Genomic DNA, 55,795 nt, shown 5'->3' on the forward strand with positions numbered 1-55,795 from the left:
CCATAAATTGGATAAATGTAAAATTTTTAAGTTTTTGTGCCATTTATAAAGATATCTCCTGATGGCATGTTTGATGAGGAAAACAGCATTAACTCATATAATGCATTGAATATTAATGTTTTTTCCTTTGATTATTAAAGTAAATAAAATTTAAGATGCCCGCTATGAAAATTTTCTTATTATGAGGTTACTTGTTACAGCGCTCAGGCAAAGACCCTTTTTGATAAAGGGTTATAGCGTAATCATACGTCGGGATTTTTATGCGAGTAATAAACACAGACGGTAATCCAATCGTCCTTAATGGCCATGAGATATGCATCATCTGGTTTCTTATGACGGGAATGAAGCCTAAAGAGATCTCTCGTTTCATGAAAATAAAGGAGCAGAATATCAGTTATTACAAACGGAAGGTTATGAGAAAGTTGCATGTAAGTAATAACTTTGAATTTTTCTCATGGTTTCTGAATAACAGAAAGGTGTTCAGTCATGAACGAGCAGAGTCTTTTATACTGAAAAGGGGCGAGTTGTGAGGCGCCTGCCGTCGCGCATTCAACGGCATTAACCTGATAACCGAGGAGTCTGAGATGAACGATGCCCACAATGAAGCTGAAAAAAAGATTATTGCTGATACGCTGGATTTTTATACCCGCAAACTTATTGCTGATACGGTTGCGCTGATTCACCAGACTGAGCGCGATGCGAATAAGAGGCTTAATGAAAACAATATTCATTTTGATCTCTTTTCACCCGCCAATGTGGATTACCTTACCGCTGCTCTGCATGACGCGCTGTTTGATCGTCTGCACAAAGGCGATATTGAATTAGCAAAGCTCATTCTTACTATGAATGGAAAGCGAGTGGGAGTCTGTCACGACAGGTAAACCGCAGTCGAAGCGGGTACCTGAAATTCCCTGTCTGCGACTGAGTGCAGAGCATGAGCCTCGCGGTCTATGCTGATGCTCTGTTTCTGAGCCGCGCGAATACCCCAACCCTCATACTTTTTTTACCCCTGCCATAATGTCATGATGACGGCTTCTTATATCGCTACCGAGCCAGCTGAAGGAGCCTTACCCCTTATGGAAAGCCATTCTCTTATTGATATTCGTGCCGCGTTTCCGCAACTCTCCATCGACCTTAAATATGCCACGGCGGATAACCTGACCGGTCAGCCGATCTACAGTGGCGCGCACTGCCTGCTGCATGCGGATGCGGCACAGGCGCTCTCTGAATCTATCAACATCGCCAGCGTCGCGGGTTACCGGCTGCTGATCCTTGACGCCTACCGGCCGCCGGAAGCGCAGGCGATCCTGTGGCGCGCCTGCCCGAATCAGGACTATGTGGCACCGCTGTCGCGCGGATCGAATCACAGTCGCGGCACCGCGCTGGACGTTACGCTGATTGATGAGCAGGGCAGGATAGTGGATATGGGCACCGGCTTTGATGAAATGAGTGAGCTTTCTCACCCCTATCATCCCGCAGTGGCGATTCAGGCGCAGCGCAACCGGCTGATGCTGAATGCCATTATGCTGGCAGGCGGATTCACCGGCATCGCCACCGAGTGGTGGCACTTTGAACTGCCTGACTCAGAGAATTATCCGTTGATAGCGGATCTGTTCAGCTGTCACTCCGCGTCGCAGGCTGAAAATGTAACTCAGTAGCGATAGCGGTCAGCAGGCACAGGACTGGAATGATGGGATACAGAGGGTGAAGGTACAGAGAGCAAATCAGGGGATAGGACGTTGAGGTGCGGATAAAAACAGCCGTGGCGTGAGCCACGGCCAGTCAATCAGGCAGATTGCCATTCGCTTTCAATCTCAGCTTTCTCTTTAGAGAGGATGACTTTGTTATCATCCACCTCTTTTACCCAGCTGAAAGGAATAATATGGTGTTTGCCACCCGCTTCCGGGTCGCTTTTCGCCAGTTTGATCTCATCGTTGCCTTCGAAATGGTCAACGATACCGACATGTTCGCCGTTCACATCAACAACCTGCGCGTGATCTAAAATTTCTGATTTATCTACCATGGTCACTTAATCCTTATCGTTGATGATTTCTGTTTGATGAGGTCAGTTGCCCTCAGACAGATTAAGCCTGGACGTTAAAAATCGTTTTCGCCAGATATTAACAAAATGAAATATTTAATTTTCCGGTCTGCCCGGAATTATATTTTGCGCTGGACCGGATTAGACCGTCACAGCTCATACCGCACTCCACGCCCGGTTATTCACTCTTAAAGCAAACGCTGCTTCAGGCCCTGCCGCAGCACAGCCCCATCCTTTCCTCATCCGGTAACGGCTATGATTATCACTTCACGCCAGGGCGTTCAGACTCAGGCGACCGGCTGAGCCTATCTTTCCGAAAAGGAGCCTGTATGAGAGCAGTCAGTTCGATCATTAGCGAAGGCGGTATCTGGATTAACCAGCCGCCGGTTCACCGCCTTGAGGGCGATACGCTCCAGTTTGAAACCGCGCTTAACAGCGACTTCTGGCAGCGCACCTGGTATGGCTTCGAACGACACAGCGGCCACGCTTTTGGTTTTATGGTGGAGCATGACTTTACCGTTCAGGTGCAGGTGAGGGCGGAGTTCCAGGCGCTCTATGACCAGGCAGGGCTGTTTATCCAGGATGATGAGACGCACTGGGTTAAGGCGGGCATTGAGCTCAATGATAATCAGCCCGCCATCGGCAGCGTGGTGACACGTGAGTACTCCGACTGGTCTACCGGGGTGTTTCCCGGCGATGCGCGCCAGTTCTGGCTGCGCGCCACGCTGGAAAAGGCGGTGCTGAGAATTCAGTACTCCAGCGATGGGCTGAGCTGGCCGCTGTTGCGGCTCTGCCCGTGGCCCGGCGGCGCGCGGCGCTTTGTCGGGGTGATGGGCTGCTCCCCGGAGCGTGAAGGGCTGGCGATCGGCTTCAGCGACTTCAGGCTGGGCGCGCCGCTCGGTAAAGCACTGCATGACCTGTCATAACCCGTGCGCCGCCCATAGCCGCCCCAGCAGTCAGGGCGGAAAGCCTTCTCCACCTGAACGGTCGCATTGCAGCAAATCCTTACGGTTTTTATCCGGTTAGCGGGCTGCCATTGGCTAAGCTGCATCTTATGTCACCACGGGAATGTAAAAGATGATTGTGAGCAGCAGGGTCTACCGTCCGGGATGCGCGGGCGTTGAGGTGGATGTCGAAGACATTAGTGAAGTGATTAAGGAGCCGGAGGCGTTTATCTGGCTCGGCCTGTGGCAGCCGGACGCTGATTTTATGGCGAAAATCAAACAGGAGTTCGGGCTGCACGAACTGGCGGTCGAGGATGCGCTCACCGCCCATCAGCGACCGAAAATTGAACATTATGGCGAGTCGCTGTTTATCGTGGTAAAGACGGTGCGCGCCGCCGACAACAGCTGTGAGCTGGGTGAAACCCACTTCTTTGTCGGGAAAAACTTCCTGATCACCATCCGCCACGGCGCATCGGAAAGCTATACCCCGGTGCGTCAGCGGGCGTCGGAAAACCCGGCGCTGCTGAAGTTCGGCCCCGGGTATCCGCTCTACTGCCTGCTCGATTTTATTGTGGACCGCTACGCCGCACTCTCTGCTGCGCTGAATGAGCGGGTCGGGCAGATGGAGGATAACCTGTTCACCAGCGAGTTTGACCGCAAGTCGGTGCAGACTGTTTATCAGGTGCGGCGTCAGCTGCTGACGCTGCGCAACGCGGCGCTGCCGCTGGAGGAGATTTGCAATCAGCTGATTCACCTGCATGAAGATCTGATCCCCCGTCCGCTGCGCGCCTATATTCGCGACGTGCAGGACCACGCGCGCCATGTGGTGACGGACGCTGAAGATATGCGTGAGATGCTGACCAGTGCCATGCAGGTCAATCTGGCGCTGGTAACGGTGCAGCAGAACGAGGTGGTGAAAAAGCTGGCGGGCTGGGGGGCGATTCTGGTGATCCCGACCGTGGTGTTCAGCATGTATGGCATGAACTTTGAACATATGCCTGAGCTGAAGACGCTCTATGGCTATCCGGCGGCGTTAGGTTTTACCCTGCTGGCCTGCGGCGGACTCTGGGCGAAATTACGGCGTTCGGGCTGGCTTTAATATTCCCCGGCGGCGGGTGCGCTTATTCTGCCGCTGCGCGGCGCTGTTTTTAAGCGCAGCGATAGGTCGCGCGGGAAATAACTTTTTTCACTGGCTGAGCCACCCGGTACTGAAATAAACAGAGCGGCTAAAGCGGTACGGCGTATTTAACTGTCACAATCCTCGCTGGCCGATTTTTTATTTGTTCGCTACGCTGATTATCGGGCGCAATAAGCGCACCCTCTGCGAAAAAATCATTTTAACAGGCTGCGACAGAAGAACATCTTTATATCCGGGGGAAACTGAGATGAGTGAATCTATTAACGCTCCGCGCTTATTTACCCCGGCGGTGAGCCGGTTTAGCCCTGCGCGGGATGTGGAGAGCGGCGCTGATGGTGAATGAGAGCGACTGGGTATTAACCCTCGCCCGCACGCAGTTTGCGCTGACCATGGGCATGCATATCACGCTCGCGGCTCTGACGCTGGGGCTGGCCCCTTTCCTGGTCTGGTTCGAGGCGCGCTGGCTGTGGGGCAAACAGCAGGCCGCCCGCGACGCGCTGCACTTCTGGCTGACCATTTTCTCCCTTACGGTGGCGATAGGCGCAGTCTCCGGGGTGGTGATGGAGTTCCAGTTCGGCACCCACTGGGCGCGCTTTTCCCATCAGGTTGGTGGGGTCATCGGGCCGCTGATGTTTTATGAGGTGCTGATCGCCTTTTTTCTGGAATCCGCCCTGACCGGCGTGATGCTGTTCGGTTTTAATAAAATCCGGCCTGGCGTCCATTTCGCCGTCACCTGTCTGGTGGCGGTCGGGGCGCTGCTCAGCGCCTTCTGGATCCTCGCCGCCAACTCCTGGATGCAGACGCCGGTCGGTTTCACGCGCGACGCCAACGGGACTTTTCTGGCCGACAGCTGGCGCTCGATCTTACTGGCTCCCTCCTTTCCGTGGCGCTTCAGCCATATGGTGCTGGCTTCGCTGATTGCGGTGGCGGTGATGATCACCGGCGTCGCGGCGTGGCGACTGCGCCACTTTAAGGGGGAAGCCGCTTCGCGCCTGATGCTCAACAGCGCGCTGACCTTTCTGCTGGTGGCGGTTCCTGTCCAGATCCTGGTGGGGGATTTGCAGGGTGAAAACACCCGCGACTATCAGCCCGCGAAACTGGCGGCGATCGAAGGGGGCTGGCATCCGCCTGCGCCGGGCGAGGGCGAACCGCTGCGGCTGTTTGCGCTGCCGGATCAGCAGGCGCAGCGTAACCATCTGGAGATCAGCCTGCCCGATCTCGGCTCGCTCTATCTGCGGCACAACCTCTCCGGGCACATTAAAAGCCTGAGCGAATTCCCGGCCGACGCGATCCCGCCGGTGCTGCCGGTTTTTTTCGCCTTTCGCCTGATGGTGGGGATGGGGCTGCTTATCCTGCTCACCACGCTGGTGGCTAACGTGCAGCGCTGGCGCGGACGGCTGATGGTGTCAGGGCGTCTGCTACGCTGGCTGGCGTGGATCTCACCCGCGGGCTTTGTCGCGCTGCTGTCAGGCTGGGTAGTGACTGAAGTGGGGCGTCAGCCCTGGACGGTCTACGGCATGCTGCGGACGGCGCAAAGTGTCTCACCGCTGGCGCTGAGCAGCACGCTCACCATTTTTATCGCGGTGCTGATCATTTACGGCCTGGTCTTTGCCCTCGGCCTGCACTATCTGCTGCGGCGGATTAAGGCTGAATTGCCGTCGGGCAAACCGGTGGTGATAGCGCTGAAAACGCCCCATTAGGAGTCCGCTATGGCCGATCTCTCTGCGCTGATTATCTGCTTCTCTCTGCTGCTCTACCTGCTGCTGGATGGTACTGACCTCGGCGTGGGAATACTGTTTTTCTGGTTTCACGAGGATCAACAGCGCGAGCTGATGACCCACAGCATTCTGCCGGTCTGGGATGCCAATGAGACCTGGCTGGTGCTGGCCGCGGGCGGTTTGCTGGCGCTGTTCCCGCCGGTCTACAGCATGCTGCTGAGTGAGCTGAGCGCGCCGCTGTTTATCATGTTACTGGCGCTGGTGGTGCGGGCGATGGCGCTGGAATATCGCGCCCAGAGCAGCAGCCGGTTACGCCACTGGCTGGACCGGGTGATGGCCAGCAGCTCGGCGCTGGCGACCTTTCTTCAGGGCTGGTGCGCGGGGATGATCATCAGCGCCCAGCCGCAAACCGGCCTGCCCGATGGGCTGAGTCTGGTTCCGCTGATCAGCGGCGCAGGCTTGATGGCGGTTTACTCCCTGCTGGCCTGCTGCTGGATCGGCTGGCGCATTGGCGACCGGGTTCAGCCGCTGGCGGAAATGCAGAGCTGGCTCTGGTGGCTGCTGGCGCTGCTGATTTTTCTGGCGGAACTCTATCTGAACGCGGAAATCTGGCAGCAGAGCTGGCAGCGACCGCTGGGCAAGGTGGCGGGTGTGGCGATCGTCAGCCTGTGGATCCTGCTGCCGCTGGCGCTCTGGCGCGCCCGGCCGCTGTTACAACTGATAGTGACGCTGCTGCTGATCGCCGCGGTTTTTAGCGGTTTGCTGTGCGGCCTCTATCCCTGGTTAGTGCCGTACCAGTTCGCTATCAGCCAGAGCGCGTCGCCGCCGGTGACGCAGGGCTTTGTGCTGGTGGGGGCGGCAATCGCGATGCCGCTGACACTGCTTTATCACAGCTGGTCGTTCTGGATTGAACGGCGCGGTAAATAAGCGGCGGTCAGCTATGCTTCAGGCAGGGTGCAGTCGGGTCAGTGGTGCTGACAGAGGATAATGCCGCAATGAAAAAAGAACCTGGCAGCGGTCGGGATCGGCCGATTAAAGACGATATTCGCTGGATACGCCGCGAATGGCTGATTCAGCGCGTCGGCGAGTATCTGCTCATCATGGTGGTGATCCTGGGCGCATGTGGACTCTTTTCGAAAGGGGTGCTGAGTAACGGCAGCGCCCGGTCGCCGGACGGCGCGATTCAGGTGGAATATGAACGTTTTGGCCGGGTCGAGAGCAATATGGACATGACTATCCGTATTAAATCGCCGCCGGCTGCGCGTTTTAGCGTCACGCTTGGCAATGGCGCGCTGGAGAACCTGCAAATTCAGACGCTGCAACCGCAGCCGCTGGAGGCGGTGACGATGGGGCACGATCTGCGGCTGACCTTCTCGTCACAGGATAGCGGCCCGGATCACGCGATCTGGCTGGGTCTGCAACCCCGCAATCCGGGGCGGGTGGCGGTCAGCGTCAGTAGCGGCGACCATCCTCCGGCCCGTTTTACCCAATGGATCTATCCCTGACCGAGGCGCTCTATGGAAACGGTATTACGTGCCGCAGCGATTTACCTGGTGCTGATGGTGGTGTTTAAAATCGCTGGCAGACGCACGCTGTTACAGATGACCTCTTTTGATCTGATCCTGCTGCTGATCATCAGCGAAGCGACTCAGCAGGCGCTGCTGGGCGATGATTTTTCCGTCACCGGCGCGGCGCTGACCATCATCACGCTGGTCACGATTGATATTGTGCTGGGCAAGCTGAAAAGCCGCTTTCCAGTGGTGGAACAGGCGATCGATGGCGGCCCGGTGATCCTGGTGGAAAATGGCAATCTGCTGACCGAACGCATGAAGATGTCCGGCATCAGCCCCGACGATGTGCTGGAGGCAGCGCGATCGGGCCAGGGGCTGGAGCGCTTTGATCAGATCAAATATGCGGTGCTGGAGGTCAACGGCCATATCTCAATTATTCCGCGCCCGGAAAAATAGCGCCTGAAGCACGCTGCTGACCGCGGTCACGACCGCGTGAAAAACGTTGTGCTGAAGCGGTCTGCCGCCGCGCTGAGCCTGCCGTTTCCCTTGTAATCCTGAGGATTTAGTCCAGACTCAAGGTTCCACTCACGTTTTATCATCAGAGCTGGCCTGACTCCCAATCAGCGTTATGCTTTCACAGTCAGGTTTAAAGTGAATGAATTTAATCGTTTTACCTTCTACCCGGTCACCGGCTGGCACATTGGTCCGCTAAGTGGCCATCAGGCACTGGTGCTGCAATTCGGCTACGTCGACCCCCAGGCGCCGCAGGAGCAACGCTTACAGGAGACGCGCTTTTTCGGTCTGACCATCGAGATGGCGAAAGAGCTGGTCGGCAATCTCAATGAACATATCGCGCTGGCTGAAAAGAACCGCACCGGACATTAATCTCTCAGCGGCAGGCCAGCGATCCTGCTGGCTTAACCGCCAATGCGGAGAGTCACCGCCTCTCTGCTATCCTCCCGCATGACCCTACCACCGCGACTTCCTCTGGGGCTTAGCCCATCCCTCTCTGTTGCGTGGCATCCGCTGCGTCACGTCAGATGCAGCACGGATGGCGATAGCGGGTGATAAAGATCGTCTACACTGCTTAGGATCAGGTCCACATCGAGGAGTTGTAATGACAGAACACGAATTCAGAAAATTATTAGCTGAACAGGGTTTTGCCGAGCCGGTGCTGGTGGAGCGTGCGCCTGCGACCCAGCTCGATAATCATCTCCACCCCTTTGAAGCGCTGGCACTGATTATCAGCGGCGATATGACCATCAGCACGGAACAGGGTGACACCACCTATCATCCCGGCGAGACGTTTCACCTCCAGGCTAACGAGCTGCATCGCGAGGTGTTTGGTGCGCAGGGGGTGCGCTATCTGGCGGGGCGCAAATATGAGTGAGGACGGGGCGAGTGATAAACAACGCTGACGATCTCTTTAGCCGACTGGCCCGTTCGCCGTTTCGCCAGCGCTTTCGGCTGGGGCGCGCCGAGTATGAGATGGCGCACAGCAAAGGGGAATCGCTGTTACGCCAGCACGCCGCAGAGCTGATTGCCCGACGACTGGCACCGGCCGAGCCGCCGAATGATGGCAAACAGACGCCGATGCGCGGTCATCCGGTCTTTATCGCCCAGCACGCCACCGCCACCTGCTGTCGCGGCTGCCTGAGTCAGTGGCATCAGATTGCCCAACATCAGCCGCTGAGCGCGGAGCAGCAGGCGTATGTGGTCGGGGTGCTGATGCAGTGGATCAGCGGCCAGATGCAGCAGCCAGCACCGCCGGCGCGCGTTATCCGCAGCAAACCGCAACCGGATGACGATCCGCAGCTGACGCTGTGGTAGCGGGTGAAAAACGCGCGCTATCGACTTTTTCTGGTGAAAACTGGCCCTTTTCCATTCCTGGTTTATTCTTAAATCTTTCCTGGCAACGCTATGCCAGGATGAAAACCTGACACGGCAACGAGCCATTACAGAGGGAATTATGAAGAAAACAATTATTGCACTGTCTGCTATTTTGCTGGCCTCGCCGGTATTTGCTGCTACCACCACAGACAACACCGTTGCAGAAGCGCACAAAGGCGCTGACACGGCTAAAGAGAAACTGCACAAGACTCAGCATCAGGGCGAAGAGCTGAAGCTGAAGTCTGAGCATGCCGCCGAAGGCAAAAGCAATTCGACGACCAGCAAAATGAGCGAAGGGGCTCAGAAGGGCTGGCACAAAACCAAAGAAGGCACCGAGAAAGGCTGGGATAAAACCAAGCAGGGTGCTGAAGAGCTGAAAAACAAAGCGACCAACTGATTCGCGACCCTTTTCTGTCGCTCAGAAAAAACCCACCGTCAGGTGGGTTTTTTTATGGGCAGCGCAGGCTTACGACCGGTTCGCCGTCGCTGTTTTCTCCTCTTCGGCTAACGCCGAGACTTTGGCTTCCGCTTCGGCGGCGGCATCCGCAGCCGCAGCGGCCGCTTCAGCCGCGGCTTCCGCTGCGGTGTCGGACTGTTTCTTGCCCTCTTCGATCACCTCTTCATCGATCTCTTCGATGTTCTCGCGGTTATCGCGGCCGGAGAGCAGGTTCCAGCAGGCGATAAATAGCGCGGCGATCACCGGACCAATAACAAAACCGTTAATGCCGTAGATCTCCATGCCGCCCAGGGTGGCAATCAGGATCAGATAGTCAGGCATCTTGGTATCTTTACCCACCAGCAGCGGACGCAGAATGTTGTCCACCAGGCCAACAATCACCACAAAGAAACCGACCAGGAACAGCCCTTTCCACAGCGCACCGGTGGCGAAGAAGAAGATCGCCGCGGGCACCCAGATAATGGCGGAACCGACCGCCGGGATCAGCGACAGGAAGGCCATCAACGCGCCCCACAGCAGGCTGCCATCAATGCCGGTAAACCAGAACGCCAGGCCGCCGAGAATACCCTGAACGATCCCCACCACCACGGTGCCTTTTACCGTGGCGCGCGCCACGGCGGCAAACTTCACCATCAGGTGATGCTTGACGTAGGTCGACAGCGGCAGTGCTTCCAGCATCAGATGCAGCAGATAAGAGCCATCTTTCAGCAGGAAGAAGAGCAGGTAGAGCATCACACCAAAGCCGAGGGTAAAGCTGAAGGTGCCTTTGCCAATCATAAAGGCGCTGCCCGCCAGATACTGGCCGCCTTTGAGGGCAAACGACGACAGCTTCTGCTGGATCTGCTCCGCGTTATCCAGATTATTTTCAGCCAGATAGTGTTTGGCCCAGCGCGGCAGATGCTGCAACAGATCGGCGAACACCGCCGGGAACTGCGCCGAGTTGGTCTGTAACTTGTGATAAACCGCGTTGGTCTCCACCACCAGCGACGACGCGATGATCGCCAGCGGGGTGAAAACAATCAGACAGATACAGAGCAGGGTCAGCAGGGCAGCAAGGCCGTTGCGTTCACCCAGCCGGGTGCGCAGGTAACTCTTTAGCGGATGGAAAATCACCGCCAGAATCGCCGCCCATAAAATGGGCGAGAAATAGGGGGAAAGCACCTCAAAAAAGGCGACGGTGGCGATTGCCAGAATCAAAATGAAAAACCCGATGTTCAATCCTTTAAAACGCATGGAAAAACCTCATCTGAAACGTACTCTGGTAAACCTGAACCGCGTGTTCTCCGTGGCTGGCGGCGCAAATGCTGCTGCCGTACCACCGATTCACCGTCAGACTTTTATTTTTTTAACGCGATCGCTGGCCGCATCATGTCGGCTAACTCGCTGAAAGGTCTGGCAGAAAGCGGGAACGGGGTTCGCCCGCTCGCTGCGCGACTTCCGGTGGGGCACGCGCTGCTGCTGATCGCAGCGCGCTGAATCCTACCTTAGCGTAGCGGTTTCGACCATTAATGGTAGGTCAGAGACTCATGATCCCGGTTAATGCTGCCGATAACAGTGTGAAGAGCGGCGAAGGCAGGCGAGGAAAAATGGGCAAACCGATCGGTTTAGTGATGCTGCTGACGCTGGCGTTAACAGGCTGTGCCACCAAGCACTATCCGCAGGCGACGGCGGTGACAGCGGAAGAGTCTGCGAAGCTGGATTGCAGCAGGCTGGATCAGGAGCTGGGTAAAGCGCACAGCGTGCAGAGTGACATCGAGCAGACCGGCCAGTTTGATGCGCTGACCGTGCTGGGCTTTGTCGGCGATTTCGGGCTGGGCAACGGTATCGCGAAATACAACGCCAGCCAGAAAGCGGAGAAGCGACTGAATCAGCTCCAGTCGCTGAAAGCGGCGAAGTGCAGCCAGCGTGTGACCTCGCTGGCTGCGGTGCGTTAGCCGCGGGTCCGTTCGATCACATGCTGCAACCTGACGCTTTCAGCCACGCGCTTACCGGCGAGGAAAGCGTGATCGGAGTTGTAATATTCCCACTCGCTGTAGCGGCCTGACAGATGAATATCCTGGGTCAGCAGCCACTGGCGGATCAGCGTCACATTGTCGCTGCGCGCATGGTCATAGACCACGTAGGCGTAGGGCATATCGACCTCTGAGGCGCAGAGCAGCGCATCGTCGGCGCGGATCATACCGACCCGGATGCAATCCTGGCGGCAGCGTTCAATCAGCGCATCGCCCTCCAGCGGCAGCGGATGCGCCGCGTTATAGGTGATCTCGCAGGTTAAGCCAAAACCGCCCGGCGGATTACAGTGCGGGCTGGCGTTGCCCTGCACAAAGATGCGATGGAACAGGGTATCGCCAGGGTAGTAGATCCAGTGTTTTTCGGTCAGGTCAGCCCGGCCGATGCCGAGATTCACGCAGCGCACCGACACAAACTGCAACTGCGCCGCCGCCCGCTGAACACTCTCCGGCACCTCATCCCCCATCAGTTTAATCAGCTCCGGCAGCGGCATGGTGCTGATCAGCTGCTCATAGCGATAGTGGCGGCCATCCGCCAGCAGCGCGACGTGCGCCTGCGGGTAGAGGCGGGTCAGGCTGGCCCCGGTCTCCAGCGTGCACTTCAGGTGCGGCAGAAAGCCGGACATCAGCGCCTGGAAGCCGCCGCGCAGCGGATAGCCGAAGCGGGCGTTAGGGCCGACCGGCTTGGCCAGCGGTTGCAGCGCGCCATCGATAATCTGCGCCAGATCGGGCAGCGGCACCCGTCCGCCGAGCCAGGAGGTTTCCATTTCGGTCAGCGGCACTTTCCACAGTTTCTGGTTGTAGGGCAGGGCGAAGTGTCGCGCGATGCCTTTACCCCAGGTGCGCATAATGAAGTGGTGAAAATCCTCCCCGCCGTCCACTTCGCCGACGCTGCTGCTCTCATCGGGGATCGCCCCGTCCGCGCAGCAGTCACGCCGTGCCCGCGCCCGATCCAGCGGCACCGCAGGCGCGGCGGTTTCGCCATAACGCGCCTCAATCGCCCCCAGTACGCACTCTTTCACCACCTCGACCGGCAGACCGTGCAGCGCTGACTGAAACGGATAGCGGGTATAGACGCCATCGCTGTAGACCCAGGCTTCCCGCGCCTGCCAGTGCAGGTTGTCGCCGAGCAGCATCTCATAGAGCTGCAACACGTAAGGGTCCTGCGAAAACATGATGTGACCGGCGTAGTCAAAGGTGAACCCCCGATCGTCGATCGAGCGGCACCAGCCGCCGGGGGTGGCGTTTTTCTCCAGCAGGACCGCGCCTTCGCCATAGTGATACCCGGCGCTCAGGCCGGTGGGACCGGCCCCGATAATCAGACAGGGCACCGCGTCGCTCTCCAGCATCGCCGCGGTCAGGCGCGTCACTTTCGCCTGCGGACCGGCGGGGGTGCGTGCCAGTGGCGCAGCGGGCTGCGGCTGCGTCAGGGCCTGCCCGATCAGCTGCGCTATCTGCTCTGCGGTGCGATCCCACGAGGTGGCGTCCACTTTCGCCTGCATCCGGCCCGCCAGCGCCAGCCGTTCCGCGGCGCTCATCGTCATCGCCTGTTCACAGGCGGCGATAAACTCCGCCTGGGTCTGTGCCACGGCGACCTCATCGGCGTAGTGGCGCGCCACATCGACAATGGCGGTACTGACAATCGGCAGCTGTGCCGCCATATACTCCAGCACTTTGGTCGGGGAGATAAAGCGGGTCGAGGCGTTGATGGCGAACGGCATCAGGCAGACGTCCCAGCCCGCCAGGAACTGCGGCAGCGCCTGATAGGGCTGCTGGCCGAGCCAGTGAATGTTGTCGCGCTGCGGCAGAGTGGCGGGATCGATTTTTACCACCGGCCCGACCATGATGATCTGCCATTCGGGATGGCTGTCCGCCAGCGCCGCAATCAGCGGCAGATCGATGCGCTCATCCAGCACGCCATAGTAGCCGAGGCGCTGCGCCGGGATCGCATCCTGCAATGGATGATGGTTGCTGCGATCGCGCGCCTGCTCAAAATGGATGGCATCGACGCTGCTGGGGAAACAGTGGACCTGCGGATGCTTATCGCGCTTCGCCTCATACAGGCTGGAGCCGCCGGTAAACACCAGATCGGCGCGGCTCATCAGTGCCGATTCGCGCTGTTGCAGCTGGCGCGGCGCGTTATGGAAGGCGGAAAGCTCATCCATGCAGTCGTAGATCACCAGCCGTGGCGTAAACGGCGTCAGCAGCGGCAGCGCCATCGGGGTATAGAACCAGACCAGCGGCTGTTCATCCTCCGCCAGCAGTGGAGCCAGCAGCAGTTGCAGCGGAGCGATCTGGCTGTCGTGAAAGCCGGGTGCCTCGATGTCGGTGTGGGGCTGGATCACCGTGATGTTGGCCGCGGGCGAACTCTGGTGCAGGCCCGGCGGACCCGCCTGCCAGACCGGCTCCTCCACGAAGAGCACCCGGTAGTGCTGCGCCAGGCGTGTCAGTAACTGCTGCGGGCGCTGAAACACAAATCCCCAGCGTAAATGGCTAAAAACAATCAGAACAGGTGAATTCATAGCGGACTCCTGACAAGGCCGTGGTTGGGGGTAAAAACGCTGCAACGATCGCTGCGCCTGGCGTAATGCGTTGGCATAAGGCTGCTGTAACTGGCGGGCACAGGGATCGGCTCCCAGCCGATCGAGATCCCATAAGCCGCTGCGGGTCCAGAAGGTGGTCTCCTCCCACAACGGGCGATCGACGATCGGGTAGAGGCAGATGCCGAGCAGCGGCACACCGGCGAGCTGCGCCTGGGCGACCTGGGCACCGATCTCGCCGATCCAGGCACCCCGTCCGCTGCCGACGTGGCTGGTCTCGGCCAGCAGCAGCGGGCGCTGATAGCGCTGCCAGACCCGCTCCAGCATCTGGTGCAGCGGCAGGCGACGCTGGTCGCCCAGGTGCCAGCTGAGCCGCCGGTTCGAGCCCTGCTCCCACTGGTTGTCGTGGTAATAGTTGACGCCAACCAGATCGAGGTAACGCGGTGCGCCGCCCAGCTCCGGGTGACGCCGGCCGCTCAGCATGTCCCACGCCTGATACTGGGTGTCGCTCATCGCCTGCGCCAGCGCATCGCTGGCGGGATCGGCGGGATCGGGCGCGATATGGATCAGCGGATCGCAGTGCAGGAGACGCGCCCGCGGATCGGCCTGCCAGATCGCATCGCAGGCCGCCAGGGTGGCGCGCACCAGCTGCTGCTTGGCCGCATCCGCCACATCCGGTTGCGGCACCGCCCGACAGGGAAACAGCCCGACCGAGATGCCCCAGCTGACAAAGGAGATCTCATTCATCGGGGAGTAGACCGGCGGCTGCGAATACCAGGGAGCCAGAAAGCGGGCCAGCGCGCCGCAAAAGGCGGCGAAACGGCTGACAAACTCCTCATCAAACAGGCTGAGGCCCGCGGGCCAGCCGTAGTGGCAGAAGGTCCAGCTCAGCTGGATGCCCTGTTGCTGTGCCGCCTGCATCCGGGCCGCGACCGTCGAGAAGTCATAGCGGCCATCGCGTTCACATAGCCGCCAGCCGACGCTCTCGCGTACCGTACGCATCCCGAACGGGGCCAGAGCGGCGTAATCCTGCGCCAGCCGCGTCTGATGCTGATTCAGGTCGTTCATCGACAGCGCAACGCCCGCCGGATTGATATGGTCGGCCCCTTCGTAGCCCGCCTGCCAGAAACTGGAAAATGGCGTCATGGCATCCCCCGAAAAAAAGCAACACGCTTCCCGCTGACGAGCCGTGGTGAAACGGGTCAGGGCGTTTTTTGGTATGCAAAACAGACTGGCGGATCAGGCCACTCTTAACTGACACTGATGGGCAATCCCTGCCAGATGCGACGGACACTGAAAAGCAGGCGTCAGGTCCTGTCGGGTAATCGACGAGTGAGATAGCAGATGGGCGCTATCGGCAGGAAAAAAGGCTGAGTTCCCGTGACGTTATCGTCATTTCTGGAAGACTTACTGGAAAGTATAGGTGGGTAATAACGTTTCGCAATTTATTGATGTAAAAAGAAAAAGCGCAGCGGCATAAAATGATCCGATAAAAACAGGAAAATTCCGCACCGTTTTTTCTCTGCACTGAAATAAGCGAAACGTGAGCCGGCAGCGCGTGATTTTCAGCTTTGTGAACCTTTTCCTCGACATGCAGCCAGGTCAGACTACCCACTCTCAGCATCACTGCTTCGCTTGCCTTTTTAGCGGCGAGCGCCAGGATCTATTTTTCACTGGCCTGCAATCTGCGGGCCGTTACCGGGGCGGCGTCCCCTCTATGACAGGATGTTTGGTAGGCTATGTTCTCATTCGACTGGCACCGTTTCTTACTTAACGATCAACCCATCACCTTTCTGTTCGAAGTGATGGCGCGGGTCACTATCGCCTGGCTGGTGGTGTTTACCTTTCTGAAAGTCTCAGGGCGGCGCGGGGTGCGGCAGCTCTCACTGTTTGAGCTGGTGGTGATCCTGACGCTCGGCTCCGCCTCCGGTGACGTCACCTTCTATGATGACGTGCCGGTGCTGCCGGTTATCATGGTGTTTGTGGTGCTGCTGGCGCTCTATCGCATGACCACCTGGCTGACGGCGCACAGTTCGCGCTTCTCCCGCTTTATTCAGGGCGACGTGATCACCCTGATCAAAGAGGGGCTGTATGTGCTGGAGAGTCTGGATCAGCTGAATATTTCTGAAGATGAGTTCTATATGGAGTTGCGTCAGAGCGGAGTAGAGCATCTGGGCCAGCTCCGGCTGGCGCTGGTGGAGGTGGATGGTCAGCTCAGCCTCTACTTTTATGATGACACGGAGATGCGCGCCGGATTAAGCGTGTTGCCGCCAGAGCACCGGCCGGTGTTTCGCCACGCGCCGGTGAGCGGGCTTTACGCCTGTACCCACTGTGGCCAGACCCAGCCGCTTGACGAGCAGCAGCAGGCGACCTGCCCGCGCTGTCAGCGATCGCTCTGGTCCACGGCGCTGAAGGTGCGCCGTCTGCATTAATCGTGGCGGTGGCTGAACGGCGGTTAAACCGGTTGCGGCTTGTTCCCGCTCACCACATAACTTTGCCTGTCACTGACAGAAAATGAAAAGCCTTCAGGCAGCATAGCGCTACCCGTTCCGTTGAGGTTTCACTATGAAAGCCAGGCTGGCCAGTGCACTACTCTTTTTACTGTTATCGTTTGGCGCGTTTTCACAGCAGGTGATCAGCGAAAGCCACCCCCATTCACGCAGTGCGCGACTGCTGGAGCAGGGCAATCAGGTGGATACCGCGGATACCCCGGATGAACATTTGCAGGAGAGACGGGAAGGGCGCAGCAGCCTGCAACGCAGGCCATATTAGCGTGAAGCCACCGGCCAAGCGATCGGCCGGTGGCGGAGTGGCGCGCGGCCCGGCCCCGCTCAGGGCCAGGCCGCGCGGTCGATCAGAGCGTCGCCTGGCTCGCCGCCATACCGGGCACCAGGATCACCTTACGGCACTCCTCTTTACGTTTGGCGAAAATATCATAGCCGCGGGCGGCATCTTCCAGTGGCAGGTGGTGCGTCACAATCTCTTCCGGCGTCAGATGACCCTGCTCAATCAGTTTCAGCAGATCGGGCAGGTAGGCGTGGACGTGGGTCTGGCCCATCTTAAAGGTCAGCCCCTTATCGAAGGCGTCACCAAACAGGAAGCCGTGAATAAAGCCAGCATAGACTCCCGGCACGCTGACAATACCGCCGCGCCGTACCGCCGCGATACACTGCCGTAACGCTTTGCCGCTGCTGCCCTCCAGCTTGAGATTACTGAGCACGGTTTCGGTCAGGCTGCCTTTCGCCTCAAAGCCAACGGCGTCGATCACCGCGTCAACGCCACGATTGCCGGTGCTGTGCTCAATGATCCAGGCGGCGGGATCGTCAATCTCATCGAAGTTAATCGGGATCACACCGTAACGCTCACGGGCAAAGTTTAAACGGTAGTTGTTGTGGTCGATCATGTAGATCTGCTCCGCGCCCTGTTGCCGGGCGCAGGCGGCGCTGAGTAACCCGACCGGACCGGCACCGAAAATCGCCAGGCTGGAGCCCGCTTTGACCTCGGCGTTTTTAACCGCCTGCCAGGCGGTAGGCAGAATGTCCGACAGGAACAGCACTTTCTCATCCGACAGTACCGGCGGCACCTTAAACGGGCCGGTGTTGGCTTTCGGCACCCGGACATATTCCGCCTGACCGCCTGGCACGCCACCATAAAGTTTACTGTAGCCAAACAGCGCAGCGGGCGGGGTGATGTTTTTGCGGTTGAGGATGGCACCCCGGCCGCTGTTGGTATTTTCACAGGCGGCGTACTGATTGAGCAGACAGAAAAAACAGTCGCCACAAGCGATGACGAAGGGGATAACCACCCGATCGCCTTTGGCGACCGCGGTCACCGCACTGCCAGCTTCAACCACTTCGCCCATAAACTCATGGCCAAAAATATCGCCATGATCGGTGCCGGGAATTTTGCCGTGATAGAGGTGCAGGTCAGAGCCACAAATAGCGGTGGCGGTGACGCGCAGAATGATGTCATCTGCGGCTTCCAGGCCAGGATCGGGTACATTATCCACGCTGACTTTATGGGGACCATGATAGGTTAATGCTTTCATCTGCTTATCTCCTGCTGATCGAGGGACGGCGGCCACAGGCAGAGGCCTGGCCGCCAGCGGGACAGACTCAGGCGAACCTGAAATCGAAACCTGGCTAAAGTGTAGTTACGCTCTGCCAGGTAAGCAGAGCGGCAGGGCGGTATCGCGCGCTAATCGGGCTGCGCAGGCAGACTGGCCGCGGCGGGGGCGACCCGCGCGGAGGACGCAGAGGGCACGGCTATCAGGTCGGCAAAGGCGCGCCGGTAGGGGGTGTCGATCTGCGCTGGCACCTGTTCGATGTAGCGAAAAGCGTGCTCGCGGGTTTCACCGCTGAGCTGTTGCAGATAGCGGCGCGCCTCCTCCAGCGTCGGGATGCGGCCCTCAATACCCGCCATGCAGGCGGGCAGGCCGGTCCAGACCACCCCCTCAATGCCTTTTGCCCGTGCCCACTCCGCCAGTGGCCCCACCGCGCTCTCTGTCACCGCCATCATTCCTATGCCATCGGCCCGGCTCTCCGGGATCGCTTCCCGCAGGCGCAACGCGCGACAGGCGCTCTCCAGCGAGGCGGTATTCAGCCAGGCCCAGAGCACCGGCACCGGGCTGGCGTTGAGGCAGATCGCCGTAGAGAGCTCGCCACCGTCACTGACGCGGACAAACTCAATCGGCACGGCCGGGCCATCGTGATGCCACTGGCTGGCCACCGGCAGATCGCCGGTTTTCCAGATCAATGACCCCCATCCCAGGCAGGCAATTTTCATTCTCTTCTCCTGTAAAGCTGTCAGCGTAACGCGGTCAGATAGAGATAAAGCGTAGCCGGTTAGTGGGAACCGTTACAGCGATCACCTTTTTGCTGCGGAAAAGCCGCCGCAAAAATGGCATGATCGCCGCGCGGTTACTTTGCACAACCTGACGGTTTTTCAGGCAATCCATGCATGCTTTTCGGCTTAACTTGAACTTTTAACGTCAGGTAGTGTAAAAAGTGGCGCACGCAATCGATTACCTTTGCACGGGCGGGTCAGGCTCAGCGGTTGTCTGCGGCATGACCCGGTTGCGACTGCGGCGGAGCGCCGGGCGCAAAAGCTCTGTTTTTGCCCGCCTGACGGCTCAGGTTACTGGCGGCTTTTAACACGGAATATCTGATGAAAACCACGCAAACTGGCACGCTGGGCGCGCTTGAGAGTGATGTCGATACGGGATGGCGTAAAACCGATACCCTGTGGATGCTGGGACTTTATGGCACCGCGATTGGGGCCGGGGTGCTGTTCCTGCCGATCAATGCCGGAGTGGGCGGCCTGATCCCGCTGATCATTATGGCGGTGCTGGCGTTTCCACTGACTTTCTATGCGCACCGCGCCCTGACCCGCTTTGTGCTCTCCGGCAAAAATCCCACCGGGGACATTACCGATGTGGTGGAGGAGCATTTCGGCGTCGGGGCGGGCAAGCTGATTACGCTGCTCTACTTCTTCGCCATCTACCCGATTCTACTGATGTACAGCGTCGCCATCACCAATACGGTGCAGAGCCTGATGGTGAATCAGCTCGGGCTGGTGCCGCCGCCGCGTGCGCTGCTGTCACTGCTGCTGATTGTGGGCCTGATGGCGATTGTGCGTTTCGGCGAGACGATGATCGTTAAAGCGATGAGCGTGCTGGTCTATCCGTTTGTGGCGGTTCTGCTGCTGCTGTCCTGCTATCTGATCCCGCACTGGCACGGTGCCGCGCTCTCGACCCTGAGCCTGCAACCGGCGGGCAGCAATCTCTGGATGACGCTGTGGCTGGCGATTCCGGTGATGGTCTTCTCTTTCAACCACTCGCCAATTATCTCCTCTTTTGCGCTGGCAAAGCGCGAAGAGTATGGCGCGGCGGCAGAGAAGAAGTGTTCACGCATTCTGGCCTGTGCGCACCTGATGATGGTGGCGACGGTGATGTTCTTTGTCTTCAGCTGCGTGCTGAGCCTGTCACCGGCGGATCTGCACGCCGCCAAAGCGCAAAACATCACCATTCTTTCCTATCTGGCGAACCATTTTCAGGTGCCGGTCATCGCCTGGCTGGGTCCGCTGATTGCGGTGGTGGCGATCACCAAATCGTTTCTCGGTCACTATCTCGGCGCGCGGGAAGGATTCAACGGCATCGTTAATAAAGCGCTGCGCAGTCGTGGCAAAGCGATTGCGCCTGCCAGACTGAATCGCCTGACGGCGTTGTTTATGCTGCTGACCACCTGGCTGGTCGCCACGCTGGACCCCAATATCCTCGGCATGATTGAGACACTCGGCGGACCGGTGATTGCGATGATCCTGTTCCTGATGCCAATGTATGCCATTCAGAAAGTCCCGGCGATGCGGCGCTACAGCGGTAAGATCAGTAACCTGTTTGTGGTGCTGATCGGCCTGATCGCCATCTCCGCCATCTTCTACTCGCTGGTAAGCTAAGCGCGCGGGGCAGGGCGCATCTCAGTCTGATTGAGATGCGCTTGCCCGTCTGCTGTTCAGGGTAAACCGCACTACTCCGCTGAGTAACAGCGCGGCCGACGCTGTCGCGCCCCCGCCATCCCGTCACGTCTTTTCCCGCTACCAGGCCAGAGGACAGGGTAATAGCCACGCCAGGCTGACGTATCTGGTTAGCAACTTTTACACCTGTTACGAATTTGCATGGTAGAGTTAACGCGAATAATTATTATTTCTTTATTGGGCTGGAGAAACATGAAAACCGGGATCTTTGCTGCTGCCACACTGTTATTGTCGACCGCCTGCGCGGCGACCACCTATCCGGTCACGGTGACCGATCTGGATGGACAGACCATCACGCTGCAAAAGGAGCCGCAGCATCTGATTTTGCAGGATGGGCGCGATGTGATGGCGCTGGCGTTACTCGATCGCCATAACCCGTTTCAGCGGGTTGTGGCCTGGAACAACCTGCCGAAAAAGCAGGATACCCGGACCTGGGATTTACTGAAGCAGCGCTGGCCGCAGGCAACAGATATCGTCGATATGGGCTTTAACGATCAGGGACAGGTTAATCTGGAGAGCGTGCTGGCGAAGCAGCCCGATATGATGATTGCCCAGCTGCGCGCCAAACCGGCGCTGACGCAATCGGGCGTGCTCGCCACCCTGAAAAATCTGCATATTCCGGTGCTGTTCCTCGACGATGAACTCCACCCGAAAGAGAACACCCTGAAGAGCGTTACTCTGCTCGGTAAGGTGCTGAACCGCGAAGGCGAGGCGAAGGAGTACGCCGATTTCTATCAGCAGCGCTGGCAGCATATCCAGCAGAAGCTGGCGCAGGTCTCACACAAGCCGACGGTGTTTATTGAGCCGATTGCCGGTAACAGCGACAGCTGCTGCTTTACCCACGGTCACAACGGCTGGGGCGCGCTGGTGGAAGCGGTCGGCGGCAAAAATATCGGCTCCGCGCTGCTGCCCGGCAGCTCAGGCTTTGTTTCGCTGGAGAAGATTATCGCCATGAAGCCGGATGTCTACATCATGACCGGCTCGAAGCGTCCGAACAGCAACGTGCTGCCGTTGGGTTATGGTGCCAGCCAGCCCGACGTGACCGCCACCTTTAACCGTCTGCTCAGCCGTACCGGCCTCTCCCAGATCGCCCCGGTGAAACAGCAGCGGGTCTATGGCGTCTATCACCATTTTTATAATCACCCTTACAACATCATTGGCATGGAGATTCTGGCGAAAGATCTCTACCCCGAAACGTTCAGCGACCTCGACCCCACCGCGGATTACCACCACATCGTCACCCGCTTTACCGGGTTACCTGACGCGCCGGTGATCCTCAGCACGCCTTAATCACCGGGTGCTGATGTCAGGGTGCCAGCCTGCACCCTGACGTCACCCGCCTGGCGCACACTCTCTAGCGCTGACTCTGTTAATCCGTTGACCTGTTTGCGCATTGATCCGCTGCGCAAAACCTCAGGTTTTCGTCAGGAAAATATAAAGATGATGACAAAGGTTAAGAAAGCGCTAAGCAAGCGTAATTCTCTGTAAGTATCGGGATTTTAAGAATTTTAGAGATGCCTCACCGGCGGATTGTTGCCATGATGCCGGTCAGCGGTGACTGAATAGCCGTGATTTTCGGAGGCAGTACCATGAAAAAAACAACATTAACGCTTATCGCTTCACTTTTGACATGCAGCACGCTCTTTTCCCAGGCCAGCCTGGCCGACGATCACCATGACGATCGCCATCAGCCCTGGCAGCAGCAGAATGACCATCGTCAGGCTGACAATCACGATCGCGATCGTAACCAGAATCACCCTCGTGATAATCACCGTCATGACGAAGATAAAAATCGCCACGACAGGGAGCGGCGCAGCGATCGCGACCACTTCGCCTGGCAGGGACACGATTTCCGCCGCGGCCACCCGATCCCGCAGGAATATCGCGGCGACCGCTACCGCGTTGCCAACTGGCATGAACGTGGGCTGCCTGAACCGCCGCGCGGCGAGCACTGGGCTAACATTGACGGCAACTATGTGCTTATCGCCGCCGCAACCGGGGTGATCACCTCGCTGGTGCTGGGCAACGCCTTTAACTGATTGCCGGCGGGAGGGCTGTGCGCCTCCCGCTTTCTTTCCGTTTTGCCGCATCAGCGACTATCCTGTCATTCCACTCTCAACATCCCTCGCGGGTAAGGAGTCATGATGACGATGGTTAAGATGATTGCGGTAGATATGGACGGGACTTTCCTGGATGACAACAAGCAGTACAACCGATCCCGCTTTCTCGCCTGCTATCAGCAACTCACCGCGCGTGACATCAAATTTGTTGTCGCCAGCGGTAATCAGTACTACCAGCTCAAATCCTTCTTCCCGGAAATCGCCAGCGATATTGCCTTTGTGGCGGAGAATGGCGCCTGGATTATCGATCGTGACGAGGAGCTGTTCTGCGGCGCTTTCTCCCGCCATGACGTCGAGGGGGTGATTGACACCCTGGAAAACGGTGACTATCCGGGCCTGCGTTACCTGCTGTGTGGACGCGAGAGCGCTTACTACTTTGAGGGCATGGAAGAGACCTGGCTGAAGAAGATGCGCCATTACTGCCACCGGCTGAAGCCGATTCATCATCTGGATGACACTCAGGATGATCGGCTGTTCAAGCTGGCACTGAATCTCTCGGATGAGGCTATCGGGCCATTAATGGCCGACATTGAACGGCTGCACCAGGGCCGGGTCGCGGCGACCTCCAGCGGCCACGGCTCGGTGGATCTGATCGTGCCGGGAAATCATAAAGCCCACGGTCTCGATCTGCTGGCGCGGCGCTGGGGAATTGAGCACCACCAGGTGCTGGCGTTTGGCGACGGCGGAAACGATCTGGAGATGCTGAAGCAGTCCGGTTTCAGCTTTGCCATGAGCAATGCGCCGCAGCGGGTCAAAGAGGCTGCGCGCTACCAGGCGCCGTCGAACAACGAGCAGGGCGTACTTCAGGTGATTGAGCAACTGCTGGCGGGTGAGGGGCCTTTCGCCTCCTCACCCACGTAACGCTTCCGCTTAATCGGTCAGAGGCCAGGCCTGCGCGATCAGCCTCTGCATCTCTGCGCGACTGTAGTTCACCAGCGAATTTTTGCTGTTGGCCCGCGCCACGATCCACTCCACCCCGGCGTGGCTCAGCGCCGGGCCATCCTGCCAGAACGGCAGGATCGCCTGCTGTTGCAGCCACTGCCGCAGAAACCGCGCCGGGGAGTCAGTCGGCTCACTGAACAGCTGCGCGTGCAGTTCCGCCATCAGCGTGCGCTGCTGCGGCTGCTCGCTGTCGGCCAGCAACTCCAGGAACGGAAACAGCAGACGGCCACACACCTCGCCGTGGTGAAACGGTTTTATCGCCCCCAGCTCTCCGGCGATGCCGTGGATCACCCCCAGTCCGGCGCTGCTGAGCGTGACGCCGCCCAGCCATGACGCCATCATCATCGCCTCACGCGCCTGATCGCCCGCCGCATCTTCGCGATTCAGCGCAGGCCAGGCCTGAATAAACTGACGCATACCGGTCAGCGCCAGCTGCCGGGTGAACAGGTTGCCTTTGCTTGAGAGATAGGCTTCAAACAGGTGGGTGAAGGCGTCAATGGCGCAGGTCGCCAGCACCCGGTCGGGCGCGCCTTTCAGCAGATCAGGGTCAAGAATCGCCACCTGCGGCACAAAAACCGGATGGCGCAGTGAGGCTTTGATCTTAATCTCATGCTGATCGGTAACCACCGCATTCTGCGTCACTTCGCTGCCGGTGCCGGCGGTGGTCGGGATGGCGATCAGCGGCAGCGTGACCGGCTGCACCGGCGTATCGCCCACCTTTTCCAGATAGCGGGCGGTGGGCAGCGGATGCTGCACCATCGCGCTGAACGCTTTCGCCGCATCCAGCACGCTGCCACCGCCAATCGCCACCACCCGATCCACATGACCGCGCCAGCGTGTTACCCAGCCATCAATCTCCGCCGGTGAGGCTTCATGACTGACAATCTCATAGCCGAGAATATGGTCGTTAAGCGCGGTTTTCAGCCGGGCATAGGCCGGGCCCTGCAAAAAGGATTGTCCGCAAAACAGCAGGGTAGGCTGGGATCGGGCTGCCAGCAACGGCACCAGCTTATCCAGGCTGCCGCGCCCAAAGAGGGTTTGTTGATTACCATACAGCTCACACAGATTCTCGCTCACCAGCGCATCCTTTAACATTTTCGCTAAAATCTGAGTGTAACGAAAACCGCGCCGCCCGCACTGCCAAACTTTCTGATAACGCCCAGGTAAAAAGTTGATCACCTTCGCAAAACAGAAATTCACCGCCGCCGGGGTGGTGCTTTCCTGCGGATGTTACCCTTAACATGTTATCGGTAACAGCCGTTGTCCGAATGTGTAAACATCTTTCAGGCGCACTGTTTCGTAGCCCTCCGGGGATCATGATAACAACCCGGCACTGAACCTCGTTTGGTGCGCAAGGTGGAGAAAACCTATGCCATTACTCTATGTAGCGATCGGCGTCGCGTTACTGCTGCTGCTGATGATTCGCTTTAAGCTTAATGGATTTATCGCGCTGATCCTGGTGGCGCTGGCGGTCGGTGTGATGCAGGGCATGCCGGTCAATAAAGTCATTACCTCAATTAAAACGGGCGTCGGTGGCACGCTGGGCAGCCTGGCGCTGATCATGGGCTTCGGCGCGATGCTCGGTAAGTTGCTGGCTGACTGCGGCGGTGCGCAGCGCATCGCCACGACCCTGATTGAAAAGTTCGGCACCCGCTACATTCAGTGGGCGCTGGTGCTGACCGGGTTTATCGTCGGTTTCGCGCTGTTCTATGAAGTGGGCTTTGTGCTGATGCTGCCGCTGGTGTTCAGCGTCGCCGCCTCCGCGCGGGTGCCGCTGCTCTATGTCGGGGTGCCAATGGCCGCGGCGCTCTCGGTTACGCACGGATTTTTACCGCCCCATCCTGGCCCGACGGCGATTGCGACGCTGTTTAACGCCGATATGGGGAAAACCCTGCTGTTTGGGACTCTGCTGGGGATCCCGACAGTCATCCTCGCCGGTCCGGTCTATGCCCGTTTCCTGAAAGGGATTGATAAACCGATTCCGCAGGGGCTCTATAACCCGAAAACCTTTACCGAAGCGGAGATGCCGGGCTTTGGCGTCAGCGTCTGGACCGCGCTGGTGCCGGTGGTGCTGATGGCGCTGCGTGCCGTGGCGGAGATGCTGCTGCCGAAAGGCCACGCGCTGCTGCCCTACGCGGAGTTCTTCGGCGACCCGGTGATGGCGACCCTGATTGCCGTGCTGATTGCGATCTTTACCTTTGGTCTGAATCGCGGTCGCAGCATGGAGCAGGTGATGGACACGCTGACCGACTCGATCAAAATCATCGCCATGATGCTGTTGATCATCGGCGGCGGCGGAGCCTTTAAACAGGTGCTGGTCGACAGCGGCGTGGATAAATATATCGCCAGTATGATGCACTCGACTCAGCTCTCACCGATCTTTATGGCGTGGTCGATTGCGGCGGTACTGCGTATCGCACTGGGTTCCGCTACGGTGGCGGCGATCACCGCGGGTGGCATCGTCGCCCCGCTGATTGTGACCAGTGGCGCCAGCCCGGAACTGATGGTGATTGCCGTGGGCTCCGGCAGCGTGATCTTCTCACACGTCAACGACCCTGGCTTCTGGCTGTTTAAAGAGTATTTCAACCTGACGATTGGCGAAACGATTCGCTCCTGGTCGGCGCTGGAAACCATTATTTCGCTGTGCGGGCTGGTGGGTTGTCTGCTGCTCTCCTGGGTGATCTGACGACGTGCCGCTGGCACCCCTGCCAGCGGCACAGAATTTTAACCGGCTTCCGCCCGCGCGCTGAAGCGGTTCAGCGCCGCCTCTGACATCCCCGCCTGGCGCGCCGCCTGACAAATCTGCTGCCAGCTGACGCTGTCCAGCGGGATCCCCTGGCGCGTACGTTTTTCACGATTGGCCGCTTCCCACTCTCCCGGCACCTGAACCGGCGCATCACCCGCGGGTGGTGAGGCTTTCACCCAGCTGATAAAGGCTTCCGCTTCCTGCTGCATCGCCGGGGCGTCAAAGGCCGCCGGATCAAGGATGAGAGTGGTCATGTTGTTAAAGATGGCGTCATGGCTGCTCTGTAGCGTCGCCTGATGGTAGTACGGCCGCCCGACAGCGCACCCCCGAGAATTTCGCACAGCGTGGCAAGCGCGTAGCCCTTATGCAGACCAAAGGGCAGCAGGGCACCATAAGGCGGCTGATGCATTACGCCAGGATCGACGCTGGGCTCTCCCTGGGCGTCGATCAGGTAGCCGGGGGCCATCGGCAGATCCTGGTTCCAGGCTACCCGGGTTTTACCGTAGGCGACGCCGCTGGTGGCGAAGTCGAGCAGCAGCGGGCTGGCATTGTGTCGCGGGAAGATGGCGCAGAAGGGATTGGTGCCAAACCGGCGATCGCTGCCGCCAGCCGGGGCCACCATCGGATCACCCATCACGTTGACGAAGTGAAAAGAGATAAACCCTGCCGCCGCGCACTGCTCAGCCCAGTGACCAATACGTCCGATATGGTGGGCGTGATGCAGGCCGACCGCCGCGAGGCCCAGCGTGCGGGCGCGTTCAATCCCCAGCGTCATCGCCTCCCAGGCCGCCACCTGACCGAATCCCTGATGCGCGTTGAGCGTCACTACCGCCCCCGCGTCCTTCTCCAGCGTCGGACGCTGGTTCAGCCGCAGATGGCCCTGACGCAGCGAGTTCATGTAGCTGGGGATCATGCCGACGCCGTGTGAATCATGACCGGCGAGATTGGCCGCCACCAGATGATCCGCCACCCGCAGTGCCTCTTCGGGCGCGCTGCCGGCGGCGATCCAGATCGCCTGCACAAACTGATGCAGATCGGGGGCGGCAAAATGTAATAGCCTGCTCATGTGATGCTCCTTTTCCAGATGAGAGAGAGACCTATCCTGCGACGAAAAAGGAGAAAGAGGAATCACCCGTGCAATGAAAAGGGCCGCGAGAGGCGGCCCGGTAGGTCAGGAACGGCTGCGGTGACGCGCCTCAGTGCGGCGGTTCAAATCCCGCTTTGACCATCTGCTCCCGCAGTGCCCGCGCAATCTCCCGATTGCCGCCGGTCACCGGATAGATGACATTATTCACCACATCATCAAGGTAGTGCTCTTCAAACTCCTGCATCGTGAGTTGAGTGCCGCCTTCATCGTTGATGGCGAAAGAACCTTTGATGTGATTACCGCTGTTTTTCGCCTTGAGGCTGTAGCGGCCCATACTGGTATTAATCGTGCTCATAAGATCTCCTCGCGACTGATCTTCAATCTCATCACTATTGAGGCCTGCCTTGCCGCCTAAATTTTAGCCAGGCGTGTTCTGTAAAACGAAAAAAGTGAGCCGCTAAAGCCAGGTGTTGCGATCGCTCTCTCAGAATGAGAATAAAAGCCAAAATGGGTGAACTTATGACCAGTTGATCACCCACTGAAGCGGCAGCGTGTGATTTCCTGTCTATACTGCTAACAGGAAAACGTTTAACGGGAGAAGGAAATGAAAATTATTCTGTGGATTATTGCGATTATCTTTATTGTCGGCCTGCTGACCCTGACCGGGGTGTTTAAGCTGATCTTCTGATGTTGCGTTAAAGTTATCAATTGCCATATAGCGGGCACCTCAGTCGGGTGCCCGCAGTGCTTTCTGGCGGCTTAATAAGTAGTGCGTCAGCGGGTCCATCACCGTGTTGGGCAACAAATCCTGTGACCTGAGCTGTTTTTTACAGCAGGCGCAGCAGGCACCGTGAAAATGGCGTCGTCCGTCGTGATAATCGGTAAACATGAACCGGCCACTTCCGCACTGACCGCAGCGAATCTTCATCACCATCTTAGTTTCACTCCTCCCTTTAATACGCATCCGCAAATGCCTGCTCCTGCTTGATTAAGAATGGCTTATCTATTGCAAGACAATATTATTTCATTTAACGCTAAGAAAAGTAGTGTCATATGACCCTTTTTGTTTGCTTCCCGATGCTGATTAATCCCTAAAAACAACTTCATTGATCTGCATCAATATTTTGTCTGTTTATCGCCGAAATATCGGCTGATACCCTGCTATCACTGGGGCGAGGGGTAGGCGAATCGCAATTGTTGTGCAAGCAGAAGCGGAGCGCGGGCAGGTGAAAAGGGCGGTTCAATCGCGGTTAACGGGCCAGAGTGGTAAAACTGGCCGTGGCGAGAGAATAAAAACCGCGATGAAGGTGAGCGCTGAAGGCAGAAAATGACCCGATCTGGCCCGCGCCAGTGGCAGCCGCAACCGAAATGCGTCTGAGTAAGATTTTTCGATTCAATCTTAGTGCTGTTACATGATAATCCAGGAAAAATGACGCCTTTCCAGCAGGTTAGCAAAAAGAGGGGAAGATTGCCGTGGTACAAAAACAGCGCGTTTGTGCAAGGTGAAAAGCAGGAAAGTGTGATGGAGACGCCTAAAGTCGATATTTATCACTTTTTCAACAAATCATACTGGACAAATGCCTCCGCAATTGCTGTACTAGATGCCGACACAGTTTAGTGTCCATTTTTCATGTAAAGGTAATATAGATGTCTAAGATCAAAGGTAACGTTAAGTGGTTTAATGAATCTAAAGGATTCGGTTTCATTACTCCTGAAGATGGCAGCAAAGATGTATTCGTACATTTCTCTGCAATCCAGAGCAACGGCTTCAAAACTCTGGCTGAAGGTCAGCGCGTTGAGTTTGAAATCACCGACGGCGCGAAAGGCCCATCTGCTGCTAACGTTATCAGTCTGTAAGTTAACAGTCAGAATTCTAAAAACCCGCCTGATGGCGGGTTTTTTTATGTCTGCGATCTGCACGTTTTCCTCTCACCCGCCTCGCTTTGCCTCGCGGTTTTGCCGCACAAACTGCGCGACGCTTCACAATAAATTCTCGTAACATAATTATAACAATCAAACAGGCAGCTTTTTTGCCGCCAGCGCTATATAACTGTGCGACAGGACCCGTGACCGAGGAGGCAGGATGAAGATACGTCAGGCAGAGTTAAGAGACAGTTTCGCGTTGAGTGCATTGCTGAATGAGCTGGGCTATGGCGGCACTGAAGGTTTTATTGAGCAGCGGCTGGCGCAGCTGTGCAGCGATCCCAGTGAAGCGCTGCTGGTCGCCGAGCATGGCAGCCAGGTGCTGGGCTTCCTCTCCCTGCATTTCATCCCTCAGCTGGCGCTGGCCGGTGATTTTGCGCGTATCAGCTATTTCTGCATCGCGGAGGGTGAGCGCAGTAAAGGCGTCGGGCAGCAGCTGATTCAGCACGCTGAAGCCCTGGCAACCCAACGCGGCTGCGATCGCATGGAAGTTCACTGCCATCAGTCACGGATCAAAGCCAATCAGTTCTACGCCCGGGAAGGCTATGTGGAGTCACCCTGCTATCACGTTAAAGATCTGCCAGCGAGTTAGCTTCGCGCCCGGAAGCGAGCACCAGCGCGTCGGCAATCATCTCCCGCTGATCCTCCCGCAGGCTGGCGATACTGACACGAATAAACTGCGTATTGCCGAGCCGGCAGCGTTCGCCCGGCAGGACGGCAATGCCGCGTGCGGCCAGGGTAATCATGGCAAACTGCTCTGAAGCGACCGGAATATAGAGACTGAGTCCGTCGCGCAGCGGCAGAACCAGGCCACGCGCCGCCAGCGCCGCCACAAGCTGCTGACGACGCACGCGATAGCAATCACGCGCGGTGGCGATCTGCCGCTGCGTCGCCTCATCCTCCAGCAACCACGCCACCGCGTCCTGCAATAGCCGGCTGGTCCAGCTGACGCCAAAGTTACGCCAGGACTGAATGCGCTTCACCATAACGGCGGTGGCGGAGAGCACCGCCAGCCGCAGATCCGGTCCATAGGCTTTAGAGAACGAACGCACATGCAGCGTGCGATCGGGATAGACACTCCCCATGCTCCAGCTCGCCTCAGCAGAGAGATCGCCAATGCCATCATCTTCGACAATCAGCGTATGAGGGCTCTGCGCCAGCACCGCTGCCAGCGCCTGACGCCGCGCCACACTGATGCTGTTGCCGGTGGCGGAATGGGTACGCGGCTGGTAAATCAGCATCACCGGCGCGCGCTCCAGCAGGGCGCTGAGGAGTTCAGGCAGCGGCCCCTCGGCGTCACAGGCCAGCGGCAGGATCTCGGCCCCTACGTTATCCAGCATATCGAGCAGGCGGGTGGCGGTGGGATCCTCAATAATCACCTGATCCCCTGGTGAAACCAGCGTCTGCACCAGCAGGTTCATCGCGTCAAAGCCGCCATCTGTCGCCAGAAAGGCTTCTGCCGCATAGGGCCAGCGCGGGGTTATCGCCTGGCGCAGCGGCGCGGAGATGGCTTCACGGCTATAGCTGTTGAGCTGCGGCGAACGCAGGGCGGCCTGAAGCGCGCCGTGCAGATCGGGCAGCAGGGCAGGGTCGGGCGCGGCCAGCGCGAGATCGGCCCGGATGTTGTCGCCATAGTTGCCGATTTTCTCGAAGCGAATCGGCCGCGGCATCGCCGTGTTGCCGCTCACCCAGACGCCGCTGCGTCCTTTACCCGCCAGCACTTTCTGCTTCCGCAACTGCGACCAGGCAGCGGAAACGGTTGCCGGGCTGATGCCCAGCCGCTCCGCAATCTCCCGTACCGCTGGCATCTGCATACCCACGGCAATCTGGCCATCACGGATCAGCACGGAGGCTGTCTGCGCAATGCCTTTCACCGAAGGCGTTTTTATCTGGCTACAAAACCATTCCGGGTCAACGTGATCGGTCATAAGAAAATACTTTGTTCAGTAACAAATTAATCATTGTTCAGGACTCTATTCTGGATCTAGTATCAAATTCAAGCACTATTTCACCCCTTCACTCACCCGGCCTGACGGCACGATAGCAACGGAGAAATCATGGCAAGGCTTAGCATCAGACTGGCGGTACGCGACTGGGATTACTTCACCCCGCTGGCGCTGGGCGACATCCAGCCAGAGGGCTTCGATCTGCATATCGATCGTGTCGGCACGCTGGTGAATGACCTGGCGACCAGCCCCGATTATGAAGCGGGTGAAGTCTCTTTCAGCCGTTACGCCCAGAGCCGGGCCAGAGGCGACGAGAGCCTGCTCGGTCTGCCGCACTTCCTGATGCGCGGCTTTCGCCAGCGCTGCATTATCACCACCGCCAGCAGCCCGATCACCACGCCAGCGGAGTTAAAAGGCAAAAGAGTGGGCGTAACCGGCTGGCAGGATTCGGGCAATACCTGGACCCGCACCGTGCTGCGTGAAGCGGGCGTGGAGATTGATGATGTCCGCTGGTATGCCGGTCGCCTGACCGCCGATCATCCGATTGCTGATCGCCTGGCGGGTTTTGGCCGGCCGGGACGTATTGAGCCCGCTCCCGATGAGAAGCCGCTGATTGAGATGCTGCTGGCAGGGGAGCTGGAGGCGATTTTCACTCCCTTTATGCCGGAGGGCTTTTTCCTGCCGGGATCGGGTCTGCGGCAGTTGCAGCCCGATTTCTATCAGGCGGAGCGCGACTACTTTAACCGGGTCGGCTACGTGCCGGGCATCCATATTCTGGCGCTTAAACCGGCGCTGGCAGCAGAGCATCCATGGCTGCCCGCCGCGTTAAGTGAAGTGATTGACCGCTCTTCTAGGCTGTGGATGCAGAAAAGAGAGAAGTACGCCGACACCACCCCGTGGCTGCTGGACGATCTGCGACGCACCGCGCAGGAATTACCGGCGGGCTGGAATCAGAATGGTTTTTCCGCTAACAGAAAGATGATTGCGGACTTTGGCCGTGAACTCTATCAGCAGGGGCTGACCAACATATTGCTGACACCGGAAGCGATTTTTCCGGCTGCGGCAGGAGAGGAAAAATGATGAAAGTCGCGATGGGCCAGTTTGCAGTGAGCCGTGAATGGCAGGAGAACGCCCGCATCTGTCTGGATTTAATGCAGCGGGCGGCGGCGGGTGGGGCCGATCTGCTGGTGCTGCCGGAGGGGGTACTGGCACGTGATATTGCCGATCCCGATTTGGTGCTGAAGGCGGCACAGCCGCTGGATGGCCCTTTCCTGAGCCAGCTGTTAGCCGCCAGTAAAGATACCGGGCTGACCACCATGATGAGCGTGCATGTTCCCACCGACCAGCAAAAGGCGCTCAACGTACTGGTCGCGATACGTCGGGGTGAGATCATCGCCGCCTATGAAAAACTGCATCTGTATGATGCCTTCGCCATGCAGGAGTCACAGCGGGTCAATCCGGGGCATGTCATTCCGCCGCTGGTTGAGGTGGCGGGCATGAAAGTGGGTCTGATGACCTGCTATGACGTGCGCTTTCCTGAACTGGCGCGTCGGCTGGTGCTGGATGGCGCAGAGGTGCTGGTGCTGCCCGCCGCCTGGGTCAAAGGTCCGCTGAAAGAGATGCACTGGGAGCTGCTGACGCGCGCCAGGGCGCTGGAGAACACCTGCTATATGGTGGCGGTGGGTGAGTGCGGGCCGCGCAACATCGGCAACAGTCTGGTGGTCGACCCGCTGGGCGTGATGGTGGCGAATGCGGCGGAGTCACCGGCGCTGCTGTTTGCCGACCTCGATCCTGAGCGTATCACTTACGCCCGCCGGGTATTGCCGGTGCTGGAGAACCGGCGCTTTGCCCGCCCCGAACTCAACTGACACCCTGAACCAGGAGACGCATGATGACGAAGATCGCGACCGCCTTACTCATGGCGCTGGGGCTGACCGCATCCCTGGCTCAGGCCGCCGACCCCATTCCGGTGCAACAGGTTGATCAGGCACTGCATGATCGACTGCCGGATGAGATTAAAAAAGCGGGCAAAATGATTTCAGTGAATAACGGCTCGTTTCCGCCCTATGAAATCGTGAATGGCCCGCACTCAATGGAAGGTGCCTCGGCCGACCTGACCACCGCGCTGGCACAGCTGCTGGGGGTGAAAATCGATCACGCCACGGTAAGCGGTTTGTCGGGGGTGCTCACCGGCATTAACGCGGGTCGTTACCAGCTGGCGATTGGGCCGATTGGCGATTACCCCGATCGCCAGCAGAAGGTGGACTTCATCGATTTCGTGCAGGAGTTTGTGGTGTTCGGGGTGCAGAAGGGCAATCCGGCGAAGATCAATCAGCTTGAGGACACCTGCGGTAAACGCATCGCCGTGATGGCGGCAGGCTCCGCCGAGCAGGTGATACGTCAGCAGTCCGCGCGCTGTAGCGCCGCTGGCAAGCCGGCGGTGACGGTACAGGCGTTTACCGATCAGCCTTCATCGATTCTGGCGGTGCGGTCTAAACGCTCCGATGCCTTCTTCTCCTCCCAGGCTCCACTCACTTACTTTGTTAATCAGGCGAAAGGGCAGCTTGAGCTGGCGGGAAAGGGGCAGAAAAACGGCTTCGGTGACATCTTTCAGGGCACCGTGGTGCCGAAAGGATCACCGCTGGGTCAGGTGGTGCTGGATGCCTACCGGGTGCTCTATCAGAACGGAACCTATGCGGCAATCATGAAAAAGTGGCAGCTTGAGGGCAACATGACCGCCGCTCCTGGGCTGAATCTGGCGAAAGAGGTGACAAAATGAGTACGCCGCACCACCCTGACCGCCGCGCTGCCGGAGAGGAGCCGCAGCGCGACGTGGCTTTTGCCCGCAGCGCGCCAGCCTACGGACGCTGGATCAGCTGGATTGTGGTGCTGGTGATCGGTTCTGACCTGTTGTGGCTGGTGGCGACCAATCCCAATTTTGAATGGCAGGTGGTGGCGCAGTGGTTTACCGAAGGGTCGGTGCTGAAAGGGTTGCAGGTGACGCTGGGGCTGACGGTGGTCTCTATGGTGCTGGGCACGCTGCTGGGGCTGTTGCTGGGCGTCTGGCGGCTGTCGGAAAACCGGCTGCTGCGGGGCGTTGCCGGGCTCTATATCTGGTTTTTCCGTGGCACGCCGCTGCTGGTGCAGCTGATCTTCTGGTACAACCTCTCTACGCTGTTTCCCACGCTGTCGCTGACGCTGCCGTGGAGTGACATCACGCTGGCCAGCTGGAACACCAACGATCTGATCACCCCGCTGACCGCGGCGATTGCCGGGCTGGCGCTGAATGAAGCGGCCTACATGGCCGAAATCATCCGCGCCGGACTGCTGTCGGTGGATAACGGCCAGGTAGAGACCACCCAAGCCTTTGGCATGAGCCGGTGGCGGGCACTGCGCCGCATTATTATTCCGCAGGCGATGCGTTCCATTATTCCGCCCACCGGCAACCAGCTGATCAGCATGATTAAGGCGACCTCGCTGGTCAGCGTAATCGCGATGGGCGATCTGCTCTACTCGGTGCAGGCGATCTACAACCGCACCTTTGAGATCATCCCGATGCTGATGGTGGCGGTGATCTGGTATCTGCTGATCACCTCGGTCCTGAATCTGGGCCAGTCCGCCATCGAACGCTACTACGCCCGCGGCACCCGCCGGGTGGCCAGCGCCACGAAACGACCCGCCAGCGCCGGGGTCGCGGTCAAAACTCAGCAGGAGCCACGATGAACCCGCGTGAACCTTTAGTCTGCGCCCGCAACGTGCAGAAGCATTATGGCGATAATCAGGTGCTGAAAGGGATCGATCTCGATGTCTATCCGGGGGAAGTGGTGGTGATCCTCGGTCCCTCCGGCTCCGGTAAATCGACCTTTCTGCGCTGTATCAATCACCTTGAAGAGATGAACGGCGGTTCGATTCGGGTCGGCGAGGAGCAGATTGGCTACCAGCTGAAACGCAACGTACTGCATCGGCTCTCACCCCGCCAGATCGCCCGGCAGCGCCAGAAGATCGGCATGGTGTTTCAGCAGTTCAATCTCTATCCGCACATGACGGTGCTGCAAAACATTATCGAAGCGCCGATCGGAGTACATAAATTTCCGCGCCAGCAGGCGCTGGCGCATGCCCGATCGCTGCTGGCGACGGTGGGGCTGAGTGATAAAGCGGACGCCTGGCCGCGCCATCTGTCAGGGGGACAGCAGCAGCGTGTCGCCATCGCACGCGCTCTGGCGATCAAGCCGCAGCTGATGCTGTTTGATGAGCCGACCTCGGCGCTCGACCCGGAGCTGGTGGGGGAGGTGCTGGCCACCATGCGCACGCTGGCCGATCAGGGGTTAACCATGATCGTGGTCACTCATGAGATCAGCTTCGCGCGTGAGGCCGCCGATCGGGTGGTGTTTATGGATGGTGGCGTGGTGGTTGAACAGGGAACGCCGGACGATGTGATCGCCAACCCGCAGCATCCACGCACCCAGGCGTTTCTCAGTCGCTTTATCTGAGATCTTACTCTGTTACAGATTGCAGTTGTGGCGGCAGGCAAACTGCGCGTAAATAACCATCACCGTTATTCGCTAAAGTTGAAAGGTTAAATATGGAAGGTATCAGTATTGCCAAACTGCTGATTATCGGTGCGCTTATCGTACTGCTTTTTGGCACCAATAAGCTGCGCTCTCTGGGCGGCGACCTGGGCTCTGCCATCAAGGGCTTCAAAAAAGCCATGAAAGAGGATGATACCAGCGCAACCCGCACTACCGCTGAAGATGTGCCCGCTGAGCGCGTCGTTCATAAAGACTAACCGGTTATTTACTGCAAAAAACTGTTACTTTTTATTTCAGGCACACACTAAAAAACCAGACTGCTGCCAGTCTGGTTTTTGTTTTTAAGGTCCGGGATCAGGCGCGTGGCGCTTATTTCACCTCGAGCCCTTTCGCCTGCATATCCGCGTGATAAGAGGAGCGGACAAAGGGACCGCACGCCGCATGGGTAAAGCCCATCGCCATCGCTTCTTCTTTCATCTCATCAAACTCGGCCGGGCTGACATAACGCTGTACCGGCAGGTGGTGACGGCTCGGTTGCAGATACTGGCCCAGGGTCAGCATCGTCACACCGTGACGGCGCAGGTCACGCATCACCTCAACGATTTCGGCGTTGGTTTCACCCAGGCCAACCATCAGACCCGACTTGGTCGGAATATCAGGATGCGCTTCTTTGAACCGCTCCAGCAGCTTCAGTGACCATTCGTAGTTCGCGCCAGGGCGCACCTGACGGTAGACGCGCGGCACGTTTTCCAGGTTGTGGTTAAACACATCCGGTGGCGTCGCGGTGAGGATCTCCAGCGCGCGATCCATCCGGCCACGGAAGTCCGGCACCAGGGTTTCGATTTTAATGGTAGGGTTTTTTTCGCGGATCGCGCGGATGCAGTCGGCAAAATGCTGCGCACCGCCATCGCGTAAATCGTCGCGGTCAACCGAGGTGATCACCACATAGCGCAGCGCCATGTCGGCAATCGTCTGCGCCAGTTTCAGCGGCTCATTGGCATCGGGCGCATTCGGACGGCCATGCGCCACATCGCAGAACGGGCAACGGCGGGTACAGATTGCGCCGAGGATCATAAAGGTGGCGGTGCCGTGGTTAAAGCATTCGGCGAGGTTAGGACAGGAAGCCTCTTCGCAAACCGAGTGCAGCCCGTTTTTACGCATGGCTGCTTTGATGCCCTGAATACGGCTGGAGTCAGCCGGCAGCTTGATTTTCATCCATTCCGGCTTACGCAACATCTCTTGCCGTTCAACGGCCACGGTTTTCACCGGGATCAGCGCCATCTTGTCTGCGTCACGATATTTGACGCCGCGTTCCATCTGAATTGGTTTACTCATAAATCAGCAGGTTCCGGTCGGATTGCGATGTGAAAGCCTTCTCGCTCAACCTGAGAAGGGGGCTTTCAACTTTATTTGAAAAAAGTGCAAAAATTATATCATCTCAGCGCCGATGAAACAGCCACCGCCGACGCGGAAAAGTTACATATTTGTAAAGCAGCACCCAGCGTTAAGGCTGAACCACCGGATCTTCGCTGGTCCACTCAACATTTTCATAACCTGACAGCCGGGCAAACGCGCTGATCAGTGGCGACTGCACCTGCGCGGTGGTGACGCCGGGCTGGAAATTTTTCAGCTGGGTCATGCTCATTCCGGCGTAGCCACAGGGATTAATGCGCAGGAAAGGGGTGAGATCCATCGCGACATTCAGCGCCAGACCGTGAAACGAGCAGCCTTTGCGGATGCGCAGCCCCAGTGAGCAGATCTTCTCTTCACCGACATAGACGCCGGGCGCATCGGCCCTGGCGCGGGCGCTGACGCCAAACTCAGCCAGGGTGGCAATCACCGTCTCTTCCAGGATGGTCACCAGCTGGCGCACCCCCATTTTCCGGCGCTTAATATCAATCAGCACATACATCACCTGCTGACCCGGCCCGTGATAGGTTACCTGACCGCCGCGATCGCTCTGCACCACCGGAATCTCTCCCGGCATCAGCAGATGTTCAGCTTTGCCCGCCTGGCCCTGGGTAAAGACCGGCGGATGTTCAACCAGCCAGATTTCATCACGACTCTGATCGTCGCGCTGGTCGGTGTAGAGATGCATTGCGTCGGAGACAGATTGCCAGTCGCGCAGACCTGACTGACGCACAAGAAGAGTTTCAACTGACAAAACGAGTGCCCGCTAAAGAAGAAGAACCTGAGGATAACGTCGGCAAATTGTCAGGCAGAGACGCCTTGCCGACCCGTCAATCAGAGTACCATCCGCACGATTTCGATGTTACCCAGCTCTTCATAGAGGCGCTCGACCTGCTCGATATGGGTGGCGTTGATGGTGATGTTAACGGAGTGATAGTTGCCTTTGCTGCTCGGCTTAACTTCGGGGCTATAGTCACCGGGCGCATGACGCTGCACCACTTCAACCACTTGATCAACCAGCTCCGGTTGCGCCAGACCCATTACTTTGTAGGTAAACGGGGTAGGAAATTCGAGCAGCTCATTCAGTTTGGTTTTCATATTAACTCCGGTGCATAAAAAACAGGCTCCCGCCTGAGCGGGAGCATCATAATATCGTGTTATGGGGGCGAACGGGTGACTTTTCAATCACCCGGCACGCTTAGCCGAACCAGTGATGGAACATCAGCTTGATGTAATCGACGATACGGCTGAAGAAACCGCCTTCAGAAATTTCATTCAGCACCACCAGCGGACGCTGTTCGATGGTCTTGCCATCCAGCTGGAAGTTGATGCTGCCGACAACCTGGTTCTTCTTCAGTGGCGCATGCAGTTCGGTGTTGGTCAGCACATAGCTGGCTTTCAGATCTTTCATCCGGCCACGTGGAATGGTCAGGTAAGCATCTTTCTCCACGCCGAGCTGCACACGGTCATTATCGCCAAACCAGACCGGCTCAGAGGCGAACTCTTTGCCCGCTTTCAGCGGCGCAACGGTTTCAAAGAAACGGAAACCCCAGGTGAGCAGCTTTTTGCTCTCGGTTTCACGACCTTTGTAGGTGTGACCGCCCATCACCGCGGAGATCAGACGCATCTGGCCTTCGGTCGCAGACGCCACCAGGTTGTAACCTGCCGCGTTGGTGTGACCGGTTTTAATGCCATCCACATTCAGGTTGGTATCCCACAGCAGACCATTACGGTTCATCTGACGGATATTGTTGAAGGTGAACTCTTTCTCTTTATAGACGGCGTACTCTTCCGGTACGTCGCGGATCAGCGCCTGGCCAATCAGCGCCATGTCGCGCGCTGAGCTGTACTGGCCTTCAGCATCCAGGCCGTGTACGGTCTGGAAGTGAGTATTTTGCAGGCCAATCGCTTTGACGTAGTTGTTCATCAGATTGACAAACGCATCCTGGCTGCCGGCCACATAGTCTGCCATCGCGACACAGGCGTCATTACCGGACTGCAACACGATCCCACGGGTCAGCTGAGAGACCGGCACGCGGTCGCCTGGTTTCAGGAACATCAGTGAGGAGCCTTTGAACACCGGATTGCCGGTCGCCCAGGCGTCAGGGCCGACGGTGACCATATCGTCCTGATGAATTTTACCGGCTTTTACCGCCTGACCAATCACATAGCTGGTCATCATCTTGGTCAGACTGGCGGGATCGCGGCGTGCATCGGCGTTTTTCTCTGCCAGCACTTTGCCCGAGTTGTAGTCGATAAGGACATACGCTTCGGCATCGATGTCCGGCACGCCCGGAATCATGGTCTTGAGATTGACGTCATCAGCAATAGCAGCATGGCTGAGAGAGAAAGCGATCAGTGATCCCACTGTCAGGCGTTTCAGCAAACGAGATGATTTCAGCGTGTTCATGTGTAGGACTACAACATCCGTGGGTTTGAGGTTAAAAAGGTCATCCATCTTACCTGATGCCAGATTCGCTGGCACCGGGCGTGATGATTGGGTTGTTAGCAGACGTAACCTGCGCGTGTGTGATCCGCCTGTCAGCGACGTGTATTCGTAATGAAGGAGGCGCTCTGACCGTCACTGCTCAGCCGCTGTTGCAGCGCCGCCGCTTCGGCGCGGGTGGAATAACCGCCGAGCTGAACGCGATAAACATTATTGCCCGCATCCTCTACTTTGCCGGGCACGCCGTAGCGCTGGCTCAGACTTTTCATCATCTGCTGCGCGCGGGCGGGATCGTTCAGCGCGCCGACCTGCACCACATAACCGGATGCGGCGGCGGCATTGCCCGATGCGGGCGCGGCGCTGGCCGCTGGCGGTGCGCTAACCACGGCGGGAGCCGGAGCTGGCGGTTCACTGCCTTCCAGCACGCCGGAGGCTAACGGCTGAGGCGCGCCGAGAAAGCCACTGCTCTGGACCGGTGCGCCCATGCCGTCACTGCTTTGCAGGGTGCTGTTGCTGACAGGGGCTACATTCTGGGCCGCAGGCTCGCTGGTCGCCGCGCTGCCGCCGTTCATCACCGCGCCGCCGTTCAGATCCGGGCGTGCAGGCAGGGCGTAACTCTGTTTCGCCACCACCGTACCGATGGTGCCGGGACCGGAGAGCGAACCGTCTGGCGCGACCTTGATGTAATCGACCCGCACCCGCGAATTGTTCGAGATATTGAGGCGGTCACCGGCGGCCCGGGACAGATCGATGATACGACCTGGCGTATAGGGTCCGCGATCGTTGATCCGCACCACAATCTGACGGCCATTGGCAATGTTGGTGACGCGCACGTAGCCTGGCAGCGGCAGGGTAGGATGAGCCGCGGTCAGTGCGTCGGGATCGTAGGCTTCACCGGTCGCAGTGCGGTTGCCCTGCGCCTCATCGCCATACGAGGTCGCCAGGCCGACTTCGCTGAAGTTGGACGGATCTTTAATGATGCGATAATTTTTGCCGTTGACGCTGTAATCCTGGCTGGTGCCGGGATTGATCGGTTCATAACGTGGCTCAACGCCCGGAATTTCTACGACGGGGCCATTGTAGGCCGGTTGCGGCGGCGCGCTATTTTGCGATGGTTCCGGCGTGGTACAGGCCGCCAGAACCAGTGATGCCAGTGCAACGCCAAGCCATTCCTTACGCATGTGAAGCCTCTCAGACACTTTTAGATAACATTTTTCGGTGAGTGTGGATCGACATCACAATGCCAAATCCCGCCATAAGCACGATCAGCGCCGAGCCGCCATAGCTGACCAGCGGCAGCGGCACGCCAACCACCGGTAAGATACCACTAACCATACCAATGTTAACGAAAACATAAACGAATAAAATCAGCATTAAACCGCCCGCCATCACCCGGCCAAAGGTGGTTTGGGCGCGTGCGGCGACAATCAATCCGCGCATGATCAGCAGCAGATAGAGGGCCAGCAGCAGCAGCACGCCGACCAGTCCCAGCTCTTCAGCCAGTACCGCAAAGATAAAGTCCGTGTGGCGTTCCGGTAAAAACTCCAGCTGAGACTGGGTGCCCTGAAGCCAGCCTTTGCCGCGCAGTCCACCCGAGCCGATGGCGATTTTCGACTGGATGATGTGATAGCCCGCGCCCAGCGGATCGGTTTCCGGGTCGAGCAGCATCATGACGCGGTCGCGCTGATAGTCATGCATCAGGAAGAACCAGAGGATCGGGATAAAGGCCGCCACCAGCAGCACCGCCACGCCAATCAGTTTCCAGCTCATCCCCGACAGGAACAGCACAAACAAGCCGGAGGCGGCAATCAGAATCGAGGTGCCGAGATCGGGCTGAGCCGCCACCAGTAAGGTCGGAACAAAGATCAGAACCAGCGCGATAGCGGTATTTTTCAGGGTGGGCGGACAGACGTCGCGGTTGATAAAGCGCGCCACCATCAGCGGCACCGCAATCTTGGCAATCTCTGACGGCTGAAAACGGACAAAGCCAAGGTCGAGCCAGCGCTGCGCGCCTTTACTGATCTGGCCAAAGGCGTCCACCGCCACCAGCAGGATCACGCAGACGATATAGAGATAGGGCGCCCAGCCCTCATAGACGCGCGGCGGCACCTGCGCCAGCACAATCATGATCACCAGACCCATGGCGATCTGACCGAGTTTTCGCTCCATCATGCCCGGGTCCTGTCCACTGGCGCTCCAGATCACCACGGCGCTGTAGGTCAGCAGGCCGAGGATCACCAGCATAAACAGCGGATCGATATGGATGCGCATCCAGATCGATCGTTTCTGCGGACTATCGTTCATCGACATGTTTATTCACCTTCATAGCCGGGCGGCAGAGGCGCAGCGTCCGGCAGAACTGTATTGTTATCACCTAACATAATGTGATCCAGAATCTGGCGCATCACGGTGCCGACAGCCGGTCCGGCGCCACCGTTTTCCAGAATAATGGTCACGGCGACCCGAGGTTTGTCATAAGGGGCAAAGGCGGTCATTAATTTATGGTCGCGTAATCGCTCGGCAATCCTGTGCGCGTTATAGGTTTCGTTCTCTTTCAGGCCAAAGACCTGTGCCGTACCTGACTTGGCGGCAATTTTATAAGGCGCGTCGGCGAAACTTTTATGAGCGGTGCCGTTAGGCCGGTTCGCCACGCCATACATGCCATCTTTTGCCAGCTCCCAGTAGCCGGAGTGAATATCACCAATCGGTGTCGACGGCGGCTGGCGATAGGGCACCAGCGTGCGCCCTTCGCGGGTAGCGCGCAGCATGTGCGGCACCTTGACCACGCCGTCGTTGATCAGAATCATCATCGCTTTGTTCATCTGTAACGGCGTCGCCGTCCAGTAACCCTGACCGATCCCGACCGGAATGGTGTCACCCTGATACCACGGCTTTTTAAACCGGCGCATTTTCCAGTCGCGGGTCGGCATATTACCGGCGCTCTCCTGCGGCAGATCGATACCGGTGCGGCTGCCGTACCCAAATTTATTCATCCACTCCGACAGACGATCGATACCCATGTCGTAAGCCACCTGGTAGAAGAAGGTATCCGCCGACTCTTCCAGCGCTTTGGTAACGTTCAGGCGGCCATGCCCCCACTTTTTCCAGTCACGGAAGCGTTTTTCAGAGCCGGGCAGCTGCCACCAGCCGGGATCGAACAGGCTGGTGTTGCGGTTAATTACCCCGGCGCTCAGGGCGGAGACCGCGACATAGGGTTTGACCGTCGAGGCGGGCGGGTAGGCGGCCTGGATGGCGCGGTTATAGAGCGGACGGTTTTCATCTTCCAGCAGGCCGCGATAATCTTTGCTGGAGATACCATCGACAAACAGGTTGGCGTCGTAGCTGGGGGTGGAGACCATCGCGAGGATTTCGCCGGTACGCGGATCGCTGACCACCACCGCCGCGCGACTGCCCGCCAGCAGCGTCTCAATATATTGCTGGAGCCTGAGATCGATAGTCAGATAAATATCGCGTCCCGCCTGGGGAGACTCCTCATGCAGCTGACGGATCACCCGGCCGCGGTTGTTAACCTCAACCTCTTCAAAGCCGGTTCTGCCGTGCAGCAGCTCTTCGTAATACGCTTCAATACCCAGCTTGCCGATGTCATGTGTATCAGCGTAGTTGGCTCTCTTACCCTCTTTGTCGAGGCGGGCAACGTCACGATCGTTGATTTTCGATACGTAGCCGACCACGTGGGTCAGTGTCGCGCCATAAGGGTAGTAGCGACGCTGATAGCCTCTGACCTCCACGCCGGGAAAACGGTACTGGTTAACCGCAAAGCGTGCCACCTGCACTTCATTCAGGCCGCTCTTGATCGGAATAGAGGTAAAGCGCGGCGCGCGTTTACGCTCTTTTTGAAAGTTTTCGAGGTCGTCGTCAGTCAGCTCAAGAATCGGGCGTAAGTTTTCCAGCGTCTGTTGCAGATTATCGACTTTTTGCGGGACCAGCTCTGCCCGATAGATGGTGCGGTTCAGCGCCAGCGGCGTACCGTTCCGGTCATAGATAATGCCGCGACTGGGCGCGACCGGCACCAGTTTGATGCGGTTTTCGTTGGAGCGGGTGCTGTAATCGTCAAAGCGTAAGATTTGCAGGTGGTAGAGGTTAACCACCAGAATGGCAGAGAGCAGTAAGATACCGACAAAGGCAATAACCGCCCGACGGACAAAAAGTTTCTGTTCGGCGCTGTAATCGCGAAAGGCGTTGCTGTGTAATTTCATCCGCTACTTGTCATGTCTGATGTGGGCTGATCGGTCATTCACGATGATAAGGATGATTTGTCGTTATGCTCCAGGCGCGATAGAGGCTTTCCGCGACCAGCACGCGCACCAGCGGATGAGGCAACGTCAATGCTGACAGTGACCAGCTCTGCTCCGCCGCCGCTTTACAGGCCGGAGCCAGACCTTCAGGCCCGCCAATCAGCAGGCTGACATCACGACCATCCAGCTTCCAGCGTTCCAGCTGCTGCGCCAGCTGCGGGGTTTCCCACGGATGACCCGGTATATCCAGCGTGACGATGCGATTACCTTTGCCGACCGCCGCTAACATCGCTTCACCCTCTTTTTCCAGGATGCGTTTGATGTCAGCATTTTTGCCGCGTTTACCCGCGGTCACTTCGGTCAGCTCAAGCGGCATATCTTTCGGGAAGCGGCGCAGATACTCCATGAAACCGGTCTGCACCCAGTCAGGCATTTTGGTGCCGACGGCAACAAGTTGCAGTTTCACCGATTAGCTCCAGAGTTTTTCCAGCTCGTAGAGCTGGCGACTCTCTTCCTGCATCACGTGCACGATGACATCACCCAGATCAACCACAACCCAGTCTGCCGCGCTTTTACCTTCGATACCTAACGGCATCAGGCCCGCCGCACGGGATTCCTGCTCAACGTGTTCGGCGATCGAGGTCACATGGCGCGTTGAGGTGCCGGTGCAGATGATCATGAAATCGGTGATGCTGGATTTGCCCTGAACGTCGATGGTGACAATGTCCTGGCCTTTAAGATCATCAATCTTATCAATAATGAACTCTTGGAGTGCTTTACCTTGCAAAAGGTTCCCCTTTGAATCTGGTGGTATCGGGCCGGCTGTAAGCCCGGAGAGTGCAGCCAAAAAATTAAGCGGCGCAGTATAGCATGCCCGGATCAGTCGCGATATAAGCCCGCGCGGTCGATATAATCGATCACCGGGGCGGGCAGCAGATCGTCACAGGAGAGATGCTGATGGCGGCGACGGCGGATCTCCGTCGCAGAGATGTCATAGAGCGGCGTCTCTGCCAGCCAGATATGCCCGGCGGGTCGCTGATGCAGCTGCTGGCTCTGCCCGGCGCGGTGTTGATCGAGCCACTGTTGCATCTCTGGCGTGTCGAACTGCGTCGGATAGCCCGGCCGCTGGCAGACCAGCAGATGGCAAAGCGACAGCAATTCCTGCCAGCGATGCCACTTCGCGATGCTCAGCAGCGAATCCTGACCAATGATAAAGCCCAGCGGCTGCTGCTCACCGCGTTCGGCACGCCAGGCTTCTAAGGTGGTCACGGTCCAGGAGGGGGTATCGCGATCCAGCTCGCGAGTATCAATATCAAACAGCGGCAAATCGGCGATGGCGCAGCGCAGCATCGCTACCCGCTGGGCGGCGCTGGCTTCCGGCTGCGGACGATGGGGCGGCACGTTGTTGGGCAGCAGCGTGACACGCTGCAAGCCGGTCTGCTGGGCCAGCGCTTCCACCGGCCGCAGATGACCGAAATGGATGGGATCAAAGGTGCCGCCAAACAGCGCGTGTAGCTCAGACATGGGCGAAACTCGTCGGAAAGGCCCGGCTGCTGAGCAGCAGCGTCAGGGTCTGCAACTGCGGCCACACTGGCTGACCATAATCCTGCTTCAGGGTGATCTCAATCTGGCTCAGCAGATGGATCGCCCGTTGCAGGCGGGCGGCGTCGAGTCGTTGCAGCGCCTCAGTGAACAGCGCGCGGCGGTTCTGCCAGATGCGCTGCTGATCCATCAGGGTGCGCAGCGACTGCTGCGCCTGGTGGCGTTGCAGATGCAGCAGCGTCAGCAGATCGCGCTGTAAGGTACGCAGCAGGATCACCACTTCGCTCTCTTCCTTCTCCAGCTGATGCAGGATATGCAGGGCGCGGCGACTCTTGCCCGCCAGCAGCGCATCTACCCAGTGAAACGGCGTAAAGTGCGCGGCATCGCTGACCGCCTCTTCGACCCGCGGCAGCGTCAGCTTACCGTCAGGCCATTGCAGGGAGAGCCGCTCAAGCGCCTGCGCCAGCGCCAGCAGATTGCCTTCGTAGCAGTAACAGAGTAGCTGCACCGCCGCGTCATCCACCGATAACTTCAGCGCTCTGGCGCGGCTGACCACCCAGCGCGGCAGCTGGGCCTGCTCTGGCGTCTGGCACGGCACCAACACCGCCGAGGCGGCGAGGGCTTTGAACCAGGCGCTGTTCTCCTGCGCTTTGGTCAGTTTTGCCATCCGGCAGATCAGCAGAATATCGGCGTGTAACAGCGACGACAGCTTAACCAGCTGTTCGGCCATCGCGGCGTTGGGGCCATTTTCGGGGAATTGCAGCGTCAGGGTCTGACGCTGAGCAAACAGACTAAGCGACTGGCAGCTGACGAACAGGCTCTCCCAGTCCGTCTGCGCATCCAGGGTAAAACTGAGATGTTCTTCGAATCCCTGCGCGGTGGCCGCCGCGCGGATCGCGTCAGCGCTCTCCTGCAACAGCAGCGGTTCATTACCGGCTAACAGATAACAGGCGCGCAGCCCCTCACGGAGCTGCGCGCTGAGTTGCTCAGGATAAATCCTGATCATTGCAGACTGGTAGCAGAGGAAGAGGGCACTTCCTGTGAACCCTGGCCCGGCACCGGAATCGTCGACGCCGGCAGCGTCTCTTTGCTGTTGATCTGCGCAGCATGGACCGTCAGCAGTTTACGTACCAGCTGCTCGGCGGCACGCTGACGCATCTCCTGGGTGATCAGATCCTGCTCCGCATCTTTAGCCAGCGCCGCATTCGGGTTATCGAAGAAGGAACGATAGACCGTGGTGCTGATAGGGTAGAGACCTTTGCCTGGCAGTAACACCTGAGCGGTCAGGGTCATCACCAGCTGATATTCAGCCGTGGTCCCGCTAATAAACACCGAGGCGGTGTCGCGGCCCGACAGTTCAGGCCCCAGACGCAGCGTTGGAATATCGGTACGGTTCTGTTTGCTGTCCTCAACAATGGTGACATTGTTGATGCGCAGCTGCTGACGCACGGTACGCGCCAGCGGTCCGTAAGGATCGCCGGTTGAAACAATCAGGGTTTTCAGTTCGCTGGGCACCTGAGTGGTGCCGCGCGGATGAAAACCACAGCCAGCGGTGATCACCACCGCCAGCATGACAAACAGCCTGATAATCGGATGTCGCACAGTTCCTCCTGAACTTAACCTACGACCAGGTTAAGCAGTTTGCCCGGTACATAAATGACTTTACGGATAGTCACGCCGTCCAGATACTTCGCCACCAGATGTTCCTGTGCCGCGCGTGCCTGAACCTGTTCCTGTGTGGCGTCGGCGGGCACGGTAATTTTACCGCGCACTTTGCCGTTAACCTGCACCACCACCAGCAGTGAATCTTCAACCATAGCCGCTTCATCAGCAACCGGCCAGGCCGCTTCATCGATGGTGCCTTCGCCACCCAGCGTCTGCCACAGAACATAGCAGGCGTGCGGAGTGAACGGATAGAGCAGGCGAACCACCGCCAGCAGCGCTTCCTGCATCAGGGCGCGATCCTGCTCGCTCTCCTGCGGCGCACGTGCCAGTTTGTTCATCAGCTCCATCACGGCCGCGATGGCGGTGTTGAAGGTCTGACGACGGCCAATGTCATCCGCCACTTTGGCGATGGTTTTGTGCAGGTCGCGACGCAGCGATTTCTGCTCATCATTCAGGCCAGCCACATCCAGCGCGACGCTAGCGCCTTTCTGGGTGTGTTCATAGACCAGCTTCCAGACACGCTTCAGGAAACGGTTCGCCCCTTCCACGCCTGACTCCTGCCACTCCAGCGTCATATCCGCAGGCGAGGCAAACATCATAAACAGACGCACGGTATCCGCGCCGTAACGCTCGACCATCAGCTGCGGGTCAATGCCGTTGTTTTTCGACTTCGACATTTTGCTCATGCCGGCGTAGATCACTTCGCGGCCCTGATTGTCGGTCGCTTTAACAATGCGGCCTTTCTCGTCACGCTCAACCTCAACGTCAACCGGAGAGACCCAGTTGCGCTCGCCGTTGGCACCCAGGTAGTAGAAGGCGTCAGCCAGCACCATGCCCTGGCACAGCAGACGTTTGGCTGGCTCATTGGAGTTGACCAGGCCCGCGTCACGCAGCAGCTTGTGGAAGAAGCGGAAATACATCAGGTGCATGATGGCGTGTTCAATGCCACCGACATACTGATCGACCGGCAGCCAGTAGTTGGCCGCCGCCGGGTCCAGCATCCCGTCTTTGTAATTTGTGCAGGTGTAACGCGCGTAGTACCAGGAGGACTCCATAAAGGTGTCGAAGGTGTCAGTTTCACGCAGCGCCGGCTGGCCGTTGACCGTGGTTTTGGCCCACTCAGGATCGGCTTTGATCGGGCTGGTGATACCATCCATCACCACATCTTCCGGCAGGATCACCGGCAGCTGGTCTTCTGGCGCGGGCATCACGGTACCATCTTCCAGCGTCACCATCGGGATTGGCGCACCCCAGTAGCGCTGACGGGAGACGCCCCAGTCGCGCAGACGGTAGTTAACTTTACGCACGCCCACGCCTTTAGCGGCCAGCGCGTCAGCAATGGCGTTGAAACCGGCGGCGTGATCCAGCCCGTTAAATTCGCCAGAGTTGAACAGTGCGCCTTTGTCGGTCATCGCCGCGGCGCTGACGTCAGGTATGCTGCCATCCAGGTTCAGTACCACTGGCTTAATCGGCAGATCATATTTGGTGGCAAACTCCCAGTCGCGTTGATCGTGCGCCGGTACGGCCATCACAGCACCGGTGCCATATTCCATCAGCACGAAGTTGGCGACCCAGACCGGGATAAGCTCGCCGGTCAGCGGATGGATAGCCGACAGGCCAGTGGCCATGCCTTTCTTCTCCATGGTCGCCATATCCGCTTCCGCCACTTTGGTGGTGCGGCATTCAGCGATAAAGTCAGCCAGTGCCGGGTTGTTAACTGACGCCTGGGTCGCCAGCGGATGACCCGCCGCCACCGCAACGTAGGTGGCGCCGATAAAGGTATCCGGGCGGGTGGTGTAGACGGTGACTTTCTCTTCGCTGTCGGCGACGTCAAAGGTGATTTCCACCCCTTCGGAACGGCCAATCCAGTTACGCTGCATGGTCTTGACCTGCTCAGGCCACTCTTCCAGCGTATCCAGGTCGTTCAGTAACTCTTCCGCATAGTCGGTGATTTTGATAAACCACTGCGGGATCTCTTTACGCTCAACTTTAGTGTCGCAGCGCCAGCAGCAGCCGTCGATCACCTGCTCGTTCGCCAGCACCGTCTGATCGTTCGGGCACCAGTTGACGGCGGAGGTTTTTTTATAGACCAGGCCTTTTTCAAACAGGCGGGTAAAGAACCACTGCTCCCAGCGGTAATACTCTGGCTGACAGGTCGCCAGTTCACGGCTCCAGTCGTAGCCAAAACCCAGCAGTTTAAGCTGGTTTTTCATATAGGCGATATTATCGTAAGTCCAGGGAGCCGGTGCCGTATTGTTCTTAACCGCCGCTCCTTCCGCAGGCAGGCCGAAAGCGTCCCAGCCAATCGGCTGAAGCACGTTTTTGCCGAGCATACGCTGATAACGCGCGATGACATCGCCGATGGTGTAGTTACGAACGTGGCCCATGTGCAGGCGGCCAGAAGGATAGGGCAGCATAGAGAGGCAATAGTATTTTTCTTTGCCTTCCTGCTCCGTCACTTTAAACGTTTCGTTTTCATCCCAGTGCTGCTGCACACGGGATTCAATCTCTTCCGGGCGGTATTGCTCTTGCATGGCTGCCTGTGGTCCTTAATGAATAACATTTTTCTGACGTTAAGATCCGCATAGCATACCCATAAGGCCGCGTATCAACAACACTTCCCCCTTGTGCTGGCGCGATTTCTGCTGAAAGCGTCAGCCTCTTCACCCTTTTGTTATTTAGCCGGAAGAAGAGCGGGTAAAAGCCACAAACGGCACGGTAAACCGCGCAAAACGACTAAACTTAAGGCAGCGGTGACCACCATTAAGGAGAATAAAATGAACAAAGTCGCGCAGGAATATCGTGAGTCGTTAGCGGTGTTGACCGAACGGCTTCGCGAGGGCGATCGCAATATCGATGAACTGATTGCCGGGCGACGCAGCCAGTTGCTGGCCCGGGCGGAGATGAGCGCAGAGCAGATTGACCAAGCGCTGCGCTCGGTGCGCCGTGATTTAGAAGAGTTTGCCCGCAGCTATACCGACGCGGAAGAGCCGCTGGCCGATTCGCTGTTTATGCGCATTATCCGCGAAAGCATCTGGAAGGAACTGGCGGACATCACCGACAAAAGCCAGCTGGAGTGGCGTGAGGTGTTTCAGGATCTGCATCACCACGGCGTCTATCAAAGTGGTGAAGTGGTGGGGTTGGGTAATCTGGTGTGTGAAAAGTGCCACTTTACCCGGGCGATTTATACCCCGGAGACCCTGTCGCGCTGCCCTGAATGTGGTCACGATCAGTTTGAGCGCGAGCCTTTTGAACCCTGATTGGTGCGATAAAGAGGCGGGTCACGATTTGTGACCCGCACGGTTTTTAGTGCAGAATTTTGGCGAGGAAATCTTTAGCGCGGTCAGACTGCGGGTTATTAAAGAATTCATCTTTGTTGGTGTCTTCGATAATTTTCCCTTCATCCATGAAGATCACGCGGTTGGCCACTTTGCGTGCGAAGCCCATCTCGTGCGTCACCACCATCATCGTCATTCCCTCCTGCGCCAGCTCCACCATCACATCCAGCACTTCGTTGATCATCTCAGGATCGAGCGCCGAGGTCGGCTCATCAAACAGCATCGCAATCGGGTCCATACAGAGCGCACGCGCAATCGCCACGCGCTGCTGCTGGCCGCCGGAGAGCTGACCGGGAAACTTCTCCGCGTGAGCCGACAGGCCAACACGCTTCAGCAGCTTCAGCCCTTTATCGCGCGCCGCCGCTTTGTCGCGCTTCAACACTTTCACCTGGGCCAGCACCAGGTTGTTGATAATGCTGAGGTGCGGAAACAGTTCGAAATGCTGAAACACCATCCCCACCTGGCTGCGAAGCTGGGCAAGGTTGGTTTTTTTGTTGTTCACTTCAGTACCGTTTACCGCGATCACGCCCTGCTGAATCGGCTCCAGTCCATTCACGGTCTTAATTAAGGTCGATTTACCCGAGCCTGACGGCCCGCAGACGACCACCACTTCACCGGTTTTGACTTCGGTTGAGCAGTCGGTCAGCACCTGAAAGTGACCATACCACTTAGAAACGTTTTTCAGGCTAATCATTTAAACCGTCCTTTTTCTTTTTAAATAGCTGACCAACAGCGAGGCGCTCAGGCTGATAACAAAGTAGACCAGACCGGCAAACAGAATCATTTCAACCTGGGTGCCGTCACGTTCACCAATGGTGGAGGCGGTACGGAAGAAGTCCGCCAGGCTTAAGACGTAGACCAGCGAGGTATCCTGGAACAGCACGATCCCCTGGGTCAGTAGCAGCGGCACCATGGCGCGGAACGCCTGCGGCAGGATAATCAGCCGCATCGATTGCCACGGCGTCATGCCCAGCGCCAGCGCGGCGTTGCCCTGGCCACGGGAGATACTGATGATCCCGGCGCGGATAATCTCCGAATAGTAGGCTGCCTCAAACAGCGAAAAGGCGACCATCGCGGAAATCAGCCGGATGTCGGTTTTGGGCGACAGGCCCAGCACCTGTTGCAGAAAACTCGGCACTACCAGATAGAACCAGAGCAGCACCATCACCAGCGGCACCGAGCGGAACAGGTTGACATAGATTTTGGCGAACCAGCTGATCGGCTTAAAGGCTGACAGACGCATCACCGCCAGCAGGGTGCCCCACAGAATGCCGAACACCACCGCGGTGATGGTGATCTTAAAGGTAATGATTAAGCCGTTAAGCAGATAGGGCAGGCTGGGGGTAATGGAACTCCAGTCAAACTCGTACATTACTTGCCTCCCGCATTGCCTGGCAGCCGGACTTTGCGCTCGACCAGACTCATCAACAACATAATCACCGCGTTAATGGCGACATAGGCCAGGGTAATCGCGGTAAAGGACTCATAGGCGTGGGCAGAGTAGTCGAGCAGCTTGCCCGCCTGGGCCGCCATATCCACCAGACCAATGGTCGAGGCGATCGCGGAGTTCTTCACCAGGTTCAGCATTTCCGACGTCATCGGCGGCACAATCACACGATAGGCATTCGGCAGCAGCACATAGCGGTAGGTCTGCGGCAGGGTTAATCCCATCGCCAGTCCGGCATTCTTCTGACCCGCCGGCAGTGACTGAATGGCGGCACGCACCTGCTCGCAGACGCGGGCGGCGGTAAACAGACCCAGACAGATCATTGAGGAGAGGAAGAACTGAATGTTGGGATCAAGCTCAGACTTAAACCACATGCCGAGGTTTTCGCCCACCAGTTCGGGCACCACCAGATACCAGAAGAAGAACTGGACGATCAGCGGGATATTACGAAACAGTTCGACATAGCAGGTACCAATGGTCGCCAGCAGGCGATTAGGCACGGTGCGCAGAATGCCGAAAAAAGATCCTACGCAGAAGGCGATAATCCAGGCGCAGCAGGAGACGGCTATCGTCACCTGAAAACCGGACCACAGCCAGCCAAGGTAGGTTGTATTACCGAACGGGGCCTGTTCGAGAAATATGCCCCAGTTCCAATCGATACCCATAACGAGCTCCGGGAAAAAAAGGGTAGCGAAGCTACCCTGAAGATTGATGAACGGCGTTTTATTTCCTGACTCAGGGGAACGACCCGGGTCAGTCTGTCTGTCCATGCCGTGGTTTCAGCAATCGAGAGGGCAGCCAGGCCACCCTTGTTATACCCGCCGTCTTTCAGGCTGCATTTTTGCAGGCCTGGTTCACGCCCCCGACTCGCTTACCTGAGTAAGCTCATCGGGATGCCTGTTCCTGCCTTGATGCAACCTGAAATCCATTGGGTATTTTTTTGTTAATTCAGTGCTTTGTCATTCGGCGTTTTGAACAGCGCTTTCATGTCATCTGACAGCTCAAAGTTCATGTTCAGGTTCTTTGGTGGAATCGGCTGTTTAAACCAGGTGTCGAACCATTTTTCCGCCTGACCGGAGGTCTGCGCTTTAGCGATGGTCTCATCCACTAAGGTTTTGAACTGCGGATCATCTTTACGCAGCATGCAGCCGTAGGCTTCTTTTGACTGTGGTGTGCCTAAGATTTCCCAGTTGTCCGGTTTTTTGGCTTTCGCGCGTTCACCGGCCAGCAGAGCATCATCCATCATAAAGGCCACGGCACGACCGGTTTCCAGGGTACGGAAAGAGTCGCCATGATCTTTAGCGCTGATAATGCGCATCTCCATTTTTTTGTCGTCGTTCAGTTTGTGCAGCAGCACTTCAGAGGTGGTCCCTGAAGTCACCACCACGGTTTTGCCCTTCAGATCGTCAAAATCTTTGATCGGGCCATCTTTTTTAACCAGCAGACGGGTGCCGATAACAAAAATGGTGTCAGAGAAGGCGGCCTGCTTCTGGCGCTCAAGGTTGTTGGTGGTCGATCCACACTCAAAGTCGTAAGTGCCGTTTTGCAGCAGCGGAATACGGTTTTGTGAGGTAATCGGGATCATTTTGACCTGTAAATCTGGCTTGTTCAGCTTCGCTTTGATGGCATCCACAATGGCATTGGAGTAGGCCTGGGAGTAGCCGACGACTTTTTGCTGGTTGTCATAATAAGAAAAGGGAACTGATGATTCGCGATGCCCGACCACAATGACGCCATTGTCATTGATCTTCTTCAGGGTGCCGCTGAGATCTTCCGCCTGGGCCGCTCCCGCCGCTGCGCTGATCAGCAGAAGAGATAATGCCACTTTGCGTAGTTGCATGTTCCAACTCCTTCGTATGAAAAATGCACAGGATATAACCTGCGCTGATTATGATGTTGTGTCTGTTTTCTGCTGCGTTTCGGGTCATTCTGCGGTGTAAATGGGCGCAGAAGAGTCACTAACATAGCGGATTGTTAACGCGATGAAACAAAAAAGTTTCTTTTTTGCGAGGTGATACGCACCAAAAAAACGCATTTTTATCGGCCTGCGCAATAAAGGTGCAGCAGAAGCGACTATTTTGGTGCAACCGGCCTGGCATCAGCGCCTGTATTCCGCCTGTTTGCGAAAAACATTGAAATATTTAGCAATCATCGTGCCAGAAAAGCGTAAATAGCGGTTCGGGTAGCAGAGTATGCGGTGCGGGGAGCGGGAAATAGCGCAGAGTGGGGAACAAGGCGAAGCGGATGCTTCGCCTTGCGGGGCAGGAAAGATTATCGGCGGCGACGCAGCAAGGCAATCGCCGCGGCCAGCAGCGTCAGAGACCAGACCGGCCAGAGACCGGCCCGGGCATAAGGCGTGACGCCCTGAGTAGGCGTCACCTTGCTGACCAGCACATCGCGGGTAAACTGCGGCAGTGACTTCTCAACGTCACCGCTGGCATTGACCACCGCCGTCACGCCGTTATTGGTACTGCGCAACAGCGGACGGCCCAGCTCCAGCGACCGCATCCGCGCCATCTGGAAGTGCTGCCACGGGCCGATAGAGTGACCAAACCAGGCGTCATTTGAAACGGTCAGCAGGAAGCTGGTGTCAGGATGGAAGTTGGCCCGTACCTGCTCACCCAGCACGATCTCATAACAGATGGCGGTGGTGAGGTTATAGCCCGCTACGCTCAGTTGCGGCTGGAGATAGTTACCCCGGCTGAAGGCGGACATCGGCAGATCAAAGAACGGTGCCAGCGGACGCAGCAGATCGGCCAGCGGCACAAATTCGCCAAACGGCACCAGGTGATTTTTCTGGTAGCGATTGCCGCTGAAGTAGTTGTAGGGCGTTTTGCCACCCAGCACGATCACCGTGTTGTAGTCGTGATAACGGTTCTGCTCCAGCCGCGAGTCAACAATGCCGGTGACCAGCGAACTGCCGCGCTCACGCAGCTCATCATCCAGCGAACGCAGGAACGGCTGCTGATTGCTCTCCAGGTCGGTGATCGCCGATTCAGGCCAGATAATTATCGGCGCTTTGCCCATTAGCGGCTGACTGAGACCGGTATAGATGCGCAGGGTATTGAGTAACTGCTGCGGGTCCCACTTCATCGACTGTGGGATATTACCCTGCACCAGCGCTACCTCGACCGCCCGCTCGGGCATCGGCTGAACCCACTGGATGTAGCGTAACGGCCACGGCAGTGCCAGCAGCAGCAGAGCCGCCACCAGACTTCTGACGCTGCGCTGTTGCAGCGCATACGCCAGCAGGCCAGCCACCACCATCAGCAGGAAGGTCAGGGTTTCAACGCCCGCAAGCGGCGCCAGACCTTTCAGCGGGCCATCAATCTGGCTGTAACCAAATTGCAGCCACGGAAAGCCGGTCAGCACCCAGCCGCGCAGAAACTCGGTAATCTGCCACAGTGCCGGGGCGGCCAGCGCCATGCGCCACAGCGTTGTTCGCGGCCAGAGGCGATTCAGTACGCCCGCAAACAGCGCCGGGTAGATCGCCAGATAAGCCGCCAGCAGCGCCACGATAAAGACATTGACCGGCCCCGGCATGCCGCCAAAGGTGGCGACACTGACGTACACCCAGTTGACGCCGCTGCCAAACAGACCCACACCCCAGACAAAGCCG

The 55,795-nt window shown here is 57.9% G+C and carries 57 protein-coding genes and 1 pseudogene (1 of these 58 cut by a window edge); 30 read left to right on the forward strand and 28 right to left on the reverse strand.

Annotated features, from left to right (window positions below):
- Positions 1-260: 260 nt before the first annotated feature.
- From ACCW71_RS18805 to ddpX, 3 genes are all read left to right on the forward strand, one after another.
- A complete protein-coding gene (locus ACCW71_RS18805; RefSeq protein WP_436374020.1) occupies positions 261-530 on the forward strand; it encodes a helix-turn-helix transcriptional regulator in 270 nt (89 codons plus the stop codon).
- A gap of 54 nt (positions 531-584) precedes the next feature.
- Positions 585-881, forward strand: a complete 297-nt coding sequence (locus tag ACCW71_RS18810; protein WP_436374022.1) for a hypothetical protein — start codon at positions 585-587, stop codon at positions 879-881.
- A 195-nt stretch (positions 882-1,076) separates the two neighbouring features.
- The gene (ddpX, locus tag ACCW71_RS18815) at positions 1,077-1,658 is read left to right on the forward strand and encodes a D-alanyl-D-alanine dipeptidase (RefSeq protein WP_436374024.1); all 582 of its coding nucleotides are present in this window, start codon (positions 1,077-1,079) and stop codon (positions 1,656-1,658) included.
- Between the two features lie 128 nt (positions 1,659-1,786).
- Here the strand turns inward: ddpX and ACCW71_RS18820 are convergent, their stop codons facing one another.
- Entirely contained in the window at positions 1,787-2,023 is a 237-nt protein-coding gene (locus tag ACCW71_RS18820) for a DUF2171 domain-containing protein (RefSeq protein ID WP_436374026.1), read from the reverse strand.
- A 347-nt stretch (positions 2,024-2,370) separates the two neighbouring features.
- Between ACCW71_RS18820 and ACCW71_RS18825 the strand changes: the two genes are divergently transcribed.
- The 10 genes from ACCW71_RS18825 to ACCW71_RS18870 all read left to right on the forward strand — a co-directional run bounded on the left by ACCW71_RS18825 (position 2,371) and on the right by ACCW71_RS18870 (position 9,639).
- Positions 2,371-2,967 (forward strand): DUF1349 domain-containing protein, encoded by a 597-nt coding sequence (locus ACCW71_RS18825; protein WP_436374028.1) that lies wholly within the window; start codon positions 2,371-2,373, stop codon positions 2,965-2,967.
- Between the two features lie 151 nt (positions 2,968-3,118).
- Complete coding sequence (gene corA / locus ACCW71_RS18830) at positions 3,119-4,084, forward strand: magnesium/cobalt transporter CorA (RefSeq protein WP_436374030.1); 966 nt, start codon at positions 3,119-3,121, stop codon at positions 4,082-4,084.
- Positions 4,085-4,455: 371 nt separating this feature from the next.
- Entirely contained in the window at positions 4,456-5,823 is a 1,368-nt protein-coding gene (locus tag ACCW71_RS18835) for a cytochrome ubiquinol oxidase subunit I (protein WP_436374032.1), read from the forward strand.
- A 9-nt stretch (positions 5,824-5,832) separates the two neighbouring features.
- Positions 5,833-6,768, forward strand: a complete 936-nt coding sequence (locus ACCW71_RS18840) for a cytochrome d ubiquinol oxidase subunit II (RefSeq protein WP_436374034.1) — start codon at positions 5,833-5,835, stop codon at positions 6,766-6,768.
- Between the two features lie 68 nt (positions 6,769-6,836).
- Positions 6,837-7,346, forward strand: coding sequence for a hypothetical protein (locus tag ACCW71_RS18845; protein WP_436374036.1), 510 nt, complete (start codon positions 6,837-6,839; stop codon positions 7,344-7,346).
- A gap of 12 nt (positions 7,347-7,358) precedes the next feature.
- Positions 7,359-7,808, forward strand: a complete 450-nt coding sequence (locus ACCW71_RS18850) for a DUF421 domain-containing protein (RefSeq protein ID WP_436374038.1) — start codon at positions 7,359-7,361, stop codon at positions 7,806-7,808.
- 195 nt (positions 7,809-8,003) lie between these two features.
- On the forward strand, positions 8,004-8,237 hold the full coding sequence (locus tag ACCW71_RS18855) for a hypothetical protein (protein ID WP_436374040.1): 234 nt from the start codon (positions 8,004-8,006) through the stop codon (positions 8,235-8,237).
- Positions 8,238-8,469: 232 nt separating this feature from the next.
- Positions 8,470-8,742 carry a cupin domain-containing protein gene (locus ACCW71_RS18860; RefSeq protein ID WP_436374042.1) on the forward strand — a complete coding sequence of 91 codons (273 nt, stop codon included), beginning with the start codon at positions 8,470-8,472 and terminating at the stop codon, positions 8,740-8,742.
- A 14-nt stretch (positions 8,743-8,756) separates the two neighbouring features.
- On the forward strand, positions 8,757-9,182 hold the full coding sequence (locus ACCW71_RS18865) for a DUF4186 domain-containing protein (RefSeq protein ID WP_436374123.1): 426 nt from the start codon (positions 8,757-8,759) through the stop codon (positions 9,180-9,182).
- A gap of 139 nt (positions 9,183-9,321) precedes the next feature.
- Positions 9,322-9,639: a hypothetical protein gene (locus tag ACCW71_RS18870; protein WP_436374044.1), complete on the forward strand. Its 318-nt coding sequence runs from the start codon at positions 9,322-9,324 to the stop codon at positions 9,637-9,639.
- 69 nt (positions 9,640-9,708) lie between these two features.
- Here ACCW71_RS18870 and ACCW71_RS18875 read toward each other — a convergent pair whose 3' ends face one another.
- On the reverse strand, positions 9,709-10,932 hold the full coding sequence (locus tag ACCW71_RS18875; protein WP_436374046.1) for an AI-2E family transporter: 1,224 nt from the start codon (positions 10,930-10,932) through the stop codon (positions 9,709-9,711).
- 353 nt (positions 10,933-11,285) lie between these two features.
- Here ACCW71_RS18875 and ACCW71_RS18880 point away from each other — a divergent pair, with 353 nt between their 5' ends.
- Positions 11,286-11,633, forward strand: coding sequence for a hypothetical protein (locus ACCW71_RS18880; protein ID WP_436374048.1), 348 nt, complete (start codon positions 11,286-11,288; stop codon positions 11,631-11,633).
- Here ACCW71_RS18880 and ACCW71_RS18885 read toward each other — a convergent pair.
- Positions 11,630-15,394 (reverse strand): NAD(P)-binding protein, encoded by a 3,765-nt coding sequence (locus ACCW71_RS18885; protein ID WP_436374050.1) that lies wholly within the window; start codon positions 15,392-15,394, stop codon positions 11,630-11,632. The two genes, ACCW71_RS18880 and ACCW71_RS18885, sit on opposite strands and share 4 nt — an antisense overlap.
- 593 nt (positions 15,395-15,987) lie before the next feature.
- On the opposite strand from ACCW71_RS18885, the gene ACCW71_RS18890 reads away from it, so the two are divergent.
- Both ACCW71_RS18890 and ACCW71_RS18895 read left to right on the forward strand, forming a co-directional pair.
- Entirely contained in the window at positions 15,988-16,680 is a 693-nt protein-coding gene (locus ACCW71_RS18890) for a YetF domain-containing protein (RefSeq protein ID WP_436374052.1), read from the forward strand.
- A gap of 133 nt (positions 16,681-16,813) precedes the next feature.
- Positions 16,814-17,020: a hypothetical protein gene (locus ACCW71_RS18895; RefSeq protein WP_436374054.1), complete on the forward strand. Its 207-nt coding sequence runs from the start codon at positions 16,814-16,816 to the stop codon at positions 17,018-17,020.
- An 82-nt stretch (positions 17,021-17,102) separates the two neighbouring features.
- Here the strand turns inward: ACCW71_RS18895 and ACCW71_RS18900 are convergent, their stop codons facing one another.
- Both ACCW71_RS18900 and ACCW71_RS18905 read right to left on the reverse strand, forming a co-directional pair.
- Positions 17,103-18,296, reverse strand: a complete 1,194-nt coding sequence (locus ACCW71_RS18900) for a zinc-dependent alcohol dehydrogenase (RefSeq protein ID WP_436374056.1) — start codon at positions 18,294-18,296, stop codon at positions 17,103-17,105.
- Between the two features lie 149 nt (positions 18,297-18,445).
- Complete coding sequence (locus ACCW71_RS18905) at positions 18,446-19,033, reverse strand: hypothetical protein (protein ID WP_436374058.1); 588 nt, start codon at positions 19,031-19,033, stop codon at positions 18,446-18,448.
- 381 nt (positions 19,034-19,414) lie between these two features.
- On the opposite strand from ACCW71_RS18905, the gene ACCW71_RS18910 reads away from it, so the two are divergent.
- The 4 genes from ACCW71_RS18910 to ACCW71_RS18925 all read left to right on the forward strand — a co-directional run bounded on the left by ACCW71_RS18910 (position 19,415) and on the right by ACCW71_RS18925 (position 23,760).
- Positions 19,415-20,701: an HAAAP family serine/threonine permease gene (locus ACCW71_RS18910; protein WP_436374060.1), complete on the forward strand. Its 1,287-nt coding sequence runs from the start codon at positions 19,415-19,417 to the stop codon at positions 20,699-20,701.
- Positions 20,702-20,971: 270 nt separating this feature from the next.
- Positions 20,972-22,069, forward strand: a complete 1,098-nt coding sequence (locus ACCW71_RS18915; protein WP_436374062.1) for an ABC transporter substrate-binding protein — start codon at positions 20,972-20,974, stop codon at positions 22,067-22,069.
- A 299-nt stretch (positions 22,070-22,368) separates the two neighbouring features.
- Complete coding sequence (locus ACCW71_RS18920) at positions 22,369-22,818, forward strand: RcnB family protein (RefSeq protein WP_436374064.1); 450 nt, start codon at positions 22,369-22,371, stop codon at positions 22,816-22,818.
- 105 nt (positions 22,819-22,923) lie between these two features.
- A complete protein-coding gene (locus ACCW71_RS18925; protein ID WP_436374066.1) occupies positions 22,924-23,760 on the forward strand; it encodes a Cof-type HAD-IIB family hydrolase in 837 nt (278 codons plus the stop codon).
- A 9-nt stretch (positions 23,761-23,769) separates the two neighbouring features.
- Here ACCW71_RS18925 and ACCW71_RS18930 read toward each other — a convergent pair whose 3' ends face one another.
- Complete coding sequence (locus tag ACCW71_RS18930; protein WP_436374068.1) at positions 23,770-24,918, reverse strand: iron-containing alcohol dehydrogenase; 1,149 nt, start codon at positions 24,916-24,918, stop codon at positions 23,770-23,772.
- 292 nt (positions 24,919-25,210) lie between these two features.
- Here ACCW71_RS18930 and gntT point away from each other — a divergent pair, with 292 nt between their 5' ends.
- A complete protein-coding gene (gntT, locus tag ACCW71_RS18935) occupies positions 25,211-26,527 on the forward strand; it encodes a gluconate transporter (RefSeq protein ID WP_436374070.1) in 1,317 nt (438 codons plus the stop codon).
- A 38-nt stretch (positions 26,528-26,565) separates the two neighbouring features.
- Here gntT and ACCW71_RS18940 read toward each other — a convergent pair.
- The 3 genes and pseudogenes from ACCW71_RS18940 to ACCW71_RS18950 form a co-directional block, all read right to left on the reverse strand.
- Positions 26,566-27,653: pseudogene (locus ACCW71_RS18940) on the reverse strand (malate/lactate/ureidoglycolate dehydrogenase).
- Between the two features lie 130 nt (positions 27,654-27,783).
- Positions 27,784-28,029, reverse strand: coding sequence for a hypothetical protein (locus ACCW71_RS18945; protein ID WP_150012361.1), 246 nt, complete (start codon positions 28,027-28,029; stop codon positions 27,784-27,786).
- A 372-nt stretch (positions 28,030-28,401) separates the two neighbouring features.
- A complete protein-coding gene (locus ACCW71_RS18950; protein ID WP_436374072.1) occupies positions 28,402-28,608 on the reverse strand; it encodes a hypothetical protein in 207 nt (68 codons plus the stop codon).
- A gap of 713 nt (positions 28,609-29,321) precedes the next feature.
- Between ACCW71_RS18950 and cspE the strand changes: the two genes are divergently transcribed.
- Together cspE and ACCW71_RS18960 are read left to right on the forward strand one after the other, a co-directional pair.
- Complete coding sequence (cspE, locus tag ACCW71_RS18955) at positions 29,322-29,531, forward strand: transcription antiterminator/RNA stability regulator CspE (RefSeq protein WP_006118399.1); 210 nt, start codon at positions 29,322-29,324, stop codon at positions 29,529-29,531.
- A 226-nt stretch (positions 29,532-29,757) separates the two neighbouring features.
- Complete coding sequence (locus ACCW71_RS18960; protein ID WP_436374074.1) at positions 29,758-30,189, forward strand: N-acetyltransferase family protein; 432 nt, start codon at positions 29,758-29,760, stop codon at positions 30,187-30,189.
- Here ACCW71_RS18960 and ACCW71_RS18965 read toward each other — a convergent pair.
- Entirely contained in the window at positions 30,167-31,525 is a 1,359-nt protein-coding gene (locus ACCW71_RS18965) for an aminotransferase class I/II-fold pyridoxal phosphate-dependent enzyme (protein ID WP_436374076.1), read from the reverse strand. The two genes, ACCW71_RS18960 and ACCW71_RS18965, sit on opposite strands and share 23 nt — an antisense overlap.
- Before the next feature lie 129 nt (positions 31,526-31,654).
- Here ACCW71_RS18965 and ACCW71_RS18970 point away from each other — a divergent pair, with 129 nt between their 5' ends.
- The 6 genes from ACCW71_RS18970 (at position 31,655) to tatE (ending at position 36,329) form a co-directional block, all read left to right on the forward strand.
- Complete coding sequence (locus tag ACCW71_RS18970) at positions 31,655-32,623, forward strand: ABC transporter substrate-binding protein (protein WP_436374078.1); 969 nt, start codon at positions 31,655-31,657, stop codon at positions 32,621-32,623.
- Positions 32,623-33,411, forward strand: coding sequence for a deaminated glutathione amidase (locus ACCW71_RS18975; protein ID WP_436374124.1), 789 nt, complete (start codon positions 32,623-32,625; stop codon positions 33,409-33,411). The genes ACCW71_RS18970 and ACCW71_RS18975 overlap by 1 nt, the downstream gene beginning before the upstream one ends.
- A 23-nt stretch (positions 33,412-33,434) precedes the next feature.
- Positions 33,435-34,322, forward strand: a complete 888-nt coding sequence (locus ACCW71_RS18980) for an ABC transporter substrate-binding protein (protein WP_436374126.1) — start codon at positions 33,435-33,437, stop codon at positions 34,320-34,322.
- On the forward strand, positions 34,319-35,266 hold the full coding sequence (locus tag ACCW71_RS18985; RefSeq protein ID WP_436374080.1) for an amino acid ABC transporter permease: 948 nt from the start codon (positions 34,319-34,321) through the stop codon (positions 35,264-35,266). Before ACCW71_RS18980 ends, ACCW71_RS18985 begins: the two co-directional genes overlap by 4 nt.
- Positions 35,263-36,033 (forward strand): amino acid ABC transporter ATP-binding protein, encoded by a 771-nt coding sequence (locus ACCW71_RS18990; RefSeq protein WP_436374082.1) that lies wholly within the window; start codon positions 35,263-35,265, stop codon positions 36,031-36,033. The genes ACCW71_RS18985 and ACCW71_RS18990 overlap by 4 nt, the downstream gene beginning before the upstream one ends.
- Before the next feature lie 92 nt (positions 36,034-36,125).
- Entirely contained in the window at positions 36,126-36,329 is a 204-nt protein-coding gene (gene tatE, locus ACCW71_RS18995; RefSeq protein ID WP_436374084.1) for a twin-arginine translocase subunit TatE, read from the forward strand.
- A 112-nt stretch (positions 36,330-36,441) separates the two neighbouring features.
- On the opposite strand, the gene lipA is transcribed toward tatE, so the two are convergent.
- The 13 genes from lipA to leuS all read right to left on the reverse strand — a co-directional run bounded on the left by lipA (position 36,442) and on the right by leuS (position 49,925).
- Positions 36,442-37,407, reverse strand: coding sequence for a lipoyl synthase (gene lipA / locus ACCW71_RS19000; protein WP_436374086.1), 966 nt, complete (start codon positions 37,405-37,407; stop codon positions 36,442-36,444).
- A gap of 169 nt (positions 37,408-37,576) precedes the next feature.
- A complete protein-coding gene (gene lipB / locus ACCW71_RS19005) occupies positions 37,577-38,236 on the reverse strand; it encodes a lipoyl(octanoyl) transferase LipB (protein WP_436374088.1) in 660 nt (219 codons plus the stop codon).
- Between the two features lie 80 nt (positions 38,237-38,316).
- Positions 38,317-38,580, reverse strand: a complete 264-nt coding sequence (gene ybeD, locus ACCW71_RS19010) for a DUF493 family protein YbeD (protein WP_279769707.1) — start codon at positions 38,578-38,580, stop codon at positions 38,317-38,319.
- Between the two features lie 100 nt (positions 38,581-38,680).
- Entirely contained in the window at positions 38,681-39,892 is a 1,212-nt protein-coding gene (dacA, locus tag ACCW71_RS19015; protein WP_436374091.1) for a D-alanyl-D-alanine carboxypeptidase DacA, read from the reverse strand.
- 131 nt (positions 39,893-40,023) lie between these two features.
- Complete coding sequence (rlpA, locus tag ACCW71_RS19020) at positions 40,024-41,109, reverse strand: endolytic peptidoglycan transglycosylase RlpA (protein WP_436374093.1); 1,086 nt, start codon at positions 41,107-41,109, stop codon at positions 40,024-40,026.
- Between the two features lie 10 nt (positions 41,110-41,119).
- Positions 41,120-42,232 carry a peptidoglycan glycosyltransferase MrdB gene (mrdB, locus tag ACCW71_RS19025; RefSeq protein ID WP_436374127.1) on the reverse strand — a complete coding sequence of 371 codons (1,113 nt, stop codon included), beginning with the start codon at positions 42,230-42,232 and terminating at the stop codon, positions 41,120-41,122.
- An 8-nt stretch (positions 42,233-42,240) separates the two neighbouring features.
- Positions 42,241-44,145 (reverse strand): peptidoglycan DD-transpeptidase MrdA, encoded by a 1,905-nt coding sequence (gene mrdA, locus ACCW71_RS19030; protein ID WP_436374094.1) that lies wholly within the window; start codon positions 44,143-44,145, stop codon positions 42,241-42,243.
- 34 nt (positions 44,146-44,179) lie between these two features.
- On the reverse strand, positions 44,180-44,650 hold the full coding sequence (gene rlmH, locus ACCW71_RS19035; protein ID WP_031377197.1) for a 23S rRNA (pseudouridine(1915)-N(3))-methyltransferase RlmH: 471 nt from the start codon (positions 44,648-44,650) through the stop codon (positions 44,180-44,182).
- A gap of 3 nt (positions 44,651-44,653) precedes the next feature.
- Positions 44,654-44,971 carry a ribosome silencing factor gene (rsfS, locus tag ACCW71_RS19040; protein WP_436374095.1) on the reverse strand — a complete coding sequence of 106 codons (318 nt, stop codon included), beginning with the start codon at positions 44,969-44,971 and terminating at the stop codon, positions 44,654-44,656.
- A 92-nt stretch (positions 44,972-45,063) separates the two neighbouring features.
- Positions 45,064-45,708 (reverse strand): nicotinate-nucleotide adenylyltransferase, encoded by a 645-nt coding sequence (gene nadD, locus ACCW71_RS19045; RefSeq protein ID WP_436374096.1) that lies wholly within the window; start codon positions 45,706-45,708, stop codon positions 45,064-45,066.
- Positions 45,701-46,732 (reverse strand): DNA polymerase III subunit delta, encoded by a 1,032-nt coding sequence (holA, locus tag ACCW71_RS19050; protein WP_436374098.1) that lies wholly within the window; start codon positions 46,730-46,732, stop codon positions 45,701-45,703. The genes nadD and holA overlap by 8 nt, the downstream gene beginning before the upstream one ends.
- Positions 46,729-47,328: an LPS assembly lipoprotein LptE gene (gene lptE, locus ACCW71_RS19055; protein ID WP_436374099.1), complete on the reverse strand. Its 600-nt coding sequence runs from the start codon at positions 47,326-47,328 to the stop codon at positions 46,729-46,731. The genes holA and lptE overlap by 4 nt, the downstream gene beginning before the upstream one ends.
- Positions 47,329-47,342: 14 nt before the next feature.
- Entirely contained in the window at positions 47,343-49,925 is a 2,583-nt protein-coding gene (gene leuS / locus ACCW71_RS19060; protein WP_436374101.1) for a leucine--tRNA ligase, read from the reverse strand.
- A gap of 243 nt (positions 49,926-50,168) precedes the next feature.
- On the opposite strand from leuS, the gene ACCW71_RS19065 reads away from it, so the two are divergent.
- Complete coding sequence (locus ACCW71_RS19065; RefSeq protein WP_436374103.1) at positions 50,169-50,651, forward strand: zinc ribbon-containing protein; 483 nt, start codon at positions 50,169-50,171, stop codon at positions 50,649-50,651.
- A 46-nt stretch (positions 50,652-50,697) separates the two neighbouring features.
- Here the strand turns inward: ACCW71_RS19065 and ACCW71_RS19070 are convergent, their stop codons facing one another.
- The 5 genes from ACCW71_RS19070 to lnt all read right to left on the reverse strand — a co-directional run.
- A complete protein-coding gene (locus ACCW71_RS19070) occupies positions 50,698-51,423 on the reverse strand; it encodes an amino acid ABC transporter ATP-binding protein (RefSeq protein WP_436374105.1) in 726 nt (241 codons plus the stop codon).
- Positions 51,424-52,101 carry a glutamate/aspartate ABC transporter permease GltK gene (gene gltK, locus ACCW71_RS19075; RefSeq protein ID WP_436374106.1) on the reverse strand — a complete coding sequence of 226 codons (678 nt, stop codon included), beginning with the start codon at positions 52,099-52,101 and terminating at the stop codon, positions 51,424-51,426. It abuts the gene before it with no gap.
- Positions 52,101-52,841 (reverse strand): amino acid ABC transporter permease, encoded by a 741-nt coding sequence (locus tag ACCW71_RS19080; protein WP_436374108.1) that lies wholly within the window; start codon positions 52,839-52,841, stop codon positions 52,101-52,103. The genes gltK and ACCW71_RS19080 overlap by 1 nt, the downstream gene beginning before the upstream one ends.
- 278 nt (positions 52,842-53,119) lie before the next feature.
- Complete coding sequence (locus ACCW71_RS19085; protein WP_436374110.1) at positions 53,120-54,016, reverse strand: amino acid ABC transporter substrate-binding protein; 897 nt, start codon at positions 54,014-54,016, stop codon at positions 53,120-53,122.
- Between the two features lie 431 nt (positions 54,017-54,447).
- Positions 54,448-55,795 carry the 3' portion of an apolipoprotein N-acyltransferase gene (gene lnt / locus ACCW71_RS19090; RefSeq protein WP_436374112.1) on the reverse strand. The gene runs 176 nt beyond the window's last position, so 1,348 of the gene's 1,524 nt are visible here — the last part of the coding sequence; the start codon falls outside the window, past its right edge; the stop codon is at positions 54,448-54,450.

This window comes from Pantoea sp. C2G6 (genome assembly GCF_051336815.1).
GTDB lineage: Bacteria > Pseudomonadota > Gammaproteobacteria > Enterobacterales > Enterobacteriaceae > Pantoea.

Excerpts from the sequence above, each read along its gene's own strand:
- ACCW71_RS18910 (WP_436374060.1), top strand. The coding sequence starts at position 19,415 with ATGAAAACCACGCAAACTGGCACGCTGGGCGCGCTTGAGAGTGATGTC.
- ACCW71_RS18905 (WP_436374058.1), bottom strand. The coding sequence starts at position 19,033 with ATGAAAATTGCCTGCCTGGGATGGGGGTCATTGATCTGGAAAACCGGC.
- ACCW71_RS18980 (WP_436374126.1), top strand. The coding sequence starts at position 33,435 with ATGACGAAGATCGCGACCGCCTTACTCATGGCGCTGGGGCTGACCGCA.
- ACCW71_RS18880 (WP_436374048.1), top strand. The coding sequence starts at position 11,286 with ATGGGCAAACCGATCGGTTTAGTGATGCTGCTGACGCTGGCGTTAACA.
- ACCW71_RS18890 (WP_436374052.1), top strand. The coding sequence starts at position 15,988 with ATGTTCTCATTCGACTGGCACCGTTTCTTACTTAACGATCAACCCATC.
- leuS (WP_436374101.1), bottom strand. The coding sequence starts at position 49,925 with ATGCAAGAGCAATACCGCCCGGAAGAGATTGAATCCCGTGTGCAGCAG.
- mrdB (WP_436374127.1), bottom strand. The coding sequence starts at position 42,232 with ATGAACGATAGTCCGCAGAAACGATCGATCTGGATGCGCATCCATATC.
- ACCW71_RS18915 (WP_436374062.1), top strand. The coding sequence starts at position 20,972 with ATGAAAACCGGGATCTTTGCTGCTGCCACACTGTTATTGTCGACCGCC.
- nadD (WP_436374096.1), bottom strand. The coding sequence starts at position 45,708 with ATGTCTGAGCTACACGCGCTGTTTGGCGGCACCTTTGATCCCATCCAT.
- ACCW71_RS18950 (WP_436374072.1), bottom strand. The coding sequence starts at position 28,608 with ATGGTGATGAAGATTCGCTGCGGTCAGTGCGGAAGTGGCCGGTTCATG.
- ACCW71_RS18975 (WP_436374124.1), top strand. The coding sequence starts at position 32,623 with ATGAAAGTCGCGATGGGCCAGTTTGCAGTGAGCCGTGAATGGCAGGAG.
- ACCW71_RS18990 (WP_436374082.1), top strand. The coding sequence starts at position 35,263 with ATGAACCCGCGTGAACCTTTAGTCTGCGCCCGCAACGTGCAGAAGCAT.
- ACCW71_RS18945 (WP_150012361.1), bottom strand. The coding sequence starts at position 28,029 with ATGAGCACGATTAATACCAGTATGGGCCGCTACAGCCTCAAGGCGAAA.
- ACCW71_RS19070 (WP_436374105.1), bottom strand. The coding sequence starts at position 51,423 with ATGATTAGCCTGAAAAACGTTTCTAAGTGGTATGGTCACTTTCAGGTG.
- cspE (WP_006118399.1), top strand. The coding sequence starts at position 29,322 with ATGTCTAAGATCAAAGGTAACGTTAAGTGGTTTAATGAATCTAAAGGA.
- ACCW71_RS19085 (WP_436374110.1), bottom strand. The coding sequence starts at position 54,016 with ATGCAACTACGCAAAGTGGCATTATCTCTTCTGCTGATCAGCGCAGCG.
- ACCW71_RS18970 (WP_436374078.1), top strand. The coding sequence starts at position 31,655 with ATGGCAAGGCTTAGCATCAGACTGGCGGTACGCGACTGGGATTACTTC.
- ACCW71_RS18895 (WP_436374054.1), top strand. The coding sequence starts at position 16,814 with ATGAAAGCCAGGCTGGCCAGTGCACTACTCTTTTTACTGTTATCGTTT.
- rlpA (WP_436374093.1), bottom strand. The coding sequence starts at position 41,109 with ATGCGTAAGGAATGGCTTGGCGTTGCACTGGCATCACTGGTTCTGGCG.
- ACCW71_RS18835 (WP_436374032.1), top strand. The coding sequence starts at position 4,456 with ATGGTGAATGAGAGCGACTGGGTATTAACCCTCGCCCGCACGCAGTTT.
- corA (WP_436374030.1), top strand. The coding sequence starts at position 3,119 with ATGATTGTGAGCAGCAGGGTCTACCGTCCGGGATGCGCGGGCGTTGAG.
- ACCW71_RS18850 (WP_436374038.1), top strand. The coding sequence starts at position 7,359 with ATGGAAACGGTATTACGTGCCGCAGCGATTTACCTGGTGCTGATGGTG.
- lipA (WP_436374086.1), bottom strand. The coding sequence starts at position 37,407 with ATGAGTAAACCAATTCAGATGGAACGCGGCGTCAAATATCGTGACGCA.
- mrdA (WP_436374094.1), bottom strand. The coding sequence starts at position 44,145 with ATGAAATTACACAGCAACGCCTTTCGCGATTACAGCGCCGAACAGAAA.
- ACCW71_RS18900 (WP_436374056.1), bottom strand. The coding sequence starts at position 18,296 with ATGAAAGCATTAACCTATCATGGTCCCCATAAAGTCAGCGTGGATAAT.
- gntT (WP_436374070.1), top strand. The coding sequence starts at position 25,211 with ATGCCATTACTCTATGTAGCGATCGGCGTCGCGTTACTGCTGCTGCTG.
- ACCW71_RS18985 (WP_436374080.1), top strand. The coding sequence starts at position 34,319 with ATGAGTACGCCGCACCACCCTGACCGCCGCGCTGCCGGAGAGGAGCCG.
- ACCW71_RS18885 (WP_436374050.1), bottom strand. The coding sequence starts at position 15,394 with ATGACGCCATTTTCCAGTTTCTGGCAGGCGGGCTACGAAGGGGCCGAC.
- ybeD (WP_279769707.1), bottom strand. The coding sequence starts at position 38,580 with ATGAAAACCAAACTGAATGAGCTGCTCGAATTTCCTACCCCGTTTACC.
- ACCW71_RS18870 (WP_436374044.1), top strand. The coding sequence starts at position 9,322 with ATGAAGAAAACAATTATTGCACTGTCTGCTATTTTGCTGGCCTCGCCG.
- holA (WP_436374098.1), bottom strand. The coding sequence starts at position 46,732 with ATGATCAGGATTTATCCTGAGCAACTCAGCGCGCAGCTCCGTGAGGGG.
- ACCW71_RS18825 (WP_436374028.1), top strand. The coding sequence starts at position 2,371 with ATGAGAGCAGTCAGTTCGATCATTAGCGAAGGCGGTATCTGGATTAAC.
- ACCW71_RS18920 (WP_436374064.1), top strand. The coding sequence starts at position 22,369 with ATGAAAAAAACAACATTAACGCTTATCGCTTCACTTTTGACATGCAGC.
- ACCW71_RS18960 (WP_436374074.1), top strand. The coding sequence starts at position 29,758 with ATGAAGATACGTCAGGCAGAGTTAAGAGACAGTTTCGCGTTGAGTGCA.
- ACCW71_RS18860 (WP_436374042.1), top strand. The coding sequence starts at position 8,470 with ATGACAGAACACGAATTCAGAAAATTATTAGCTGAACAGGGTTTTGCC.
- ACCW71_RS18840 (WP_436374034.1), top strand. The coding sequence starts at position 5,833 with ATGGCCGATCTCTCTGCGCTGATTATCTGCTTCTCTCTGCTGCTCTAC.
- ACCW71_RS18820 (WP_436374026.1), bottom strand. The coding sequence starts at position 2,023 with ATGGTAGATAAATCAGAAATTTTAGATCACGCGCAGGTTGTTGATGTG.
- ACCW71_RS18965 (WP_436374076.1), bottom strand. The coding sequence starts at position 31,525 with ATGACCGATCACGTTGACCCGGAATGGTTTTGTAGCCAGATAAAAACG.
- gltK (WP_436374106.1), bottom strand. The coding sequence starts at position 52,101 with ATGTACGAGTTTGACTGGAGTTCCATTACCCCCAGCCTGCCCTATCTG.
- ACCW71_RS18845 (WP_436374036.1), top strand. The coding sequence starts at position 6,837 with ATGAAAAAAGAACCTGGCAGCGGTCGGGATCGGCCGATTAAAGACGAT.
- ACCW71_RS18805 (WP_436374020.1), top strand. The coding sequence starts at position 261 with ATGCGAGTAATAAACACAGACGGTAATCCAATCGTCCTTAATGGCCAT.
- ACCW71_RS19065 (WP_436374103.1), top strand. The coding sequence starts at position 50,169 with ATGAACAAAGTCGCGCAGGAATATCGTGAGTCGTTAGCGGTGTTGACC.
- ddpX (WP_436374024.1), top strand. The coding sequence starts at position 1,077 with ATGGAAAGCCATTCTCTTATTGATATTCGTGCCGCGTTTCCGCAACTC.
- ACCW71_RS18925 (WP_436374066.1), top strand. The coding sequence starts at position 22,924 with ATGACGATGGTTAAGATGATTGCGGTAGATATGGACGGGACTTTCCTG.
- dacA (WP_436374091.1), bottom strand. The coding sequence starts at position 39,892 with ATGAACACGCTGAAATCATCTCGTTTGCTGAAACGCCTGACAGTGGGA.
- tatE (WP_436374084.1), top strand. The coding sequence starts at position 36,126 with ATGGAAGGTATCAGTATTGCCAAACTGCTGATTATCGGTGCGCTTATC.
- ACCW71_RS18810 (WP_436374022.1), top strand. The coding sequence starts at position 585 with ATGAACGATGCCCACAATGAAGCTGAAAAAAAGATTATTGCTGATACG.
- ACCW71_RS18875 (WP_436374046.1), bottom strand. The coding sequence starts at position 10,932 with ATGCGTTTTAAAGGATTGAACATCGGGTTTTTCATTTTGATTCTGGCA.
- ACCW71_RS19080 (WP_436374108.1), bottom strand. The coding sequence starts at position 52,841 with ATGGGTATCGATTGGAACTGGGGCATATTTCTCGAACAGGCCCCGTTC.